The following is a 53216-nucleotide window of genomic DNA, read 5'->3' as shown; positions in this document are numbered from 1 at the left end:
GCGGCGACGATCGTTCGGCACAGCCGGAAGCTCATCCTGAAACTGGCTCACGACTTTCCATACCGCCATGCGTGGAAGCGAATCGAAGCGCGGCTGGCGACCATGTCAGGTTAGAGATTCCCACAATTTTACATGGAAAACCAAAAGCCCCTTGCGGTGGGGGAGGGGGGAGGAATACCTTTCAACGCTGACGGGGAGTTGTCTGGCTGGGAACTTCCCTGTTATTTACAGGGTGTTATGCGCTAACATCTCGTGATTTTACCGAAACAATGGGCTTTCGAAATTTAGGATAAAAAAATATGCTCAAGAAGGCAGCCATAGACGCAAAAGTTCAGGGAGCCGAGCGGAAAAAGTCCGCTTGACTCCCTGTTCATTTAAAATCCTGACTGGAAAACCGCCTGTATTGAGGCAGTTGCTGCAGAGCCGGTTGTCCCGTCGGGATTTGCTGAGAGAGATCGGTTCCGTCGCCCGGTTGACGAAGGAACACTTCGCGCGGGAGTCTGAGATTGAGGAAAAATACGCGCGCGATTACGAACGCAATGGGTTGAAAAATCTGGTGTTGAGGAACAAGCCGCCGAAAAAAGTGAGGCCGGGTCGGCCGATCTGTCTGCCGTGGTGCGGGCCGGTTTTGCCCGTACGGGCGATTAACAGTCTGCGGGACCGTTAACGGTCGCTCGAACGGGGTGAAGAGGCAAGTTAACGGTCCACGGAACCGTAAAGTGCGCGTTCGGCGGGGCTTGCCCCGCCCGATTGGGGTGGATAACGGTTCGCGGGACCGTTAACGGTCGCTCGAACGGGGTGAAGAGGCAAGTTAACGGTCCGCGGGACCGTTAAGTGCGTGTCCGGCGGTACTATACGCGGGTTCGGGCCCCGCCCGACCGGGTCGGATCAAGGTCCGCGGTTGTCCATGGACCGGATCAGTCCGGATGCCGGATGAAGCCGGACGCTTTCAGGGCGGCGGCGACGTTCGCCACCCGCCGGCCCAGCCGCCTGGCCATCAGCAGTTCTCGCGGATCGGGGGTGAGCGAGCTGTCCGGCCCCGCCAGGGTGGACGCCCCGTACGGCGAACAGCCGATGGCCTCGCCCGTGAGATATTCGGGATTTTCCGTGTAGGGCAGGCCGACCATGATCATGCCGAAATGAAAGAGGGGCACCATCGACGTGAGCAGCGTCGCCTCGTGGCCCGTATGGATGGAGCCGGCGCTCGTGAAGAATCCGGCCGGCTTCCCTTCCAGCGCTCCCTGCGAGCACAATTCGCCGGCGAACTCGAGAAACAGCTTCACCTGGGACGGCATCATGCCGTAATACGTGGGGAACCCCCAGAGGATCCCGTCCGCCCGGCGCAGGTCGTCGTTGGTGGCAATGGGAATGTCCTTCTGCCATTCGAGCGCGGTTTCATACATTTTGAAGCGCGCTTCCGGCTTGAACCGCTCATCGAGCCCCGAAGGAAAGGGGCCGGACCGGCCCCGTTTGTCCAGATACACCCTGCGGTTCTTCTCGGATTCCATCTCCGGAATGCGCACGACGCGCACCCGGCATCCCGCTTCCGACGCCCCTTCCGCCGCGGCCTGCGCCATCCGGAAGACGTGGCCGTACGCGCTGTAGTAGATGACCAGGATATGGGCGGGCGTCATCCGGCCTTCTCCTCCCGGTTGATCCAGACCGGCAGGGAGGCGGCCTCGTCCCAGTATCGCTGCAGCGCGGCCTCGCTCCAGCCGGCGGGGGGCGCGGCGATTCGCAGCCACCGGTCTCCGCGGTACACCCAGCGGCGCTCCGGCAGCAGGGTCAGGAGCATCTCCGGCGAGTCGGCGTCGAAGATGACGAAATCCGCCCGGCATCCCGCCCGCACGCCGTAATCGGCCAGCCCGAGAATGCCGGCCGGGACGACCGTGATCATGCGAAGCAGCTTCCGCATGTCGGACGGGCTGCCCAGGTGTGCCGCATAGGCGGCAATCAGCGCGATCAGGAGCAGATCCCCCCGCCCGAAGGGATGGAACGGGTCGTGGATGTTGTCGGACGCGACGGCGATGGGGACGCTCGCCGCGGCGATGTCCCGGATGCGCGTCACGCCGCGCCGGACCGGATAGCGGTCATGCCTTCCCTGCAGATACAGGTTGGCGCCGGGCAGCGATACCGCCTTCAGGCCGGCCTCCGCCATGAGCCGGATGATCGGTTCCGCTTCCTCGTCGCTCATGGCGGCGAGCGAGCACAGGTGGCCGACCGTCACCCGGCCGGAGAAGCCCAGCTCCATTGTCCGCCGGGCGATGTGCACGACCGTGCGGACGGCGGGATCGTCGCTTTCGTCCGTATGGAAATCGACCGGGCAGCCCGTGCGCTCGGCCAGCCGGAAGATCCGGTCGATTCCCGTGTTCGGATCGTCCGACAGGTGGGGCGCCGCGCCGATGCCGTCGACGCCCATCCGGATCGTTTCTTCCGCCAGTTCCATCGTGCCGGGGGTGATGTGGTTCTGGGGAATCAGCGGGAACAGCTGGATCGTCACGTAGGGTTTCAGGGCTTCCTTCACTTCCAGCGCCGCCTCCACCGTGCGCATGGCGACGTCCCGGCCCTTCTCCACATGGAAGTCCAGGTGCGTGCGAATCGCCGACGTGCCGTAGGACACGGCGAGGAGCGCCGCCCGCAGCATCCGCTGTCGGATCGTGTCCTTCGAAAAGGACGGGCAGGCTTCCGCATAGTTGTGGACGGCCTCCTCCAGGGTGCCGGATGCGTTGCCGACGTAGGGAAGGGAGAACGATTTGTCCAAATGCATGTGGGCGTCGACGAGCCCGGGCAACAGGATTTTCCCGCCCGCATCGAACCGGACGGGCGGTTCCGGCATCCGCCCGTCCCAGGCATCCAGCGGAACCGCACCGGGGGGATGGACAAACCCGCTTTGCGGGATGACGGCCGACCATTTCCCGTTTTCCGCCTCGAGGGTGTACAGCCCTCCGCCGCCGTCCCCGTCCAGCAGCGGAACGCGGACATTGTACAGCACCATCTTGCTCACCGGGATCCCTTCCTTCCTTAGAAAATATAAATCCCTGCAACGGGTGGACCGAATCCGGATGGCGACCGGCTGATGCCGCTTCATCGGGCCGGGAGGAATTCGTTGGTGAACGCCTTGGTCACATCCGGGTCCTCTTTCAGCATGCCGATCTCCAGCATCTGGTCCGCCAGCGTCCGCCAGCGTTCTTCCGTCATGATGCCGACGCCGCCTTCCGCCGCGTCTCCGCCGTAGACGAGGTCCATCTGGGCTTTCGCCCCGTATTCCATCGCTTCCAGCGTCAGATCCGGATTGTATTCCCGGAGGAACGGATGGATCTCTTCGTAATGATCCTTGTAGTAATCCCAGCCTTTGACGGACGCCTCGATGAACGCCCGGACCAGGTCCGGCCGCTCCCGGATCATCCTTTCCGTGGTGAACAGGACGTTGGCGTACGGGTCGTATCCGGCGTCGGCGTGCAGCAGCATGCCCGTCTCGATGCCCTGCTGTTTCAGCGAGAAAGGTTCCGACGTAATGTACCCCTGCGTGACCGACGCCGGATCGCTGATGAAGCCGGCCAGCGACCCGGTATAGCTTCGTTCCTCGACCTTGAGGTCGTATTTCTTTTTCAGATATTCCCAATAGGCCGCGCCCGGCGCCACGAATACGGTCCGGCCGTTCAGGTCGGGGAAGTCCCGGATGTCCTGGTCGGCGTGGTAGATCAACCCTTGCGGATTTTTCTGGAAGGTGGCGGCGATCGCGACGATCGGAATGCCCTGCTCGCGGGCGAGCAGGAGGCTGTCGGCCTGGGTCATGCCGAATTCGGCGTTGCCGGAGCCGACGATCTGCGTTGCGGATACCTGCGGACCGCCGGGCAGGATCGTCATGTCGAGACCGGCTTCCTCGTAAAATCCTTTCATCAGCGCGGCATACTGGCCTCCGTGTTCGGGTTCGGCAAACCAGTTCGTCACCTGGGTGACCTTGACCAGCTCCCGCTGCCCGGCGGATTCGCCTTCCGTATCGGCCGCCTCCGTCTCTTTCTTCTCTCCGCCGGACGCCGTCCCGGTATCGGCCGGCGCCGGCGTCGGCGTCGGCCGCCCGCCGTTGCCGCCGCAGGCGGATGCCAGGGCGACGATCCCGATCAGGCAGAGGAAGGCCGCCGTCTGCCGGATGAACGCCGATCCGATTCGCTCCCCTCGTGCGCCCCGCTCCTTCGCTCTCTCCATACTCCCACCTCCGTCATGGTTGCGCCTGCCCATGGATGCATGGACGTTTTCTTTGTTTGCACCCATTTTAAGAGAGTGCCATGATGGTGTTAAGATTGATTACACAAACCTATAAGCAAAAACAAACGCAGGCGGGAATTTTGTGCCGATCCACAAAAGGCGGGGAGGATGCGTCAGGTTTTGTTTTTCATTTTTGAGGAAGCTTTTGGGGAAGCCTTCGGGGACGGACGGATGGCATAACCGGGAGGGGGTCATCGGGAATGGCGCTGCGGCCGGGCCGCGGTGACGAGGCGGACGCCGGTTGGATTGCCGGGGCGGCCCGGGCCGAAGGATGGCTCATTGGGAGGACGCATTTGCAGGCGCCAGGGTGCGGAAACCGGAACGGGGTTTCCGGTTGTCAGCCGGCCCGGCGGGACTCGGCCGCCAGTCCGGCGGCGGCGGCCAGGTAGATGACCGCCATCGCGAAGGGCAGCGCCGAGAACGCGAGCCGGTCGAAGACGTAGCCGAGGAAAAACGACGCGGCCGCCATCGCGAACGGGAGGAACAGGTACGTTCTGCTCCGGTAGATCCATGTATAGGGAAGAAAATGCGATCCCGCCAGCAGCCCGATCGCGAACGGAACCAGTTCGGGCCGCTCCAGGTAGATGACGATCCACAGGGGCAGGAAGAACGCCTGGATGCCGCCGACGATGCCGCCCAGCGCGCCGAGCGGATTTTTCGACGTAAGGTCGGCCTTGAGCAGCCTGCCGAGCAGAAGCCCGAGCGGAAAAATGCCGCCGACCCCGAGCAGATAGCAAAGCGCGAGCGTCTGGCCTTCGAGGAAGAAACCGAGCGTCCCCATCGCCAGCCAGTACAGGGCGCCCGCGATGAAGACGGGGTAGCCTTTCCGGGCGCTTCGGATCAGATCGTCCTTCAGTTCGTCCAGCGTCATGTTCCGATAATGCATAGAATGTCTCCTTCTCGGGAAAGTCGCTTGTCGGTTCTCGGTCGGCCGGAATCGGCGTTTCCGCGGCGGCGCCATCCGAGGCGCACGCAGTCGATCGTAGCACAACCGGAACGGGTTTGCCAGCGGAAATCGCGCGGGACGGAACGACGGGAGGATGGCCGGGAGAAAGCGGTGCGGCCGGACGGCTTTATTCGGCTTACGGTGGGGAATGTGCAGTTATTTGACATCCGGTGGCAGTTGTCCGGCGGGTCGGACGAGCAAAAAATACGAACGTTCGTGATTTGACGACATAAAATGTTCGTCTTTTCGGTTGACATTCGCCCCCCGCCGCTGGTACACTGATGGTGGCTGAATATTTTGTCAACCATAAGATTCGACGCTCGTATAAGTCCGGGAATATGGCCCGGACGTCTCTACCCGGGAACCGTAAATTTCCGGACTACGAGCCAGCGGCGACAGGACGCGGGTTGCCCCGGACGGGGCAGCCTTGTGCTGTCTTGTCCGGATTCCTTCCCGTGCGGCCTCCGCGGGGGAACGTTCCGGCGGCGCGCGGGGAATCCGGCCCGCCGTCCGGCATCCGCAGGCTCGAAGTCCGTCGGCGTGACAGCTCCCGCAAGGGAGGCGCGGCGGATTTTTTTCATGCCGCCGGCCCGGGCGGGGGAAGATGAGAACAAGGATCCGATGCCCTGCCGGCCGCGTGACGGTTCGGCGGATGCATCGACGAATACACAGGCGGAAAGAAGGTTTCTCATGACAGCACTCGTAGGCGTCATCATGGGCAGCAGGTCGGACTGGGAGACGATGAAGCATGCCTGCGACATCCTCGAAGAGCTGGGCGTTCCGTACGAGAAGCGGGTCGTCTCGGCGCACCGCACGCCGGATCTGATGTTCGAATACGCCGAGACGGCGGCGGCGCGCGGACTGAAAGTCATCATCGCCGGCGCGGGCGGCGCCGCGCATCTGCCCGGCATGGTTGCCGCGAAGACGACGCTGCCGGTCATCGGCGTGCCCGTCAAGTCCTCGAACTTGAACGGGCTCGATTCGCTTCTGTCGATCGTGCAGATGCCGGCCGGCGTGCCGGTCGCGACGGTCGCGATCGGCAACGCGGGAGCGGCGAACGCCGGCCTGCTCGCGGCGCAGATCCTCGCCGCGTTCGATCCGGAGCTCGCGCAGCGCATCGAGGCGCGGCGGAAGCGGATCGCGCAAGAAGTGATCGAAAGCAGTGAGACGCTGTGAGCGCGGGCGCGAATCTGCGGACAACGGCTGCCGCGCTGCCCGGCGGTTTCCGCGCGGAGCCGCGGACGATCCTGCCCGGCGCGACGATCGGCGTGCTCGGCGGCGGCCAGCTCGGCCGCATGATGGCGCTTGCGGGCAGCGCGATGGGCTACCGGTTCGTCGCGCTCGATCCGACGCCGGACGCCCCCTGCGGCCAGGTCGCGGACCAGATCGTCGCGGCCTACGACGATGTCGAAGCCGCCCGCGAGCTTGCGCGGCGCGCCGACGTCATCACCTATGAATTCGAGAACGTCGACGCGGACGTCGCCGCCCTGCTGGAGGCGGAAGCGTACGTGCCGCAGGGAAGCGCACTTCTGCGCACGACGCAGCACCGGCTGCGCGAGAAGCGGGCCGTGGAAGCGGCGGGCGCGCGCGTCGCGCCGTACGCCGAAATCCGCAGCCTCGGGGACCTGCGGGAGGCGGCCGGACGGTTCGGCTTCCCCTGCGTGCTGAAGACGGCGACCGGCGGCTACGACGGCAAGGGCCAATGGGTCATCCGCAGCGAAGCGGAGATCGAGCCGGCTTACGACGCGCTGAGCAGGGCGAAGACCGAACTGGTCCTCGAACAGTTCATCCGCTTCGACAAGGAGCTGTCCGTCATCGCGGCGCGCAGCCCGCGCGGCGAGATCCGGACGTTCCCGGCCGCCGAGAACGTCCACGTCGAGAACATCCTGCACCTGTCGATCGTGCCCGCCCGCGTGCCGGAGGCCGTGCGGCGGGAGGCGGAGGAGCTCGCGGTGCGGATCGCGGAGGGCCTGAACGTCGTCGGCCTGATCGCCGTCGAGATGTTCTGGTCGGCGGAGCAGGGGCTGTTCGTGAACGAGCTGGCGCCGAGGCCGCACAACAGCGGCCACTACACGATGGACGCCTGCCGCACGTCGCAGTTCGAGCAGCACGTCCGGGCGATCTGCAACCTGCCGCTCGGCGACCCGGCGCTCCTGACGCCGGTCGTCATGGTGAACGTGCTCGGCCGGCATCTGGAGCCGGTCATCGCGCGATTCGCGCAACCCGACGAGGCGGCGGCAAGGCTCCGGGTGAAGCCGTCGCTCCATCTGTACGGCAAGCGCGATGCCGCGCCGAAGCGCAAAATGGGCCACGTGAACGTCCTCGCCTCTTCGGTCGAAGACGCGCTCGCGTGGATGGACGAGACGAAGATCTGGAAGGTGTGAAAGCGAACATGCTGGACCGATACAGCAGACCGGAGATGCGGGCCATCTGGACCGAGGAGAACAAGTTCCGCGCCTGGCTCGAGGTGGAGCTGCTCGCCTGCGAGGCGTGGTCCGAGCTCGGCGTCATCCCGAAGGAGGATGTCGAGGCGCTGCGCCGCAACGCGCGCTTCGATATCAACCGGATCTACGAGATCGAGGAGGAGACGCGCCACGACGTCATCGCGTTCACGCGCGCGGTGTCCGAATCGCTCGGCCCCGAGCGCAAATGGGTGCACTACGGCCTGACGTCCACCGACGTCGTCGACACGGCGCTCGGCTACCTGCTGAAGCAGGCGAACGCGATCATCCGGCGCGACCTCGAGAACTTCATCGAAATCCTGCGCGAGCAGGCGATCCGCCACAAGTACACGGTCATGATGGGCCGCACCCACGGCGTGCACGCGGAACCGACGACCTTCGGCCTCAAAATGGCGCTCTGGCACGAGGAGATGAAGCGCAACCTCGAGCGGTTCAACCGGGCGGCCGAAGGTGTCGAGTACGGCAAAATTTCCGGCGCGGTCGGCACCTACGCCAACATCGATCCGTTCGTCGAGCAATACGTCTGCGCGAAGCTCGGCATCCAGCCGGCGCCGATCTCGACCCAGACGCTGCAGCGCGACCGGCACGCGCATTACATGGCGGCGCTGGCGCTCATCGCGACGTCGCTGGACAAATTCGCGACCGAGATCCGCGCGCTGCAGAAGAGCGAGTTCCGCGAGGTCGAGGAGCCGTTCGCGAAGGGGCAGAAGGGCTCGTCCGCGATGCCGCACAAGCGCAATCCGATCGGCTGCGAGAACATTTCGGGACTGGCGCGCGTCGTGCGCGGCTACATGCTCTCGGCCTACGAGAACGTCCCGCTCTGGCACGAGCGCGACATCAGCCATTCCTCGGTGGAGCGCGTCATCCTGCCGGACGCGACGATGCTGATCAACTATATGTTGAACCGGCTCGGGAACATTATCCGGAATCTGACGGTCTTCCCCGGGAACATGAAGCGCAACATGGAGCGGACCTTCGGCGTGCCGTTCTCCGGCCGCGTCATGACGAAGCTGATCGACAAGGGCTGGAGCCGCGAGCAGGCGTACGACACGGTGCAGCCGCTGGCGATGCGGGCCTGGGAGACGCAGCGCCATTTCCGCGACATCCTCCTCGAATCGCCCGAGATCACGGGCATGCTGTCGCGGGAGGAGATCGACGACTGCTTCGACCCGTCGTGGCACCTGAAGCACGTGGACACCATTTTCGACAGGCTCGGCCTGAGCGAACGGGAGGCGTGAAGCGATGACGCGGCAGACCCTCGCCACCGCCGTCGATCTCGTCGACGCCCCGCTCGTCCACAAGGGCAAGGTGCGCGAGCTGTACGATCTCGGCGAGCATTACCTGATCGTCGTCACCGACCGGATCTCCGCGTTCGACTGGGTGCTCGAGCCGCCCGTGCCGTACAAGGGGATCGTCCTGAACAAGCTCAGCGCCTTCTGGTTCGGGCAGACGTCCGCGATCCAGCCCAACCATCTCATCCACACGGACGTATCCCGGCTCGGCGGCGTCGCGAAGGATCCCGAACGGCTGAAGGACCGCATCATGGTGGTGCGGAAAGCCCGCCGGATCGACATCGAGTGCGTCGTGCGGGGCCATATCACCGGCGGCGGCTGGCGGCAGTACGAGAAGACGCAGGCGGTGAACGGCATCCCGCTTCCTCCCGGCCTGCGCAAGAACGCGAAGCTGCCGGAGCCGATCTTTACACCGGCGGCGAAGAACGATACCGGCCACGACGAGGACATTCCGTTCGACGAGATGGCGAGGCGCATCGGAGCGGAGCTCGCGGAGGAGCTCAGGGAACGGAGCCTGCGGCTGTTCGATTGGGCGGCCCGCTACTGCGAGGAGCGCGGCCTCATCCTGGCGGACAGCAAGTTCGAATTCGGGCTCGCGGACGGAGCGATCGTGCTGATCGACGAGATTTTCACGCCGGATTCGTCGCGCTTCTGGGCGAAGGACAAATGGGCGCCCGACATCGAGATCGACAGCATGGACAAGGAGCCGGTGCGGACGTACCTTGCGGGCAGCGGCTGGGACAAGAACAGCAAGCCCGACCCGCTGCCGGTGCATGTGGTGGAAGAGACGACGCGGCGATATCTGGACCTTTACGAGCGGCTGACCGGCGGGAAGCTTGCATGAACCGGCGGGCATCCGGACCAGAATGACAGGAGGCGGACCTGACGATGAAAGCCACGGTATACGTGACGATCAAGCAGAACGTGCTGGACCCGCAGGGGGCGGCCGTCCAGGGCGCGCTGCACTCCCTCGGATTCACGGAAGTCGGGAAGGTGCGGATCGGCAAATACATGGAGCTCGAGCTCGACGCGAAGGACCGGGCCGAGGCGGCGGCGCGCGTGAAGGCGATGTGCGAGAAGCTCCTGGCGAACCCGGTCGTCGAGGACTACCGGTTCGAACTGGAGGGCTGAGCGGATGCGGTTCGCGGTCATCGTTTTTCCGGGCTCCAACTGCGACATCGACTGCTACAAGGCGGTGCGGGAGACGATCGGCCAGCCGGTCGACTACGTCTGGCACACGGCGACGGACCTTTCCGCCTACGACGCGATCATCCTGCCCGGCGGCTTCTCCTACGGCGACTATCTGCGCTGCGGCGCGATCGCCCGCTTCGCGCCGGTCATGGACGAGGTGCGCCGGGCGGCGGAGGAAGGGCGGTACGTGCTGGGCATCTGCAACGGGTTCCAGATTCTGACCGAGGCGGGCCTGCTGCCGGGCGCGCTGCTCCGGAACCGGGACCTGAAGTTCCATTGCCATTCGACGCTGCTGGAAGTGGTCAACAACGAGACGCCGTTCACGCGGGAGTACGCGAAGGGCGAGATCATCGACATCCCGATCGCCCACGGCGAGGGCAACTACTACTGCGACGAGGAGACGCTGGCGAGGCTCGAGGCGAACGGCCAGGTCGTGTTCCGATACAAGAAGGGCGAAAACCCCAACGGTTCGGTGAACGACATCGCCGGCGTCTGCAACGAACGCCGCAACGTCGTCGGCATGATGCCGCATCCGGAGCGGGCGGTGAGCGAGCTGCTCGGCTCCGTGGACGGCAGGCGGATGTTCACGTCAGTCCTGAGCGCATGGAGGGAACGGCATGGCGCAGCAGTTAACGGCTAAGGAGCCGACGGCGGAGCAGATTGCGGAGCTGAAGATTTACCGGGAGTTCGGCGTCAGCGATTCCGAATACGAGCTCATTTGCAAGTACCTCGGCCGCAAGCCGAACTACACCGAGATCGGCGTGTTCAGCGTCATGTGGTCCGAGCACTGCGCGTACAAGAATTCGAAGCCGTTGCTGAAGAAGTTCCCGGTTTCGGGGCCGCGCGTGCTGATGGGGCCGGGCGAAGGCGCGGGGATCGTCGACATCGGCGACAACCAGGCGGTCGTGTTCAAAATCGAATCCCACAACCACCCGTCCGCGGTCGAGCCGTACCAGGGGGCGGCGACGGGCGTCGGCGGGATCATCCGGGACATCTTCTCGATGGGAGCGCGGCCGATCGCGCTGCTCAATTCGCTGCGCTTCGGGCGGCTCGAAGGGAATCCGCGGGTGAAGTATCTGTTCGAGAACGTCGTCGCGGGCATTGCGGGATACGGCAACTGCGTCGGCATCCCGACGGTCGGCGGCGAGGTGATGTTCGACGAGAGCTACGAGGGCAACCCGCTCGTCAACGCGATGTGCGTCGGGCTGATCGACCATGACAAGATCCAGCGCGGCGTCGCGAAGGGGGTCGGCAACCCGGTGTTCTACGTCGGCCCGGCCACGGGGCGCGACGGCATCCACGGCGCGACGTTCGCGTCCGTCGAGCTGACCGGGGAGTCGGAGGAGAAGCGCTCGGCGGTCCAGGTCGGCGACCCGTTCATGGAGAAGCTCGTCATGGAGGCGTGCCTCGAGGCGATCAACGCCGGCCTCATCCTCGGCATCCAGGACATGGGCGCGGCGGGGCTCACCTGCTCGAGCTCGGAGATGGCGGCGAAGGCGGGCAACGGCCTCGAGCTGTACCTCGACGAGGTGCCGCAGCGCGAGGAAGGCATGACGCCGTACGAGATGATGCTCTCGGAGTCGCAGGAGCGGATGCTGTTCGTCATCGATCCGGCGAACGAGGAGAAGGTGCGGGACATTTTCGCCCGGTGGGGCGTTCCCTGCGCGAAGGTCGGCAGGGTGACGGACGACGGCCGGCTCAAGCTGTACCACCGGGGCGAGGTCGTCGCGGACATGCCGGTGAAGGCGCTGGTGGACGACTGCCCGGTGTACCGGCAGCGGTCCGAGGAGCCGGCATATTACCGCGCGTTCGCTTCGGTCGACACGACGGCGTTCGAGGAGATCAAGGATCTGACGGGCGCACTGAAGAAGGTGCTCGCGTCGCCGAACGTGGCGAGCAAGGAATGGGTCTACAGCCAGTACGACTACATGGTGCGGACGAACACGGTCGTGCGGCCGGGGTCCGACGCGGCGGTCGTCCAGGTGCCGGGCACGCGCAAGGCGCTCGCGATGACGACGGACGGCAACGGCCGGTACTGCTGGCTCGATCCGGAGATCGGCGGCAAGATCGCGGTCGCGGAGGCGGCGCGGAACATCGTCTGCTCGGGCGCGGAGCCGCTCGCGATCACGGACAACCTGAACTTCGGCAGCCCCGAGAAACCGGAGGTGTACTGGCAGCTCGAGAAGGCGACGGACGGCATGGCGGAGGCGTGCCGCGTGCTCGGCACGCCGGTCATCGGCGGCAACGTGTCGCTGTACAACGAGAGCGAGAAGGGAGCGATCCATCCGACGCCGGTCATCGGCATGGTCGGACTGGTCACGGATCTGGATCACATCACGACGCAGGAGTTCAAGGCCGAGGGCGACGTGATCGTGCTCGTCGGCGAGACGTACGGCGAGCTCGGCGGTTCCGAGCTGCAGTACGCGGTGCTCGGCAAGACGGAAGGGCGTCCGCCGAAGATTGATCTGGCGCTGGAGAAGCGCGTGCAGGATGCCGTGCTGGAGGCGATCCGGCGGGGGCTCGTCGCGTCGGCCCACGACCTGTCCGAGGGCGGGCTGGCCGTGGCCCTGGCCGAATCGTGCTTCGGCCGCGGCCTCGGCGCCGCGGTGAATGTCGAGACTTCGCTCCGCCCGGACGTCGCGCTGTTCAGCGAGTCGCAGTCGCGGATCCTGCTCAGCGCGCGGCCGGAGAAGGCGGATGCGCTCGTCGTGCTGCTTCGGGAGCGGGGCGTGGTCTGCTCGGTGCTCGGCAGGGTCGGCGGCACCGATCTGGTCGTGAAGGTGAACGGGCGGGAAGGCATTGCCGCGCCGGTCGAGGAACTGCGGAAGGTCTGGAAGGAAGCGATCCCATGTCTGCTGAAGAACTGAGCGAACTGGTGCGATCCTGGACCGAAGACGGCTATTACAACGAAGGCGCCGGACGGGAGGATCTGTTCGACAAGGTCCGCGAGGAATGCGGCGTGTTCGGGGTGTTCGGCATTCCGGACGCCGCCGCGCTGACCTATTACGGGCTGCACGCGCTGCAGCACCGCGGCGAGGAGAGCTGCGGCATCTGCACCGTCGACTCGGCGCGCCCGTATGAATCGTTCGCCGCGCACCGCGGCATGGGCCTCGTGAAGGAAGTGTTCACGAAGGAGGCGCTCGACGGGCTGCGCGGCGACCGGGCGATCGGCCACGTCCGCTACTCGACGTCGGGCGCCAGCTCGCCGGAGAACGCGCAGCCGCTCGTGTTCAAGTACCGGGACGGGGATCTTGCGGTCGCGACGAACGGCAACCTCGTGAACGCGCCGGAGATCCGGGCGGAGCTCGAGGCGGCCGGGTCGATCTTCCAGACGACGAGCGACACGGAAGTGATCGCGCATCTGATCGCGCGCTCGCCGCTCGATTTCGTCGGCGCGGTGAAGGCGGCGCTGCAGCGGGTCGTCGGCGGGTTCGCGTTTCTGATCATGACGAACACGCGGCTGATCGCCGCCTCCGACCCGAACGGGCTGCGGCCGCTCTGCATGGGCCGGCTCTCGGGCGGCTACGTGTTCGCCTCGGAGACGTGCGCGCTCGAGGCGGTCGGCGCCGAGTTCGTGCGCGACATTTTCCCGGGCGAAATGCTGATCCTCGGCGAGGGGAAGGACATCCGCGTCGAGCGGTTCGCGCCGCTCAAGCGGCGGGCGTTGTGCGCGATGGAGTACATCTATTTTGCCCGTCCGGATTCGGACGTGGCGGGGATCAACCTGCACGCGGCGCGCAAGCGGATGGGCAGCCGGCTCGCCATCGAATCGTTCGTCGACGCGGACGTCGTGACGGGCGTGCCGGACTCGAGCATCTCGGCGGCGATCGGGTACGCGGAGCAGACGGGGATCCCGTACGAGCTCGGGCTGATCAAGAACAAGTACACCGGCCGGACGTTCATCCAGCCGTCGCAGGAGCTGCGCGAGCGCGGCGTGAAGATGAAGCTGTCGGCCGTGCGGCGGGTCGTCGAGGGCAAGCGCGTCGTCATGATCGACGACTCGATCGTGCGCGGCACGACGTCGCGGCGGATCGTCAACCTGCTGCGCGAGGCGGGCGCCCGCGAGGTGCACGTGCGCATCACGTCGCCGCCGTTCGCGAACCCGTGCTTCTACGGCATCGACACGCCGGACCGGAAGGATCTGATCGCGGCGCAGATGTCCGTCGAGGAGATCCGGAAGGCGATCAACGCGGACTCGCTCGTGTTCCTCTCGAAGGAAGGGTTCATCGAGGCGGTGCTGGGCCTCCCGGCCGGCGCGTTGGGCGCCGGCGTGCCCGTGGGTGCCGGAGTCGGGGCCGGCGCGGCCGCGGGCGGTTACGCCGCATCCGGAAGCAGCGCCGGATCGGCGGCGGCCGGATCGGGCCGCTTCGCCGCAGGCGGTCCCTCCGCGGGGACCGGCGCCCGCGGTGCCGGCGTTTACGGTGCCGGAGCTTCCGGCGCGGGCTTCCGGCTGGACCCGGCGATGCTCAAGGGTTTGCGGGAAGCGGGTCTCACGCCGGAGGAGTTCGAGGCGGCGCTCGCGATCAACGGCGGCCTGTGCATGGCGTGCTTCGACAACGACTATCCGACGCGGATCGATTTCGCGAAGCCGTCGCGCACGTGCAGTTGCTGAAGCGCTTGCCCGGGGACGGCAGTCCGGCCGTCGGATTGCCGTCCGATTTCCGATGATGGATGCAAAAGGCGCGAAATGTTCCGTTTCGGGCGAATGCCGAACATTCGGCAACACAAGCGCAGCTTCTTCGCTTATGTCTGCCAAATCTGCCATATCTGCCATTTCAGCCGGAATGGTCCGGCCATCGTGAAGGAGTGACCCTGGTGTCGGAAGCGTACAAACAAGCCGGCGTCGACATCGCGGCGGGCAACGAAGCGGTCGAGCGGATGAAGAAACATGTGGCGCGGACGTTCCGCCCCGAAGTGCTGACCGGGCTCGGCGGGTTCGGCGCGCTTTTCGGCCCCGATCTCGGGAAATACGAGGAGCCGGTGCTCGTCTCCGGCACGGACGGCGTCGGCACGAAGCTGATGCTCGCGTTTGCGCTGGACCGGCACGATACGGTCGGCATCGACGCGGTGGCGATGTGCGTGAACGACATCGTGGTGCAGGGTGCGGAACCGCTTTTCTTCCTCGACTATCTCGCCTGCGGCAAGGTCGTGCCCGAGCGGATCGAGGCGATCGTGAAGGGGATCGCGGACGGCTGCGAGCAGGCCGGCTGCGCCCTGATCGGCGGCGAGACGGCCGAAATGCCGGGCATGTACGGAGAGGACGAGTACGACATCGCCGGATTCGCCGTCGGCATCGTCGACCGGAAGCGCCTGATCGACGGCTCGGGCATCCGGCCGGGCGACGCGGTCATCGGCCTCGCCTCGAGCGGCGTGCACAGCAACGGTTACTCGCTCGTGCGCAAGGTGCTGCTCGGGGACTGCGGCTATTCGCTGGATGACACGCTGCCGGAACTCGGCGGCGCCCGGCTCGGCGACGTGCTGCTCGAACCGACGCGCATTTACGTGAAACCGGTGCTCAGATTGATCGGACGCGTGGAAGTGAAGGGGCTCGCGCACATCACGGGCGGCGGGTTCATCGAGAACCTTCCGCGCGTGCTGCCGGAGGGCGTGAACGTCGAGATCGCGTACGGCTCGTGGCCGGTGCAGCCGATATTCAGGCTGCTGCAGGAGCGGGGGCGCATTTCGAACCGCGACATGTTCACGACGTTCAACATGGGCATCGGCATGGTCGCCGTCGTGCCGGCGGATCAGGCCGACGAGGCGGTCCGGACGCTCGCCGCGGAAGGCGTCGAGGCCTACCGGATCGGCACGGTGACGCCGGGCAGCCGGATCGTGACGTTCACGGGAGTTGACGTGTGATGGCGAAGCTCAAGGTGGCCGTATTCGCCTCCGGCAACGGCACGAACTTCCAGGCGCTCGCCGACGGCGCGCGGGACGGCCGGATCGACGCGGAGATCCGGCTGCTCATCTGCGACAAGCCGGGCGCGCCCGTCATCGGGCGGGCGGAGGCGGCCGGCATCGAGACGTACGTGTTCCGGCCGCGCGATTATCCGTCGCGCGAAGCGTACGAGCGCGAGATTCTGGCCGAGCTGGAGCGCCGCGGCGTCGAGCTGGTCGTGCTGGCCGGCTACATGCGGATCGTGACGCCGGTGCTCGTGGACGCCTATTACGGACGGATGATCAACGTGCACCCGTCGCTGCTGCCGGCGTTTCCCGGATTGAACGCCATCGGCCAGGCGCTCGACTACGGCGTGAAGGTGACCGGCGTCACCGTGCATTTCGTCGACGGCGGGCTCGACAGCGGGCCGGTCATCGCGCAGGAAGCGCTGGCGGTGGAGCCGGACGACACCTGGGAGACGCTGGCGGCGCGCATCCATCCGATCGAGCACCGGCTGCTGCTTCAGGTGGTGCAGCAGTTCGCGGAGGGGCGCATCCGGCTGGACGGCCGACGCGTGACGATCGGGAAGCAGTGAGCGAGATGCGCGCGAACCGCCTGTACGTGTCCGTCAGCCACCAATACCGACGATAAGGATGGGGACGATGAGCGAAATCACCGAACTCAATCTCAGGTACGGGATGAACCCGCACCAGAAGCAGGCGAAGCTGACCTACGGCGGCAAGCCGCTGCCGATCCGGGTGCTCAACGGCGAACCCGGTTTCATCAATCTGCTCGACGCGCTGAACGCGTTCCAGCTCGTGCGCGAGCTGCGCCGGGCGACGGGCCTGCCGGCCGCCGCGTCGTTCAAGCACGTGAGCCCGGCCGGCGCCGCCGTCTACCAGCCGCTCACGCCGGAGCTCCGCAAGGCGTACTTCGTCGAAGACATGGAGCTGTCGGAGCTCGCGACCGCCTACGCGCGGGCGCGCGGCGCGGACCGGATGTCGTCCTTCGGCGACGCGGCCGCGCTGAGCGACGTCGTCGACGTATCGACGGCGAAGCTCTTGAAGCGCGAGGTGTCCGACCTCGTCGTGGCGCCGGGATACACCGAGGAAGCGCTGGCCATCCTGAAGGAGAAAAAGGGCGGCAAATACCTCATCCTCGAGATCGATCCCGACTACGTGCCCGATCCGATCGAGACGCGGACCGTGTTCGGCCTCACGCTCCAGCAGGAGCGCAACAACGCGGTGATCGACGAGTCCGTGTTCGAGCATGTCGTGACCGAGAACAAGGAGCTGCCGGACAGCGCGAAGCGCGACCTGATCGTCGCCCTCCTGACGCTGAAATACACGCAGTCGAACTCGGTCTGCTACGCGCTTGACGGCCAGACGATCGGCATCGGCGCCGGCCAGCAGTCGCGCATCCATTGCACGCGCCTCGCCGGCGACAAGGCGGACCGCTGGTTCCTGCGCCAGCATCCGATCGCGCTGAACATGAAGTTCCGTCCCGGGCTCACCCGCGCGGAGCAGAACAACGCGATCGACCTTTGGCTCGAGGATGTGCTGACGCCGGTCGAGCGGAAGAGCTGGGAGCAATGCTTCGAGGAAGTGCCGCCGCGCCTCACGCCGGAGGAAAAGCGCGAATGGCTGAAGGGACTCCGGAACGTCGCCTATGCTTCCGACGCGTTTCTGCCGTTCCGCGACAACCTCGACCGGGCGAGCCGCAGCGGCGTGAAATACGTGATCCAGGCCGGCAGCTCGGTGCGCGACGAGGAAGTCGTGAAGGCCGCGAACGAGTACGGCATGGTCATGATCTATTCCGGCGTCCGGCTGTTCCATCACTGATTCCGCCGCGACAAGCGAAAGGAGCATGATGCACGTATGACCGCCACCGCAAATCTCGACCTGCTGAAGGCGGAAGCGGAAGCGAACGCCGCGGCGCTCCGGGCCAACCGCTATCCGGGCCGCGGCATCATCATCGGCATGACGCCGGACGGCACCCGCTACGTGCAGGTGTACTGGATCATGGGCCGGAGCGAGAACAGCCGCAACCGGATCTTCGTCCTCGAAGACGACGGGAGCGTCCGCACCGAGGCGCGCGATCCGGCGAAGCTGACCGACCCGTCGCTCATCATCTACCATCCGGTGCGGGTGTCCGCGGGCGCCCACATCGTGACGAACGGCGACCAGACCGACACGATCGCGGACTTCCTCGCGAAGGGCGGCACGTTCGAGGACGCCCTGAAGACGCGCACGTTCGAGCCGGACGCGCCGAACTTCACGCCGCGCATCTCCGGCATCGTCCAGCCGGGCGACCCGACCGCGGCCTACAAGCTGGCGATCCTGAAGGCGAACCGCGGCATCGAGTCGCTCCCGCAGCGGCATTTCTTCACCTACGAGCGGCCGCTGCCGGGCTTCGGCCATCTCATCCACACCTACATGGGCGACGGCGATCCGCTGCCGTCCTTCGAGGGCGAACCGAAGCTCGTCCCGCTGTTCGACGATGCGGGGGAAACGCTCGACTACTACTGGAACCGGCTGGACGGGGAAAACCGCATCTCGCTGCTCGTGAAGACGATTCCGGTGCGGGGCGGCGAAGCGGCGATCACGATCCGGAACAAGGATTAAGGGGGACCTGAAGCGGTGAACATTCTGGTCATCGGAGGCGGCGGGCGCGAGCACGCGATCGTCTGGTCGCTCGCGAAGAGCAGCCGGGTCAAGAAGCTCTATTGCGTGCCGGGCAACGCGGGCATCGCGAAGCTCGCGGAATGCGTGCCGATCGGCGTCATGGAATTCGACAAGCTCGTCCGGTTCGCGAAGGAGCAGGCGATCGACCTCGTCGTCGTCGGTCCGGACGATCCGCTTGCCGCGGGCATCGTCGACGCCTTCGGGGCGGCGGGCATTCCGGCGTTCGGACCGAACAAGGCGGCGGCGGAGATCGAGGGCAGCAAGATTTTCATGAAACATCTGCTGCGGAAGTACGGCATTCCGACCGCGCGGTACGAGACGTTCGACGATTACGAGACGGCGCTCGCCCATCTGCGCAGGCAGCAACCGCCGATCGTCGTGAAGGCGGACGGCCTCGCGGCCGGCAAGGGCGTCACCGTCGCGCGCACGATCGAGGAAGCGGAACAGGCCCTGCGCGGCATGATGATCGACCGGGTGTTCGGCGCATCCGGCGCGCGCGTCGTCATCGAGGATTACCTCGAGGGGCAGGAAATGTCGATCCTCTCGTTCGTCGACGGCGAGATCGTCCGGCCGATGGTGCCGGCGCAGGACCACAAGCCGGTGTTCGACGGCGACCGGGGACCGAACACGGGCGGCATGGGCACCTACTCGCCGCTGCCGCACATCGATCCGGCGGTCGTCGAGGAAGCGGTGGAGCGCATCATCAAGCCGACGGCGGCCGCGATGGTGAAGGAAGGACGGCCGTTCCGCGGGGTGCTGTTCGCCGGATTGATGGTGACGAAGGACGGGCCGAAGGTGGTCGAGTTCAACGCCCGGATGGGCGATCCCGAGGCGCAGGTCGTGCTGCCGCGGCTGAAGACCGACCTGCTCGAGATCATCCTTGCGGCGATGGACGGCCGGCTGGATCGGATCGATATCGAATGGAGCGACGAGGCGGCCGTCTGCGTCATCCTGGCGTCGGAAGGGTATCCCGGCTCCTATCCGAAGGGCCGGCCGATCGAAGGCATCGACAAGGCGGAGGAAGCCGGCGCGCTCGTCTTCCACGCGGGCACGGCGCTGAAGGACGGCGGCTACGTCACGAACGGCGGCCGGGTGCTCGGCGTCGTCGGCCGCGGCCGGGACATCGGAGAGGCGCGGAACCGGGCGTACGAGGCGTGCGGGCTGATCCGGTTCGAGGGCATGCATTATCGGAAGGACATCGCGGCGAAGGCGCTGGCCGCACGGCGGAACTGACGGCGAAGATCGGCCCGCAAAGCGGGGCGGGCTCCGGAAGGCCGTCCGGCGGAATCGGCGGCAGGACCGCCTGCCGCGAAGCGGGTCCGGGCCCGGCGGGTGGATCGCTGCCGGCCGCACGGCAGAGAGCCGCGCCCGGGGACGGCAGCCGGCGAATCGGCGTGAGGTTGACGGTGAAGGACGGTTATGCGACGGCGGGAAGCGGGACGGAGGCTTCCCGCTTTTTGCGTAATGGCGGGATGGCGTCGGTTTCCTGCGACTGGTGATTCCTGCGACTGGTGATCAAAGGCATGCGTTCGGCGGACGGACGCGTTCGTTTCCTGACTGCCGCGGGACGAAGGCTTCCCCGTTCCCCGTTACGTCTTGCGCCCGGTTCCCGAGTCGGACTTCGTCGGCGCGGGGATCGAGGCGAGATGCCGGTGCAGCGTGTCCACCATGCGCTGCCGGCCTTCGGGCGGCGTGTCCTGCCAGATCAGCTCGAACAGCACGCCGAGCCCGGGCAGCGTCCGTTCATCCGCGCCGACCGAGCTGTCGATGATGTCGAACAGATCCTCGTTCGATTTGTCGTGCACCCGCCGGATGATCGCCTGGCGCAGATCGAGCGTGTTCACGCGGTATCCCCCCGAGAGCGGAAAGTCCCCCCTTACTATGCCCGGCAGGCGGCATGTTCATCCCCGCGCTGTGCTATAATGGGACATATCGTTTTGGAAGGAAGGGACAAGCGGTCATGCCCAGGTCTCCGAAGCAGCAGTTTGCGGTCATCGGCATGGGCCGTTTCGGTTCGAGCGTCGCGCTGACGCTCTCGAAGCTCGGCTACGAAGTGCTCGCGATCGACGCGGACGGCGCGCGCGTGCAGGCGGTGGCCAACCGGGTCACGCACGCGGTGGCGGCCGACACGACCGACGAGGAGGCGCTGCGCGCGCTCGGCATCCGGAATTTCGACGTCGTCGTCGTCGCGATCGGACAGGACATCCAGGCGAGCATTCTCACCACGCTGATCCTGAAGGAACTCGGCGTCCCGCGCATCATCGCGAAGGCGCAGAACGAGCTGCACGGCAAGGTACTGAGCAAAATCGGCGCGGACAAGGTCATCTTCCCCGAGCGGGACATGGGGCAGCGCGTCGCCCACAGCCTGATCTCGCCGAACCTGGTCGATTTCATCGAGCTGACGGACGACTACAGCATCGCGGAGCTCGAGGCGACGCCGGCCATGATCGGCCGGAACCTCAAGCAGCTCGACATCCGCGCCCGGTTCCGCTGCAGCGTCATGGCGATCAAGACCGGGGACCGGATGAACATCGCGCCGAACGCGGAAGATGCGATCCGCGAGGGCGACGTGCTCGTCATCGTCGGCCGGAACGGCGATCTCGGGAAGCTCGAGCGGCATTTTGCGGCAGGCGGGAAGTGAGGGCGCATGAAGGACAGGCCCGTCAACCCGATTCCGATCACGTCCCCGCAGAACCCGAAGGTGAAAGCCTGGGCTTCCCTCCTCGAGAAAAAACACCGCGACCGCACCGGCTTTTTTCTCATCGAAGGCGTCCATTTGCTGCAGGAGGCGCTGAAGGCGGACGGGCTCGCCGCGATCGGGGCGATCGCCGTCGACGCCGAACGCGGCTGGCCGGAGGAGCTCAGGGACACGCGCCTGCCGGAGCGGACGCCGGTCTACGCGCTGCCGGCGTCCGTCATGGCGAAGTGCACGGGCACGGACACGCCGCCGCCGGTGTTCGCGGTCGTCGCGAAGCCGCGGCATGACGGAAGCGCGCTGCACCGCGAAGGCGGCTTCGTCGTCGCCCTCGACGGCGTGCGTGATCCCGGCAACGCGGGCACGCTGATCCGCGCGGCCGACGCGGTCGGCGCCGACGCCGTCGTGTTCGGCCGGGGCTGCGTCGACCCGTACAATCCGAAGACGGTCCGTTCGACGATGGGATCGCTTTTTCATCTGCCGGTGATCGAAGGCGATCTCGCCGAGCTCCTGCCGGAGGCGAAGCGGCGCGGCGCCCGCATCGTCGGCGCCAGCCTGGACGCGCGCGTCACCTGCTACGAGTACGACTGGCGTTCCGCCTGCTGGCTCGTGCTCGGCAACGAGTCCGAAGGCCTCTCCCCGGCCGTCTCCGCCCTGGTGGACGAGCACGTGCTCATCCCGATGCGCGGACAGGCGGAGTCGCTCAATGTCGCAATGGCGGGCGCGGTGCTGATGTACGAGGCGATGCGGCAGCGGTATTTTTCCTGGTGAAGGCCGGACCAAGGGACGCCCCGTTGACGCGTCCCTCCGCGCTTGACATGCAACCGACCATGTAATCCGGATATGACACACGGGGAAAGAGACGACAAGCAGGATATCATCTTCAAGGCGCTGGGCGATCCGACACGGCGGATCATCCTCGACGAGCTGGCCGAGCGGGACGGAATGACGTTGTTCGAGCTGACGGCGCGGCTCGTCATGAAGCACAACCTGTCCATCACGCGGCAGGACCGGATGTGGTGAGATTCTTCGGTTAGCCGCCGCACGGGACCACGGTCGAGTGGGGAACGGGCGTGCGGACGGCGGCGGAGCGGTTTGTCTACGCAAACGGGGATGGAGCGCGGTGCTGATCCGCGCGCCATCCCCGCCGTCGTTTTCACGCCATGGCCCGCTTATTTCGCTTCGCCGTTCAGATACGGTAGAACGCGGCGTTCGCCCAGAACGTGTAGCTCGCGTACGTGATGCCCGGCTCGTCGGTGCGATAGGCCGCGGCGATGTCATCGGTCTGCCCGATCAGCGAGAACGACTCCAGGTAGTAGCGGCCGTCGGACAGCCTGTTGTTGGCGATCAGCCTGTAGTCTCCCGCGGGCCGGACGTTGGCATAGTAGAGCGGCTGCCACCAGGAGCCGTAGATCAGCCCGGGCTGGTCGGCTTCATTCATCTTCGCGTATTGCCGGATGATGCCGTCGAACCGGTCGCGGTCCGCCGTGCTGCGGAATTCGAAGACGAGCTCGTATTCCTTCGCGTATTCGATCCAGTTGCCGTTTGCGATCTGCCGGACTTCATGATATTCGGATTCGCCGGGATCGCCCCATTCCTTCAGATAGACGAAGGCGGAGGTGCGCGGTTCGTACTGCACCCGGGCGTCGATGCCCTCGCTGCGCAGCAGGGCGACGAGCTGCAGCGCGTGGCGGATGTCGGCGTGGGCGTACGTGATCGTCAATTCGTCGACAAAGTTGCTTTCGTACCTCGAGTCGCGGATCGTGTAGCCGGTAACGAGTTGTTCTTCAAGCGCCCGGTCGCCGATCGCCTGGAGCGCCGGGGCCTTGACGATGCCGCTTGCCCGATACGCGTTCAGCAGTTCGTTCAGGATATGGTCGTCGCTCACCCAGCCGATATACCGTTTGTACTCGCCGCGGGTTTCGAGCGTCTTGCCGAGGAGGACGGCGGCGTATTTGGCGGTCGCCGCACTCCGCTCCCGGATCAGATGATAATGGTCGGCCGGCACGAGGCCGGCATCGATGGCGGCGGCGAGCTCCTGCGCCCCCCGCAGCCCGAGCAGCGCGGTGCTCAGGCGGAACGGTTCGAGCGTCCGGTTCGCCTTGTCCGCGGGATAGGTGTAGGCGAGCTCCTTCAGCCCGGACGCCTTGACCGCGATCTGCGCGGCGTTGATCGCCGTCAGCGGCGCCCCGGGGTTCAGCGCGCCGGAGGAAATGACGCCTTCCCGGTAGAGCGCGATGGCCGCTTCATAATAGGAGCTCGACGCCTTCACATCGGTGAAGATCGAGTCGCCGTCAGCCACCGAGGCCTCCGCGTCTTCGCGGACCAGCCGGAACGCGGCGGCCGTTGCGGCGAGAAACTCGCCCTTCGTGGGCGCACCGGAGAATGCGATGCCGAACTTGTCCTTCAGGAACCGCGCATAGTCCGCGACGGTTTCCCGCGAAGCGCCCTGAACGGCCGCGGAGACGGCGTTTTCCGGACCGGAGACGCCGGCGGAGGCGGCGCCCGACACGGCCGGAATGGAAAGCAGGAGGGCGGCGGCCAACGGAATCGGGAGCAGCCTGCCGAGCAGCCGGTGAAGCGGAATGGACATGCGATGACCTCCCCATTAAAACTAAGTAAAATAGTATGAATAATTGGATTAATCCTAGCAAAGCAATCGTTCCCCTGTCAAGCGGAATTCCGGCATGCGGCGTGGCGGGATGGGGGGTTCCAGGCTGATGCGGAACATCCGGATGTCGGGGAATGGAAGAAGGATTTGCGGCCATTCGCGTTGAAAGGTGTGTTTCGGGAAAAAACGGTATTCATCTTCCGCGGGAATGCGGACATGACGATATTTATGACGATATTCTTGTCTTTCTCATAACGAAACCATTGACAAATACAAAGTAAATAGATAGGATTAAACCGAAAAAAACGATTTGGACGGGAATGGAGAGAAATCATGCCATGAAACGAACATCCATGCTTGTGCTGATGGCCGTGCTGATCGTCTCGCTGCTGGCGGCCTGCGGCGGGGGAAACAACGGGAAGGGCGGCGCGGCCGGCACGTCCGGGAGCGAGGGAACGAATGCGGGCGCGGACGCGGACGCGGGTGGCGGAGCGGAAGGCCCGAAGAAGCGGATTGCGCTCGTGCTTCCGGAGAAGATCGGCGTCAACGCGTTCTTCACGCAGATGGTGGACGGGCTGAACCAGGCGGCCGAAGATTTCGGCGTCGAAGTGAAGACGATCGAGTCGACGGATCCGGCCGCATTGGAGCAAAATTTGCGCGCCGCCGTCGCCGACGGCTACGATCTGATCATCACGAGCAGCTTCACCGCGGTCGACGCGCTGACGAAGGTCGCCGCCGAAAATCCGGACCGGCCGTTCGCGATCATCGATCAGGCGTTTGACGCGCCGAATGTCCGGAGCATCGAATTCCGCGAACACGAAGCCGCGTTCCTGCTCGGCGCGGCCGCCGGCCTCGTCACGAAGACGAACACGGTCGGCGCGGTCGTCGCGATGGACATTCCGCTGCTCGGCAAGTACACGAGCGGTTTCGAGCAGGGGCTCCGATACACGAATCCGGACGCGAACTTCCTGGTCAGCTACGTCGGCAGCTTCACCGACCCGGCGAAGGCGAAGGAGCTGGCGCTGGTGCAATACGAGCAGGGCGCCGACTTCATCGCGGGCATGTCGGCCGTCAGCGACAACGGCATCTTCGAAGCGGCGAAGGAGAAGGGCTTCCTGACCTCCGGCCAGGACGTCGACCGCACGGTCGAGGATCCGGAACACATCATCCTGTCGCAGCTGAAGGAGACCGACACGGTTGTCTACGAGACGGTGAAGGACTTCGCGCAGGGCCGTTTCACCTTCGGCACGGTCCACTACGGCCTGGCCGAGAACGGCGTCGGCCTGACGTTCGTCACGGCGGAATCGCCGTCGCCGGTGCCCGGGGTGCTCGGACAGGAGAAGATCGAGCAGCTGAAGAAGATCCGCGACGACATCGTGTCCGGAGTGATCACGGTCGTCAATCCGCTCGAACAGCAGTAAAGCTTCACTCGATCCGTCGGTTCAGATCTGGGGCAGCCGGCTGCCGGGACGCGGCCGGCTGCTGTACATGTTGCCGGGCATGAAACGCGGGGCGGAAGGGGAACCAGCATGCTGCTCCAGATGGAGAAGATCACCAAACTCTATGGCGATGTCGCCGCGAACGCGGGCGTCGACTTCACGCTCGAAGAGGGAGAGGTGCACGCGCTGGTCGGGGAAAACGGCGCGGGCAAAACGACGCTGATGCGCATCCTGTACGGCGAGGAGACCCCGACGTCCGGGACGATCCGGCTCCGCGGGAAAGAGCTGGTGCTGCGCTCGCCGGAGGATGCGATCCGCGCGGGGATCGGCATGGTGCACCAGCATTTCATGCTGTTCCCCTCGTTCACCGTGGCGGAAAACATCGTGATCGGCCGCGAGCCCCGCTCCGGCATCCTGTTCGACCGGAAGAAGGCGGCCGAGGAAGCGGCCAGGCTGTCCGCCGAATACGGGATGCCCGTCGATCCGCACCGGCGGATCGCCGACTGCCCGGTCGGGATCCAGCAGCGCGTCGAGATTCTGAAGGTGCTGTACCAGGGCGCGGACATCATCATCCTGGACGAGCCGTCGGCCGTGCTGACGCCGCCGGAAGTGAAGGAGCTGCTCGCCGCGATCCGCGGGCTGGCGCGCCGGGGCAAGAGCTTCATCCTGATCACGCACAAGTTGCAGGAAGTGATGGACGTATCCGACCGGATCACGGTGCTGCGGGACGGCCGCGTCGTGGCGACGGTGCGCGCCGCCGATACGAACGTGGACGAGCTCTCCCGCCTCATGGTCGGGCGCGAGCTCGTCCCGCTGGAGAAACGGCCGGCCAGGCCGGGCGATCCGGTGCTCGAGGTGGAGGGGCTCACGGTCCGCGGCGGCCGGGGCAAGGCGAAGCCGCTGCTGGACGGCGTGACGTTTACCGTGCGGGCGGGTGAGATCGTCGGCGTCGCGGGCGTGTCCGGCAACGGCCAGACCGAGCTGGTCGAGGCGATCGCGGGCCTCCGGCGCATCGACGCGGGCAGGATCCGGCTCTGCGGGCGCGACGTCACCGGCGCGGACGCGCGGGACCTCCGCCGGCACGGGCTCGCCCACATTCCGGAGGACCGCTACCGCTGGGGTTCGGCGAAGGAGGAATCCGTCGCCGACAACGCGGCGATGGGCCATACGGACAGCGCGAAGCGTTCCGGCTTTCTGCTGCGCGGGCGACTCCGCCGGATGGCGGAGGCGTGGATCGCCGGGTTCAAGATCAAGGCGGAATCGCCCGCCGTCAAGGCGGGCTCGCTGTCCGGCGGCAATCTGCAGAAGCTGATCGCGGCGCGCGAGCTCGCGCACGGTTCGCCGCTCGTCATCGCCGCCGAGCCGACGCGCGGCGTTGACATCGGCGCGATGGAGATCATCCACGCCGGGCTGCTGAAGCGACGCGACGAGGGCGGCGCGATTCTGCTCGTCTCCTCGGAGCTGACGGAGATTCTGAAGCTGTCCGACCGGATTCTCGTCCTGTACGAAGGGCGGATCGCCGGGGAGTTCCGGGCGGATGAGGCGACGGAGGAAGCGATCGGCAGGCTGATGGCGGGGGTGACGGACCATGCGGAACACGCGGTTTCCGCCGGCCGCGCAGGCCGATCGGACGGTGCGGATCTTGCGGCGTCTCGCGGATAGCCTGCGCGGCCTCGTCCACCCGCTCGCGGCGCTCGCCGCCGGCCTCGCCGCCGGCGCCGTCGCGGTCATTGTCGTCGGCGGCTCGGTCGGCGAGACGTACGCGGAGATGTGGAAGGGAGCCTTCGGCAGCTTCTATTACCTGACGAACACGCTGGCGCGTTCGACGCCGATCATGCTGATCGGCCTCGGCGTGGCGCTCGCGTTCCGCGCCGGCTTCTTCAATCTCGGCGCGGAGGGGCAGCTGCTCTTCGGCGCGCTGGCGGCCGCGGTGGCCGCGCTGTACCTGCCGGCGCCGCCGGCGCTTGCCATGATCGCGGCGCTCGTCGCCGGCATCATCGCGGGCGGCGCCTGGTCGCTGCTCGCGGGGTGGCTCGATGTCCGGTTCCGGCTGAACCTGCTCGTCTCGACGCTGCTCCTGAATTACATCGCGATTTACGTGTGCAGCTACTTCGTCAGCTTCCCGCTGAAGGACACGTCGGGCAGCGCGGCGATCAACCAGACGAACATGATCGACCGGGCGGTCTGGCTGCCGAAACTGTTCAAGGGAATGAGCGTGCACGCGGGCTTCGTCCTCGCGGCCGCGGCCGCGGTGCTGCTGTTTCTCGTCCTGCGCCATACGGTCGCCGGCTATCACCTGCGCATGCACGGCAGCAATCCGTTGTTCGCATTGTACGGCGGCGTGCGCCGCGGCCGGCTGATGGCCTGGACGATGCTCGCGAGCGGCGGCTTCGCGGGCCTGGCCGGCGCCGTCGAAGTGCTCGGCACGCAGTACCGTTACATCGACAACGCGCTGACCGCGCCCGGTTATGCCTGGTCGGGCATCATGGCGGCGCTGCTCGCGAATTCGCATCCGCTCGGCACGGCGGCCGCGGCGCTCCTGCTCGCGGCGCTGCAGACGGGCGGCATGGGCGTCGAGCGGAACACCGAGGTGCCGCTCGAGATCGCGAGCGTCATCCAGGCGGCGATCATCCTGTTCATCTCCGCCCGGTTCACGCGCGCGCTGCTCAAGCGCAGGAAAGCGAGGGCTGCCGATGGAACTGCTGCTTGACGTCTCGCTGTACGGCTCCACGCTGCGGATGATCGCCCCGATCCTGCTCGCCGCGCTCGGCGGTGTGATCTGCGCCCGCGTGGGCATCTTCAACGTCGGCCTCGAAGGGCTCATGCTGACGGGGGCGTTCGCGGCGATCACGGGCAATCATCTGTTCGGCGACGTCTGGCTCGCCGTCCTGTTCGCGGTCATCTGCTCCGGGCTCATGTCGCTCATCCTCGCCTGGCTGACGATCGGCCTGAACGCGAACATGATCGTCGTCGGCGTGGCGCTCAACTTCCTCGCGTCGGGGCTCACGACGTATTGCCTGTCCGCGATTTTCCACGTGAAAGGCTCCTACTACGATCCGGGCATGGCCGGCCTGCCGAAATGGGACATCCCGCTCGTCGGTGATATTCCGGGCGTCGGCGGCATCCTGTCCGGCCATTCGCCGCTCGTGTATGTCGCGTTTGTGCTCGCCTTCGTGCTGCAGTTTTTCCTGTTCAAGACGGTGAAGGGCTTCCGGCTGCTGGCCGCGGGCGAGCATCCGGAGGGGGCGCGGAGCCTCGGAATCCGGATCGACCGCATCCGGTATTGGGCGGTGCTTGCGAGCGGTGTGCTCTGCGGCCTCGCGGGCGCGCAATTGTCGCTCGGCCAGGTGACGCAGTTCACGGAGGGGATGACGGCCGGCCGCGGCTTCATCGCGCTCGTCGCGGTCATGCTCGGCCAGAACCATCCGCTGGGCGTCATGCTGGCGAGCCTGCTGTTCGGATTCATGGACGCCCTCAGCATCCGGTTGCAGGGCTACGCGCTGCCGACGCAGTTCACGATGGCGCTGCCCTACGTGATGACGCTCGCCGCGATGTTCTTGTTCAAGGATCGCGCATACTTGAGGCAGACCGGCCGTATCGATTGACGGCGGAGACCAACTCGGGAGGAGGCCCATCGGATGGACAAAATGGACAAGGCGGAACGCATCAGACGTGCACGGATCCCGGCGCCCGGCGTCAGCCCGGAACAGGCGCACCGTCTGCCTCCGGGCCAGACGCTGACGGAACGGTTCCCGATCCTGCACATGGGAGAGGTTCCGGACTACGGTGACGGTTCGGCGTGGTCGCTTCGCGTGTTCGGCCTTGTGGACGAAGAGAAGACCTTGTCCTTGGGCGACGTGATGAAGATGCCGTGGACGACCGTCGTCTGCGACATCCATTGCGTCACGCGCTGGTCGAAGTTCGACACCGAGTGGGAGGGCGTGCGGTTCCGGGACTTCATCGCGGCGGCGGGCATCCGCGTCCGACCGGAGGCGCGTTACGTGATGATCCACGCCGATCCGAACTATGAGACGAACGTGCCGCTGGAAGACCTGATGCGGGACGACGTGCTGCTCGCCTGGGGATACGGCGGCAAGCCCCTTACGCCGAAGCACGGCTGGCCGCTCCGGCTCGTCGTGCCGCACCTGTACTTCTGGAAGAGCGCGAAATGGGTGCGCGGCATCGAGTTCATGAAGGAGGACCGGCCCGGTTACTGGGAGCGGCTGGGCTACCACCACTACGGCGACCCGTTCCGGGAGCAGCGGTTCTCGGACGATTCGTACGAAATGCCGGAAGACGAATGGATGCAGTGCGATTACGACTGAAGGAGGACCCTGCCCATGAAACTGCCGGTTCTGCGCGTCGATCCGGACGACATTCCGGCGTATGCGATCGTCTGCGGCGACCCGTTCCGCGCGGAGAACATCGCGGGCAGGCTGGAGGACGCGCGGGAGCTCGCCTTCGCCCGCGAATACCGGACGTTCGTCGGACGGTATGACGGCGTCGAACTCGCCGTCGCGAGCCACGGCGTCGGCTCGCCCGGCGCCGCCGTCTGCTTCGAGGAGCTGGCGCGGGCCGGCGTGCGGACGATCATCCGCGTCGGCACGGCCGGATCACTCTCGCCGGCGTATCCGGCGGGCAGCCTGATCGTGAGCACCGCGGCGGTGCGCGAGGACGGGCTGACGAAGCAGCTCGTGCCGCCCGGCTTTCCGGCCGTCGCCGACAGCGCCGTGACGGAGGCGCTGTACCGCGAAGCCGCGGCGCTCGGCGGCCGCGTCGGCAAAGGGATCACGGCGACGTTCGATGCGTTCTATACCGGCGTCGTCGAGCTGCCGCACGCGGTGTACGCGAAGGCGGGCGTGCTCGCCGTGGAGATGGAGATCGCCGCGCTCTACGTGATTGCCGCGCTGCGCGGGATGCGCGCGGGAGCGATCGTCGCGCTGGACGGCGATGCCGATACCGTGGACGAGGCGTACAACCCGCACCGCGACATCGTCGCCGAGGCGGTCGAACGCGGGATCGGGGCCGCGCTGCGGGCGGTCGCGTCGCTGGCCCGGGCGGACGCTTCGGGCGCGGGATAACGCATGGACGGAACGATGCCTGTCCCGTACGGGGCGGGCGTTTTTGTCGAAACTCGTGGTAATATAAAAGGAGTGAGAAAAAGCGCCCGCCATCGGAGGAGAGGAGAACCGTTGAGACGTTTGCTGCATCCGCTGACCCTCGTGAGGACGGCCGGCCTTGTGGACGGCACGTCGTTGCTCGTGCTGCTCGGCATCGCGATGCCGCTGAAATATTTCGCCGACATGCCGATGGCCGTCACGATCGTCGGCACGATCCACGGCTACATCGTCATCGCCTATCTGCTCGCGATCCTGTACGCGCAGCTTCGCCTGCAGTGGCATTTCGGATGGTCGCTGCTGTGCCTCGCCGCCGCGTTCGTGCCGTTCCTCTGGTTCGCGGCGGACCGCGCGATCAGCCGGCGCAGGGACCGGTTCGAGGTGAAACCGGTTCCGCTCAAATGGCTCGTCTATGCGATCGTGTTCTTCGCGTTCATCGACCTGTTCACCCAATTGCCGGTCATGAGCACCTACGCGCAAGCGCTCGGCGCCAGCGCGGCCGTCGCGGGCTTCGTCGTCGGCATGTACTCGCTCACGAACCTGTTCGGGAACATCGCCTCGGGCATCTGGACGGACCGGAGCGGCGCGTATCCGGTGCTGACCGCCGGGCTCGCGCTGACCGCCGGCGCGCTGCTTTCCTACAGCCTCGCGGACACGCCGGGCGCGCTCGTCGCCGTGCGGTTCCTGCACGGCTTCGTGAGCGGGCTGATCGTGCCCGCCGCCTTCACGTTCCTCGCGAACGCGACCGAACGCGGACGGCAGGGCAGCCAGAGCGCGGTGTCGGGCACGTTCGTCGGGATCGCGGCGATCACCGGGCCCGCGTACAGCGGCATCATGGCGAGCCGGACGAGCGTGCCGTTCGTGTTCGCGACGGTCGCCGTGCTCGGGATCGGGCTGCTCCTGCTGACGGTGATCTTCCTTCGGAAACGGAACGCGCGAAGCGCGGAGAAGCGGCAAGAAACGGGCAGGCTGGTCTGGAAGCGGGAGCTCGTGCAGTCGTACGCGGGGGCCTTTTTCCTCATGTTCTCGCAGGGGGCGCTGGCCTATCTGCTGCCGCGGCACGTGGAGGATCTCGGTTACGATTCGCGGATGAGCGGCATGCTGCTCAGCCTGTTCGGCCTGATCGCCGTCGCGGTGTTCGTCGTTCAGGCGCGCGCGGGTTTCAGGCGGCTTGTGCCGGTCATGCGGTTTGCGGCAGGCCTTGCGATGATGGCGATCAGCCAGATCCTGCTCGGGCAGAGCGGGAACACGATCGCGCTGGGCGCCGTGATGGCGCTGTACGGCCTCGGGTTCGCGCTGCTGTTCCCGGCGATCAACACGCTGCTGATCCACGGCACGACGGAATCGAACCGCGGGCGGGCCTACGGTCTGTTCTACGCGCTGTTCTCGCTGGGCACGGTGGCCGGCTCGTCCGGCCTCGGGCTCCTGCCGCTGCCGGTTACGGGGCTGTTCGCCGTGACGGGCTGCGCCATGCTCGTCTGCGTCACGGCCGTGCTGGCGACCGTGCCGCGGGGGAAGATGTTGGCTGCGGAATCCGGACCGGATCGGGGCGAATGAGGGAATACTAACGGCAATGACCCTGGCGGGGAATGCGGGGGGATTGCCGTGAAAGATTATGTGCACATCACCCTGGATCTGCTGTTCGGTTTCGTGGGACTGTTCGTGTTCAACCAGGCGCTCGGCAAGGCGCATTTCTCCCAACTGACGCCCTTCGAATTCGTCGCGATCCTGGTGCTCGGGGATCTCGTCGGCAATGCGGTCTACCATCCGGACGTGACGGCGCTGCAAATCCTGTACGGACTCTTCGTGTGGGGGATCATCATTTACGCGATCGGGCGCCTGACGCTGAAATCGCGGAAAATGCGCACGCTGTTCGAAGGCGAGCCTTCCATCGTCATCCGGCGCGGCGAATTGCAGTACGACGTGATGCGGCGCAACATGCTCGACCTCAACCAGCTGCTCAGCCTGCTGCGGCAGCAGGGGTACTTCTCGTTGCGCGAGATCGACTATGCCGTGCTCGAGACGAACGGCATGATCAGCGTGCTGCCGAAACAGCCGTACGGCAAGCCGACGCGAAGGGATTTCGGTCTGAACGGCACGGGCGGGGGCCTGCCGATCACGCTCATCCTCGACGGAGAGCTTCAGGCGGACAATCTCGGGAAGGCTTCGCTGTCCGAGCCGTGGCTGAGACAGCAGCTTGCGGAGCAGGGCATCGAGTCGTACGAGAGCGTCCTGTACGCGGACTGGGATCCCGAAGAGGGGCTGTTCGTGATTCCGTTCCGGTGAAAAAGGCAGCCTGGCCCCGGCGCCGCTTCGCGGCGCTCCGGGCCGGGCTGCCTTTTCGCGGTTTCGGCGGGACGGCGGCCTGTCGGGCAGGAAGGCGGACCGTTGCGGGCGGACCGCTGTCCGGCACCGCCGTTGCCGTCGGACGGGTCCAGGGAACCGCGTGCCGCGGCGCGCGGACGCCATCCGCCGGAAGAGAACGCCGCTTGCCGGTTCGGGTCGCGACCCGCGGACCCAAGCCGCGACACGACGATTCGCGCCGCACCCGACGAATCGGGCTCCGACACGCCGATTCGCGCCGCCATCCGCAGGAACAGACCGTGGCGCGCCGATTCGCGCCGCAAATCCGCCGGAACAGACCGTGGCGCGCCGATTCGTGCCGTAACCCGCCGGATCAGGCCGCGACACGCCGATTCGTGCCGCAATTCCGCCGGACCGGGCCGTGACTCGGTGATTCGGGCCACATCCGCCGGATCGGGCCGTGTGACTCGCTGATTCGGGCCGCAACCCGCGGATCAGGACTTCAGCACGTCGTGGTCGACGTACCGCTCGCCGTTCAGCTTGCTGATGACGTTGATCGCGACCTTCGCGCCGTCGCCGGCCGTGATGATCGTGTGGACGCTGACGCCCGCGACCGTGCCGGCCGCCCAGATGCCGTCGATGTTCGTCCGGCCGTCCGCGTCGACGTCGATGACCGTCTTGATGCGCGGCTCGGTGCCGTCCTTCAGCTTCAGACCGATCTTCTCGGCAAGGTCCGTCGCAAGGCCGGTCGCGATGATGACCTGCGACGCCTCGAACGTCTCGCCGGCTTCGGTCTCGATCCGGAACTTGTCGCCGTCCTTCACGACGTTCGTGACGGTGGCCTGCTTCAGCTCGGCGCCGAACTTCGCCGCCTGCTTCTTGCCGGTCTCGACGAGGTCCGGCCCCGTGATCTCCGGAACGCCGTAGTGGTTCTCGATCCAGGCGCGCTTCGTGATGCTCTTGTCGTTGTCGAGGAGCAGCGTCTTCTTGCCGGCCTTCGCGGTGAACAGCGCGGCGCTTGCGCCCGCGGGGCCGGCGCCGATGATGGCGATGTCGTACACGGGGATCACTCCTTGCATACGGAATGTGCGGGCACAGCATGATGCCTGAGGAACATTTTATACAAATATGTTGAGAAAATCAAAAAGCGGCCTGCGGGAAAAGCGGCCCGAGGGTTGGAGAATCGGCCCGTGACCCGCGTTTTGCGGCTCCGCGGAGCGGATCCGGACGCATGCAAGGTTCGGGACCGCATCGTGCGGCAAACGGCGGGCGCATTTCTGACCGGACGGTCATTCGCGATGGCGGTTTGAAATCCGATCCTCCCTTGAGCTAGAATAAAACCGTTCTGAACCATCGGTCAGTACAAGTCGGCGCCAAGACAACAGACAAAAGGGAGTGGAAACGGTTGAACGGCATCATCCGGTTTTCGTTGAACAACAAGTTCGCGCTGTGGATCATGACCTTCATCGTCGTTGCGGCCGGCCTCTACGCCGGGCTCACGATGAAACAGGAGACGATCCCGGACATCAACGTTCCGGTCATCGCGGTGACGACCGTGTATCCGGGCGCGGCGCCCGACGAGGTGGCGGAGCGGGTGACGCGGCCGATCGAGCAGCGGCTGAAAAATCTGAACGGCGTCGATGCGATCATGTCGACGTCCGCCGAGAACTACTCGCTCGTGGTCATCCAATACGAGTACGAGAAGAACATGAAGGAGGCGCTCGAAGAGGCGCGGGAGGCGGTGGATGGCGTCTCGCTGCCGGAAGGCGCGCAGGAGCCGGCGCTGAGCCGCATAACGATCAACGCCATGCCGGTGCTCGTCGTCAGCGTCAGCAGCGACGCGATGCCGCTCGAGCAGCTTACCGCGCTCGTCGAGGAAGAGCTGCGGCCGTCCATCGAAGGACTTGACGGCGTGCAGGAAGTGCACATCTCGGGGCATTACGTCAGGGAAGCCGTCCTGACCTGGAAAGAGGACAAGCTGACGGAGCTCGGACTTTCGAAAGAGACGGTGCAGGGCATCATCCGGGGTTCGGTGCTGAAGGCGCCGCTCGGCCTGTTCGAGATGGAAGGCACGCAGAAAAATATCGTCGTGGACGGCGGCGTCCGCACGCTTGAGGAACTGCGCAATCTCGCGATTCCGGTCATCCCGTCCGGCGGAGGAGCCGGCGCCGGCATGGGCGGTCCCGGGATGGGCGGAGCCGCCGGCATGGGGAACGGCATGGACGGCGCGTTCGGCATGGGAGGCGGAGCGGGCGATGCGGCCGGCATGGGCGGCGCGTTCGGCCCGGGCGCATCCGCCGGTCCGGACGCCGTGGACCTGGACGGCGCCGCATTCGGCATGGACCCGGCGGCCGGTCCGGACGCCGCCGCGGACGCGGCGGGAGCAGGCGCCGGAATCCCGGACGCCGCAGGCGGGGACGGCTTGCTCGCCGCGCTGATGAACGGCGGTTTGCCGACGGTTCCGCTTTCGGAGATCGCGGACATCGAGCTTGTCGGCCGGGCGGAGTCCATTTCGCGCACGAACGGCAAAGAAGCCATCGCCGTGCAGATCGTCAAGGCGCCCGATGCGAACACCGTCGAAGTCGTGAATCAGGTCAAGGCAGAACTGAGCGCCTTCAAGGAGCGGCATGAAGGACTTGACTTCATCACGATGCTGGACATGGGCGAGCCGGTCGAGCAATCGGTCGCGACGATGCTCGACAAGGCGCTGTTCGGCGCGATCTTCGCGGTCATCATCATCCTGATGTTCCTGCGCAACGTCCGCTCGACGCTGATCGCGGTCATCTCGATCCCGATGTCGCTCCTGATCGGCATCCTGCTGCTCAAGCTGAACGACATCACGCTCAACATGATGACGCTGGGCGCGATGACGGTCGCGATCGGGCGGGTCGTGGACGACTCGATCGTCGTCATCGAGAACATTTACCGGCGCATGTCGCTGAAGGGCGAGCAGCTCAAGGGCAAGGCGCTCATCCTTGCGGCGACGAAGGAAATGTTCATTCCGATCATGTCGTCGACGATCGTGACGATCGCGGTCTTCCTGCCGCTCGGGCTCGTCAGCGGCTTCGTGGGCGAACTGTTCCTGCCGTTCGCGCTGACGATGGTGTACTCGCTTCTCGCGTCGCTGCTCGTCGCGATCACGATCGTGCCGATGCTGGCGCACACGATGTTCCGGAAAGGTCTGCCCGAGAGCAGGCAAACCGAAGGCCCCGGCGCGCTGGCGAAGGCCTATCAGCGCGGCCTGCGCTGGGCGCTCAGCCGCAAGGCCGTGACGTTCTCGGTTGCGGTGCTGCTGCTCATCGCCAGCGCCTGGCTCTTCCGGTTCGTCGGCACGAGCTTCCTGCCGGAGGAAGACCAGAAGTACGCGATCCTCTCCTATTCGGCGGCGCCGGGCGAGCTGCAGGAAGAAGTGTACGATCTCGCGCTGAAGGCCGAAAGCTACCTGATGAATCGCGCGGATGTGACGGATGTCTCGTTCGGGATCGGCAGCCGGGCGGGGGTCGGCGGCATGGCGGGCTTCGGCTCGGACCGCGACGCGCTCTTCTACGTCATGTTTGACGATGAGACCGAGAATTTCGCGGAAGTCAAGGAGCAGGTGCTCGCCGACATCCAGGCGGCGGCCCCGGGCGAAGGCGAATGGGGACTGTTCGACATGTCCGCCATGTTCGGCGCGGGCGGCTTCAGCATGTACGTGTTCGCCGACAGCTATGAAGAAATCAGGGAAGCGGCCGAAAAAATCAAGGCGGTCATGGAAGAGGATCCGAATTTCAAGGACATCGAGACGGGGCTCGAAGAGACCTACGACCAGTACACGCTGCGGGCGGACCAGGCGAAGCTCGGCCGGTACGGGTTGACGACCGCCAACATCATGCTCGCGCTCGCGCCCGCGCGGGAGCGGACCGTCCTGACGACGATCGAGGCAGACGGCGAGGTGTACAGCGTCTACGAGCAGTCGGAGACGGCAAGCTACGGCACGATTGACGACATGACCGGCGTGACGCTCGCGTCGCCGCTCGGCTTCGAAGTGCCGATCCGGGATGTCGTGACGGTCGAAAGCGGCGAATCGCCGAACACGATCCGACTGCTGGACGGCCGGATCTATACGGAGATCACGGCCGAAGTGACGGTGAAGGACGTCGGCAGGGCGACTGCCGATCTCAAGAAGAAAATGGACGAACTCGAACTGCCGCGTTCGGTCGACGTCGAGTTCGGCGGCGTCGTCGAACAGATGAACGAGACGTTCTATCAGCTCGGCCTGGCGATGGCCGCCGCGATCGCGATCGTCTACCTCGTGCTCGTCATCACGTTCGGAGGCGGTCTCGCTCCGTTCGCGATCCTGTTCTCGCTGCCGTTCACGGCGATCGGCGCGTTCCTCGCGCTGTGGCTCACGGGCGAGACGCTGAACGTCTCGGCGATGATGGGGCTGCTCATGCTGATCGGCATCGTCGTCACGAACGCGATCGTGCTGATCGACCGCGTCATCCACAAGGAGCGGGACGGTCTCCCGACCCGGGAGGCGCTGATCGAGGCGGCCGGCACCCGGCTGCGCCCGATCCTGATGACCGCCTTCGCGACGGTCGGCGCCCTCCTGCCGATGCTGTTCAGCATCAAAGGCGCGGGCATCATTTCGCGGGGGATGGCGGTGACGGTCATCGGCGGCCTGACCAGCTCGACGCTGCTTACGCTGTTCATCGTGCCCGCGGTCTACGAAGTGCTGATGCGCCTGCGCCGCAGAAGCAGCGAGGAGCGGATCTGATTGCCGGACCGCAAACGGCTGATCGTGGCCGCCGCCCAGCGCGTGTTCGCGCGCAAGGGCTACCGTTCGGCGTCGATGCGGGAGATCGCCGAGGAGGCCGGCGTCGCCAAGGGGTCCATATACCTCCACTTCAAATCGAAGGACGAGCTTGCGCTGGCCGCCGTCGCCGACGTCTACGACCGGATCCGGCGGCGGATGGCCGAGCTCGAGGCGGATGAGGATCTCACGCCGCGCGAGCGGTTCATCCGCCAGCTCGAGGAGCAGCTTGCCACGGGTTCGGACAACGCCGAGTGGATCCGGCGGCTCTGGCGCGAGCATGCGGACGGCATCCACGAGGCGCTGCCCGGGTTCGTCCTGCGGATCCGGGCGGAGACGACGGAATGGCTGCTGCGGTCGATCCGGGACATGTACGGCGAGCCCTGCGCGCCTTACGCCGGCGACATCGCGCTGATGATGCAGGGCGCGCTCGGGGAAGTCGTCGGCTGCCATCTGCTCGGCGGCAAGCCGATCGAACCGCAGCGTCTGGCCCGTTACCTCGTCCGGCGGATGGACGACATCGCCGCCGGGCTCATCGGGAGCGGCGAGCGGCCGCTGGTGGAAGGCGAAGAGCTCGACGCGCTGATGCGGCGCCTTGCCGGCGGCGGCTGCGGACCGGCGGCTTGGCAGGCGTCCATCCGGGAGCTGCGCGGCAGGCTGGGGGTCGTGCGGGCCGGCGCGGATGCCGGCGAGCTGGAGGAAGCGCTCGACCTGCTGGCGGCCGAGGCGACGAAGCTGCTGCCGAACCGCGTCGCGCTGCGCGCCCTGCTGGGCCACGTGCGCGCCCTCGCGCCCGAGCCGCTTCGGCCGGACGTTGACCGGCTGGAGCGGGACATGTTCGACGGTTGAAATCATGCGCCGCCGCGGCGTTATCCTCGCCGACGGCGGCTTTCGCATTTTCCGGAGCGGCGGGCCACTGCGGCCGTGCGGACATATTTCGCCGCCGCCGGCTTTATACTACGCATGGAATCTGTGCCGGAACGGCGGGGAAGTGAACGCATGGCCTTTGTCGTACTCGTCGTGTTGATTTTGGTGAACGCATTTTTCGCCGCATCGGAGATCGCGCTCATCTCGCTGAACGACAACCGGATCCGCGCGATGGCGGAGGACGGCCACAGGAAGGCGAAGCTTCTCGCCGGACTCCTGCGCGAGCCGAGCCGGTTCCTCGCGACGATCCAGATCGGGATCACGCTGGCCGGTTTTCTCGCGAGCGCGTTTGCGGCCGAGAGCTTCGCAGGCGATCTGGCGGCGTTCGCCGCGGACCGGGGAGTGCCGTTGCCGCTTGAAGTGCTGCACACGATCGCGCTGGTCGCCATTACGCTCGTGCTGTCCTATTTCACGCTCGTGTTCGGGGAGCTGGTGCCGAAGCGGCTGGCGATGAAGAAGGCGGAGCCGATCGCGATGCTCGCCGTCCGGCCGCTCGTCGTCCTCTCGGCGATCACCCTTCCGGTCGTGCGGCTGCTCACGTGGTCGACGAATCTGGTCGTGCGTCTGTTCGGCGTCGATCCGAACGCGGACGACGAGGAGGTGACGGAGGAAGAGATCCGGATGATGGTCGATGTCGGCGAGGAGCGGGGGGCGATCGACGAGACGGAGAAAATGATGATCAACAATATTTTCGACTTCGACAACAAGACCGTCTCGGAGATCATGACCCACCGCATCGACGTCGTCGGCATTCCGCTCGGCGCGACGCTGAAGGAGATCGTCGAGACGATCGACAGCGAGAAATATACGCGTTACCCCGTCTACCGCGAGCACATGGACGACATCGTCGGCATCCTGCACGTGAAGGACCTGACGATGTACCTGACGGAATGCGACGAAGAGGCGTTCGATCTGAAGAAGCTGCTGCGCAAGCCATTCCATGTGCCGATGCATCGGCCGATCGACAAGGTGTTCCGCGACTTCCAGAAAAACAAGGTCCACATGGCGATCGTCATCGACGAATACGGCGGCACCGCGGGCATCGTCACGATCGAGGACCTGCTGGAGGAGATCGTGGGCAACATTTTTGACGAATATGACGAGGATGTCCGCGATATTGTGAGAATGGACGATCAGTCGCTGCTCGTGAGCGGCACTGTCGACCTCGACGAGATCGAGCGGATGCTCGATATCGGGCTGCCGACGGACCGGTACGATACGGTGAGCGGCTTCGTGATCGGCGAGCTCGGCCGGTTCCCCGAGGCGGAGGACGAGGCGGAGATCGTCTGGGAGGGATATCTGTTCCGCGCGGAAGGCCCGGTCGACAAGCGCATCGCGAAGGTGCGGATCCTGCCGCCGGGATGCCGCCAGGCGGAGGCGGACCTTGCGGTGCCGCGTGAAGAGGGGGGTGATCATCCCGGTTGAAGTGAACAACGGTCCGCGGGCCGTTCATGACCGTTGGGGCGACGTGCCGTTAACGGTCCGTGGGACCGCTAATGGCCGTTCGCGCGGGGCGCGGAGTCGCGTTAACGGTCTGCGGGACCGTTATTGCCGCGCAAAGGGTTGGTCGCCCCGGCCGGTGCGGGTGAATAACGGTCCGTGGGACCGCTAATGGCCGTTCGCGCGGGGGGCGGAGCCGCGTTAACGGTCTGCGGGACCGTTATTACCGCGTGAAGGGGTAGTGCTTCAGGCCGGACAGGCGCTTGCCCGATCAGGCGCTCGTGATATACTCGGAATTGGCGCACACGATGGCGGGAGGTGCTGACGGTCTTGCATGATGCTCTGCTCGGCAGCTTCGTATCGGCCATGGCGACGCTTCTGGGCGGCCTCCCGGTGCTCCTGATCCGGGAAATGTCCGAGCGATGGAAAGACATCCTCGTTGCGTTCACCGCGGGGGTTATGGTGTCCGCGTCGACGTTCGGCCTGCTGCCGCAGGCGATCGCCGAAGCCGGCTTCTGGACCATGACCGTCGGACTTGTGCTCGGCGTGGCGGTGCTGGATGCGATCGAACGCAACATCCCCCACATCGACGTCGAGAACAAGAACGGCCTCCGCTCGCTCGACAACAAGGCGCTGCTCGTCATGATCGCACTCTTCATCCACAATATTCCCGAAGGCCTCAGCACGGGGTTCAGCTACGCGAGCGGGAACGCCGGACTCGGCCCGATGGTCGCGTTCGCGATCGGGGCGCAGAACATGCCGGAAGGGCTGATTCTGGCCGTTTTCCTCCTGAACGCGAGGACGCCGAGGCTCCAATCGTTGCTCATCGTGACGGCGACCGGCCTCACGGAAATGTTGTCGGCGGTGATCGGCTACGCGGCGGCCAGCACGATCGACGGGCTGATCGGTCCGGGACTGGCGTTTGCGGCCGGAGCCATGCTGTTCATCTCGTACAAGGAGCTTATCCCGGAGAGCCACGGGCACGGGTTCGAACGTCCCTCGACGTTCAGCTTCATCGCCGGCCTGATCGTGATGATCTATATCGCGGAACTGTTCGGATGACAACTTCGCGTTCGGATGACAACCTTGCATGCGGGGTGGGCACATGGACGTTCTGGAAGCGATCCGCACGCGGCGGTCGATCGGAAGGGTGAGCCGGGAGCCGGTGCCGCGCGAGACGATCGAGGCGATCCTCGAGGCGGCCAACTGGGCGCCGAGCCACTACGGCACGGAGCCGTGGCGGTTCCGCGTCATGACCGGGGACGGACGCGGCGTACTCGCGAAGGCCTACGGCGACATCGCGGCGCTTGAAGCGCCGGAGGAGAAGCGTGAAGAGGCGCGCGCGAAGGCGGAGGCGAAGGCGTACCGCGCGCCGGTCGTCATCGCCGTGTCGGCGCTGCCGTCCGACGCGCCGAAGGTCGTGCGCGCCGAGGAGCTCGCGGCGACCCACGCGGCCGTGCAGAATCTGCTGCTCGCGGCGCACGCGCTCGGGCTGGCCGCGATCTGGCGGACCGGCGGGCCGATGTACCATCCGCTCATGAAGCAGGCGCTGGGCCTTGCGGAGAACGAGGAGCTCGTCGCCCTCGTCTATCTGGGCAAGCCGGAAGGACCTCCGCCCGAAGGCAGGCGCAGGCCGGTGTCCGGGAAGACGATCTGGATGACGTGATCCGTCGGATCGCGGCGAACCGTGGGAAGCGGAGGGCGATGCGGGATCGGTCCGAAGCCGCATTGACTTCCCGCCGCTTTTCGTGCGAAAATGTACACGCGTACATTCAGGCTGTTCAACCGTCATTCGCCGTTGGCGGCCGGAAGGAGGAACGATGTGGCGTCCCGCAAGGATGTGGCGAAGCTGGCCGGCGTCTCGGAAGCGACGGTCTCGCGCGTGCTGAACGGCGTCGGTCCGGTGCGGGAGGAGACGCGGCGGCGGGTGCTGGAGGCGGCGCGGAAGCTCCATTACGAGATCCACGCCCTGGCGGCCAGCTTCGCGCGGGGGCGGAGCGGCAACCTCGGCGTCGTGCTGCCGCATGTGCCGAAGGTGCGCCTGTTCTCGACGTACTATTTTTCCGAGATGCTGGGCGGCATCGGGGAAGTCGCGCGCGAGCGCGGCATGGGGCTGCTCCTTCTGTACCGCACGCCGGGGGAGGCGTACGATTACGTGCCGCTGTTCCGCTCGGTGCGGATCGACGCCTGCATCGTGCTCGGCGCGAGCAGCCTGCCGGAGGAGGAAGCGGGCATCCGGGCGATGGCAGACGAGGGGCTGCCGTTCTGCCTGATCGACCATGTGAGCGGGGACGGCCGGGCGAGCGCCGTCTGCGCGGCGCACGAGGAAGGCAGCGTGCGCGCGGTCAGGCATTTGATTGAGAACGGTTACCGGAAGATCGGTTTTCTCAACGGTTCCCCCTGGTATTCGCCCAGCCGCGAGCGGGAAGCCGGCTATCTGCGCGCGCTGCGGGAGGCGGGCCTTGCGCCGGACCCGAAGCGGATGTTCGCCGGCAATTACAGCCGCACGAGCGGCCGCCGCGCGGCGGAGGAGGTGTACGCCCGGCTGCGCGATCTCGACGCGGTGTTCGTCGCGAACGACCGGATGGCGATCGGGCTCATGCAGGCGCTGCGCGAGCGCGGCGTCCGCGTGCCGGACGACCTTGCGATCGTCGGCTGCGACGATTCGGACCTGGCCGCGATGGTGGACCCGCCGCTCACCTCCGTCCGCGTGCCGTTCGTCGAGATGGGCAGGACCGCCGCGGAGCGGCTGCTGGACCGGCTGCCCGCATGGCGGGGAGCGGAATCCGTGTTCCACGAGACGCTGCCGACGGAGCTCGTCGTGCGCGAGTCGTCCGCGCCGCGTCCGTGAAAGGGCCGGTTCCGGCCCCATTTCACAATCCCGTACGGGGAGGAGTGATCCGCATGAAGCGGTACAACATCGGCATGGTCGGGTACAAGTTCATGGGCAAGGCGCACAGCCACGCCTACAAGGAAGCGCCGATGGCGTTTCCCGGCACGCCGGTGCCGGTCATGAAGGTGATTTGCGGCCGGGACAAGGCCGGCGTCGAGCGGGCGGCCGCCCAGTTCGGCTGGGAAGAAGCGGTCACCGACTGGCGCGAGCTGGTGGGGCGCGATGACATCGACATCGTCGACATCAACGCGCCGTCGGACGTGCACAAGGACATCGCGATCGCGGCCGCGAAGGCGGGCAAGCACGTGTTCTGCGAGAAGCCGCTGGCGCTGAATCTCGCCGACGCGCGCGAGATGCTGAAGGCCGCCGAGGAAGCCGGCGTCCGGCACATGATCTGCTTCAACTACCGGTTCGCTCCCGCGGTGCAGCTCGCGAAGAAGCTCGTGGAGGAGGGGCGGCTCGGCCGGATCTACCACTTCCGCGCCGTCTTCCTGCAGGACTGGATCGTCGATCCGGATTTCCCGCTCGTCTGGCGGCTGGACAAACGGGTCGCGGGATCCGGGGCGCACGGCGATCTGGGCGCGCATCTGATCGATCTTGCGCATTTCCTCGTCGGCGACATCGAGGAGGTCGTCGGCGTGAGCGAGACGTTCATCCGGGAGCGGCCGCTGCCGTCCTCGATGACCGGCCTCAGCGCGAAGGGCGATGCGTCCGCGCCGAAGGGCCAGGTGACGGTCGATGACGCGACGCTGTTCCTTGCGCGCTTTGCCAATGGCGCGCTCGGCAGCTTCGAGGCGACGCGCCTCGCGCCGGGCCACCGGTGCACGAACGCCTTCGAGATCAACGGCTCGAAGGGCAGCGTGAAGTTCGATTTCGAGCGGATGAACGAACTGCAGGTGTACTTTACGGACGACGCGGAGGACGTGCAGGGCTTCCGCCGCGTCATGGCGACCGACCCGGCGCACGCCTATATGGAGGGCTGGTGGCCGGCCGGACACTCGATCGGCTACGGCCAGACGTTCACGCACGTCATCGTCGAGCTGCTGAATGCGATCGCGGAGAACCGGCAGCCGGTGCCGAACTTCCATGACGGCGTGAAATGCCAGGCGGTGCTCGAGGCGGTCGAGAAATCGATCGAAGAGCGGCGCTGGGTGCGCATCAGCGAAATGTGACACGGGTCCGGCGGAGCGGACGCGGCGGATCGTCCCATGTCCGCGTCCGCTCCCCGGCCGGAAGGAACGGAAAGGAGACCCCCATGAAGAAGAAGGCGCTGATCGTATGGGGCGGCTGGGACGGCCACGAGCCCGACCAGGCCGCGGAGCATTTCCGGGGAATTCTGGAGAAGGAAGGCTTCGAGGTCGAGGTGTCGGATACGCTGGAGTCTTTTGCCGACCCCGAGAAACTCAAATCGCTCGACCTCATCATCCCGATCTGGACGATGGGCAAGATCAAAAAGCGCTACGTGCGCAACGTGTCGGAGGCGGTGCAGGCCGGCGTCGGCCTCGCGGGCTGCCACGGCGGCATGTGCGACGCGTTCCGCGAGAACGTGGACTGGCAGTTCATGACCGGGGGCAACTGGGTCGCACACCCGGGCAACGACGGCGTCGAATACCTCGTCCACATCAAGCAGTCTTCGAGCCCGCTGACGGAGGGGATCGGGGATTTCACGGTGCGAAGCGAGCAGTACTACCTGCACGTCGACCCCGCGGTCGAGGTGCTGGCCGTGACCCGGTTCCCGACCGTGCCCGGTCCGCACATGCTGAACGGGCCGGTGGAGATGCCGGTCATCTGGACGAAGCGCTGGGGTGTCGGACGCGTCTACTACTGCTCGCTCGGCCACAAGGCGGAGATTCTCCGCATGCCGGTCGTGACGGAGCTGATGCGGCGCGGCTTCCTGTGGGCCGCGGAAGGCAAGGCGCTGTACGGCGGAACGAACCCGGTCATCTACACGGACTACACGGGCATGGGCGACAGCCCGGACTGAGCCGTCTTCCGGCGGTTGCCGGCGGACACGGGCGGACATGAACGGACAACAGGAATCGAATCACATTCCGATGCGGAAAGAAGGAACATGCGGCCATGGACAAGGTGAAAGCCGGCATCATTGGAACCGGCAACATCAGCGGCGTGTATTTCCGGAACGGCGGACGGTTTGAGTCGCTCGAGATCGTCGCCTGCGCGGATATCGACGTCGGGCGCGCGATCGCGAAGGGAGCCGAGCACGGCGTGCGCGGCTGCACCGTCGAGGAGCTGCTCGCCAATCCGGAGATCGAAATGGTCATCAACCTGACGGTTCCGAAGGCGCACGCTCCCGTGAACCTGCAGGCGCTCGAGGCCGGCAAACACGTCTACGTGGAGAAACCGCTGGCGGTGACGCTCGAGGAAGCCCGCGAGGTGATGGAGCTGGCCGCGCGCAAGGGGCTTTTCGTCGGCTGCGCGCCCGACACGTTCCTGGGCGGCGGCATCCAGACCTGCATCAAGCTGATCGAGGAGGGCGCGATCGGCACGCCGGTCGGCGCGACGGCGTTCATGATGAGCGGCGGCCACGAATCGTGGCACCCCTCGCCGGAGTTCTACTACCAGCCCGGCGGCGGGCCGATGTTCGACATGGGGCCGTATTATCTGACGGCGCTTGTCGCGATGCTCGGCCCGATCCGGCGCGTCACCGGCTCGGCGCGGATTTCGTTCCCCGAGCGGACGATCACGAGCCAGCCGAAGGCCGGGACGGTCATCCCGGTCGAGGTGCCGACGCACGTCGCCGGCGTCATCGACTTCGAGGCGGGACCGGTCGCGACGATCATCACGAGCTTCGACGTGCCGGGCGGTTCGACGGTGCCGCGCATCGAGGTGTACGGCAGCGAGGGGACGCTTGTCGTGCCGGACCCGAACACGTTCGGCGGTCCGGTGAGGCTGCGCCGGGCCGGATCGGGCGAATGGGTCGAGGTGCCGCTCACCCACGGCCACACCGACAACGCGCGCGGCATCGGCGCCGCCGACATGGCGAAGGCGATCCGCACGGGCCGGCCATATCGCGCAAGCGGCGAGCTCGCCTACCACGTGCTCGAGGCGATGCACGGATTCCACATCGCGTCGGAGGAAGACCGGCATTACCGGCTGTCGAGCACGTGCGCGAAGCCGCGGCCGCTTCCGGCCGGGCTGCCGGAGTACACGCTGGATTGAGGAAAGGAAAAAGCCGATCGGGAAGGCGTTTCGAACCGCACCCAGTCAGGCGCAGGTGACGGGTGCCGTTCATGTCCGCGTTCCCGGTCGGCTTTCGTCATGTTCCGTTCCGGCGGCTTAATCGGATCCGGCGGCGGGCGGCGTGCTTGGGCGGTGTGCAGCGCGATGCGCCCGGGCGCATGCTTTGGCGGTGTGCAACGCGAAGCGCCCGGGCGGTATGCGGCGAAGGTGTGCAGGCCGCCTTATGCCCGGCGCGCGCGGAGCGCCCGCCACTTCTTGTACTGGTAATAAATCGTGCAGCCGATGCAGTAGCCCGCCACGGCAGCCAGCGCGGCCAGGCCGACCATGCCGGCGGCGATGTGCCCCGGCAGGTGCCAGCCGGCCAGGTGGAAGACGGACGACAGACCGAGCAGCGAGACGGCGATCGTCTGGTTGAACCGGGCGAGCTCCGCGGCCTGCGTTTCGGACCGGTTCAGCCGTTCCCCGGTCAGGGCGAGGCGTCCCAGTTGCATGAACAGATTGGCGCGCGGGCCGAAGGCGAGGCCGGCAAGCTGGATCAGGAAGAGGGCATAGATCCACCAGGGTTGCTGCGCGGCCAGCGACAGGACGACGAACAGGACGATGCCGGACTGGTTCGTTTTGACCAGGAGAAGTGGGATTTCCTTCATGCGCGGAACCTCCTTGCAGCCGTGCGGATGCCATTAAAACCGACCAATCATATCCATCTGCTTACCATTAAAGCGCGGCAGCGTGCGGATGTCAATGGCGGCGGACGGGAAGCGGCAAGGTGGACGGGCGGTAGGAAGCAAGGTGGATATGTTTCCGCAGGCAGGCGCATATGCTGGGATGAGGGTGCCGCCGGACGGGCGGCGCCGACGCGCGGCTGCGGAGGTGAATCGGATGGCGAGACGGGGAGGGCGCGGGATCGCGCGGCTGCTGGGAGCGCTGCTGGCGGCCGGGCGCCCGGGGATGCGTTTTCGCGCACGCAGGCGGCCGGGCGCGCGGTTTGTGCCCGGAGGCAACCGTTCCGCATTCGGCGCGCGGTTCGTGCCCGGAGGAAGCCTTTCCGCATCCGGCGATCGCTTCGTTCCCGCAAGACGGCCCGTGTCCGGCGGCGGAATCATCTCCGGCGGCCGGCCCGCAGCCGCGGCCCGTCCATCCGCCGGCGGCAGATTCGTCGCGCGCCGGCGCCGCACCCTGTCGCTTCCCAGCTTCCTGCGCCAGCGAGACGGCCGGCGCCAGAGCAGTGGAAGCGCCCGCTCCGGCCCGGACCGGCCGGGCGGGAAGGGGCGTCGGATCGGCGGGAAACGGCTGGTCCTGATCGTCTTCCTGTCGTTCCTCGCGTTCACGGTGTTCGCGTTTGTCTACGTGGAGCGCCATCTGCGTCCACCGCTCATGCACGTCGCCACGATGCGCGTGAAGCAGATCGTGACGCAGGCGATCAACGAGGCGATCATGACCCAGGTGGCGAGCCGGACGGACGCGGAGCGGCTCGTGGAGTGGCAGAAGAGCGAGGACGGCCGGGTGACCGGCTTCATGCTCAATTACGCCGAGCACATGCGCATCACGTCGGAGACGGTTGAGACGGTGCAGCGGACGCTGTACGAGATCAAACACGTGCCCGAATATATCCCGATCGGCCAGGCGTTCGGCAGCGCGGTGATCGCGTCGTTCGGCCCGCGCATGCCCGTCCGCTTCGAGCCCGTGGGTGCGGCGAAGGTCGAGCTCGGCACGCGCCAGCGGGATGCGGGCATCAACATGATCCTCGTCGAGGTGTTCGTCCGGATTACGGCCGAGATGGCGATTATCATCCCGTTCGACACGAAACCGGAGACGGTCGTGACGGAAATTCCGATCTCGTATCTGCTCGTCGTGGGCGACGTGCCGATGTATTACTTCGACAACAAGGGGAATCCGGGCGGCTCGTCGGCCGATCACGCGCCGAACATTGCGCTGACGTTGCCGCCGTCGGGGGACAGCGCGACGTCCGCCGATCCCGCCGGAGACGAGAGCGGCGAAGCGGCGCCGGAGCAGCCGGGGGAGATGTGACCGCGGGGCGGCCGGAACGGATCCGCCATGCGGGGAACCGGAACGAATCCGCCCGGTTCCGGCGGCCCGCAACCGCCAGCCGGCCGGCCGGCGCCGAACGCCGGCAGGTTCTCCTTCGGCCCGCCCGGTTCACCGGTAGGTGCCGTTCCGGATCCGCTGCCAGTCCTCGCGTTCCCATTTTTTCAACAGCGGATAGGGGTCGAACGCCCACTCGACGAGGCCGCGGTCGCGATACAGGCCGAAATGGAGGTGGGGAGGGAACTTGCCCGACGTGCCCGGCTTGCCGTAGCCGGAGCTGCCGACCCAGCCGATCACCTGGCCCGGCTTGACGATGTCGCCGGGCTTCAGGTTTTTGTCGTAGCCGGACAGATGGGCGAAGTAATGGTAGACGTTGTCGATGTCCCGGATGCCGATTCGCCATCCGCCGAACCGGTTCCATCCCTTCGTCTCGACGACGCCGTAGCAGGTGCTGCGGACGGGCACGCCGTAATCGGCGAAGATGTCCGTCCCCTCGTGGATCCGGTAGCCGCCCCAGCCCCGCGCCGCGCCCCACGTGTCCCGGTACGAGTAGTCGGCGCGCACGGGCAGCGGGAACGCGTGCTCGTCGAGATCGAGGCGGTCGAAATGCGCATACAGCTTGGAAAATTGCAGCACGCGCTGGACGGCCCGCGAGTTGTGGTAATACTCCCACAGCCCGATCGCGAGATCGTCCTCCGACGTGCCGGATTTCAGCAGCTGCTGCGCGACCGTCCAGAGGATGTCCTCATCGTCCGTACGGTCGGCGCGCCCGTCGCCGTTGCCGTCGAGACCGATGCCGCCGAAATGGCGGATGACCGCCGGATCGGTCTCCTCTTCGTCCGGGTTCAGCTCGCCCGCCCACCGCGCGGGCGGGATGTAGATCGCGATCAGTCCTTTCGGCTGCGGCCTCGATTTCGGACGCGCCTTCGTCAGCGTCCGCTCGTACTGGTCGATCGCGGCCAGCACGTGCCAGGGAATGCCGGTCAGCATGCTGACGCGCTCGAACATCGCGCGGCGTTCGGCATAAATGTCGAGGGAAGGCGCCTCCCCGCCCGCGGACGGCGCCGCCCGGACGATGCCGGCGGACGCGCCCGCGAGCATCGCCAGGGTGCAGCAGACGGCAGTGAAGCGCCGAACGGCCCGCATCGCCTCGCCGGCTCGCCGAACGGTCCGCAATGCCGCGCCGGCCTGCCGGATGGTCCGCTCCGCTCCGCCGGACCGTCCGTCGGACCCCGCCGCCGCGCCGGATCCTCTCCGCTTGAGCCGAAGCATAGCGTTCCATCGCCTCCTTGTCCTCCGTTATTCTCTGCAGATCATTGGTTTTTATCCGAAACGTGTTATAATAAGAAAGATTATGGTTCCACCACAACAAGGGCACGGGACCTCCGGTCCCGCCCGTAAAGGAAAGCGGGTTATCCCCATGAGCGCACGCGAGAGGCAGAAGACGCCGAAGCCGGATTGGCTCCGCATCCGCCTGGCGACGGACGGCGGCTACGCTGAGCTGAAGTCGATGATGCGCGCGAAGGCGCTGCACACCGTATGCGAGGAAGCGCGCTGTCCGAATATCTACGAATGCTGGGCGAACCGGACGGCGACGTTCATGATTCTCGGCGACATCTGCACCCGCGCCTGCCGGTTCTGCGCCGTGAAGACCGGCATGCCGACGGAGCTGGATTTGGCCGAGCCGGAGCGGGTCGCGGAGGCGGCCGAGCAGATGGGGCTCAGGCACTGCGTCGTGACGAGCGTCGCGCGCGACGACCTCGCCGACGGCGGCGCCTCGATCTTCGCGATGACGATCCGCGCGATCCGCAAACGGCTGCCGCTGTGCAGCGTGGAAGTGCTGATCCCGGACTTCCAGGGGAACTGGGACGCGCTGCGCGTCGTGATGGACGCGAAGCCGGACATCCTGAACCACAACATCGAGACGGTCCGCCGCCTGTCCGACAAGGTGCGGGCGAAGGCGAAATACGACCGCTCGCTGGAGCTGCTCCGTCGGGCGAAGGAGATGCGGCCGGAGATCCCGACGAAGTCGGGCCTGATGCTCGGCGTCGGGGAGGAATGGCACGAAATTCTCGAGGCGATGGACGACCTGCGCGCCGCGGGCTGCGACATTCTGACGATCGGGCAGTATCTGCAGCCGACGCCGAACCACCTGCCCGTCGAGCGATACGTACATCCGGACGAGTTCAAGGCGCTGAAGGAAGAAGGCTTGAAAAGGGGTTTCCGCCACGTCGAATCGGGACCGCTCGTGCGCAGCTCCTATCACGCCCATGAGCAGGTGCTGTCGGCGATGGCGGTGACAACCGGCCGCACCGGCGAATGAGGCCGATACAAGTCGAGGCGGAACCGTTGCGGGAAATGGGGGTTCATCTTGATCAACATCGGCGGCAGAATCTTCGAACTGGTGCTCGACCACAAGGGCGGCTGGAATCCCGAGGCGTTCCGGGAACGGTACAGCGAAGTGCTGGACCGCTATGACTACGTGTTCGGCGACTGGGGTTACAACCAGCTCAGGCTGAAGGGATTTTTCCGCGACGATCATCCGAAGGCGACGAAGGACACGGCGATTCGCTACCTCGTCGACTATCTCTACGAATACTGCAATTTCGGCTGTGCGTATTTCATCCTGCGGCGGGTAAACGTGAACGAGCGCTTCGGCTCGGCGGAGGGCGATGCGCCGTCCGTGTTCACGAGCGGGCTGCCGGCGGGCGGCGAGGCCGCCGCCGGACTGGCCGGCAAGGCGCAGGAGGGCGGCGAAGTGCTGATGCGCTGGCGGGCCGACCAGTCGACCGGACGCGAAGGCCGGGCGCTCCGCATCGCGGCCGAGCGGGCGGAGCTGGAGCAGCTTATCCTGCAGCGCGAGCTCAGGGAAGCGAAGGAGCGCGAGAAGCGCGAGAAACGGCAGAAGCTCAAGGCGCAGCAGAAGGGCTCGGGACAGGCAAGGCCGCATGGTCCGGGCGGCCAGCACGCACAGCAGGACCGTCAGGGATCGAAGCGGGGAGGCTCGTCCGGCGGGCGGCACGGGCATCAGGCCCAGGCGCCGGGCAAGGGAGACCGGCATCCGCAGCCGGGCGGCCGCAAGCAGGAAGCGGCCCGCGGCGACTCGAACCGCGCCCGCCAGCCGCATCGCCAGGGCGATGCGCAGCGCGGACAGCGCCGTTCGAAGGGCGACCGGTCCGGCGGACACCGCAAGCCGAATGCCGCGCAGGCCGCGCCTGCCGGATCCGGCGAGTCTTAAACAACGGAGAAAGGGGTTTTCCCGCTTGCGGGAAAACCCCTTTTCGCATGCCGCGATCTTCATTTCTTCACGGCCGCTTCGTAGCGCTTGCCGACTTCTTCCCAGTTCACAATGTTCCAGAATGCCGCGATGTAATCCGGACGCCGGTTCTGATACTTCAGGTAGTAGGCATGCTCCCACACGTCCAGGCCGAGGATCGGCGTGTCGCCTTCCATGAGCGGGCTGTCCTGGTTCGGCAGGCTGTACACCTTCAGCTTGCCTTCCGGCGAAACGGCCAGCCATGCCCAGCCGGAACCGAAGCGGGTAGCCGCCGCGTTCGAGAACGTTTCCTTGAACTTCTCGAACCCGCCGAGCTCGCGGTCGATCGCCGCCGCGAGCGCGCCCGTCGGAGCGCCGCCGCCGTTCGGGCTGAGGATTTGCCAGAACAGCGTGTGGTTCGCGTGCCCGCCGCCGTTGTTGCGGACGGCCGTGCGGATCGCTTCCGGCACGGCGTTCAGGTCGGAGATCAGCTCTTCGACCGTCTTGCTTTGCAGTTCCGGATAGTTGGCGAGCGCGTTGTTCAGATTCGTGACGTACGTGTTATGGTGACGGCCGTGGTGAATTTCCATCGTCGTCGCGTCGATGTAAGGTTCGAGCGCATTCGTCGGATACGGAAGCGGTGGCAGTTCATGAGCCATGGTCGCGTTACCTCCTGCGTTCAAATTTTACCCAGCCCTATTATCCATGATTCACCGGAATAAATCAACACGGATGTTGCGAAAGTCGCGGCAGACCGGCATCCGCATTTTTCGCGGCGGCCCGGGTAAATGGTGACAGCCTTCATGTCACCATCGGAATGCTAAGATCGTGGCGGGAAGCGGGGGATGCGAACTTGAGACGGATGGACAGGCTGGTGGCGATTCTGCTTGCGCTGCAGCAGCGGCCCGAGACGGCGCAGAGCCTGGCGGACAAATTCGAGGTGTCGAAGCGGACGATTCTGCGCGACATGCAGGCGCTGGCCGAGATGGGCGTGCCGATCTACGCCGAGCCCGGAGCCTCCGGCGGCTATCGGTTGATGGAAGGGTACAGGCTGCCACCCCTGTCGCTCGACTCGCGGGAGGCGCTCACCGTGCTGTTCGCGCTCCGCGCGCTGGAGCGGCTCGCCGACACGCCGTTCCGGGAAGCGCGCTGGACGGCGATCGACAAGATCCGGGCCGTCCTGCCGAAGCCGATGCTGGAATCGATCGAGCCGCTGCTGGACCGGGTCGGGATGGAGGTGCCGAAGCGCAAGGTGAGAACGCCGCATCTGCCGGAGCTCATGGAGCATGCCGCCGCTTCCCGCTGGATCCGCGTCGACTATCGGTCCGCCAGCCGCCGTCGCCGGCTGGAACTGCTTCCCCGTCGCATCTACGCGGCGCACGGATTCTGGTATTGCGAAGCGTACTCGCCGTTCCACGGCGAGACGCGCACGTTCCGCGTGGACCGGATGGAGGGCATCGAACCGTTGGATGGGCGGGCGCCGGAAGAGCCGCCGGGCGGACGCGCCGCACCGGAACCGCTTCCGCCCGTGCGGATCGTCGCCCGGCTCACCTACCGCGGCGCGCTTCTTGCCGAGCAGGACGAGCACATCGGCGGGGAGGTCATCCAGATCGCGGACGATGAATGGGAAGTCGCCTTCGACTGTCCGGCGGAGGAATGGAACTGGGCGGTGCGCTTCTTCTACGCGCTGGGACCGGACGCCGAGGTGAGGGAGCCGGAGCGGCTCCGGCGCGAAATCGCGGAAATGGCGAGGCGGGTATGCGAACGGTACGGACC

General features: G+C 66.2%; 47 protein-coding genes and 1 riboswitch. Of the genes, 37 read left to right on the top strand and 10 right to left on the bottom strand.

The genetic code is table 11. From position 1 onward, the window contains the following. Positions 1-917: 917 nt before the first annotated feature. The 4 genes from A9Z00_RS13235 to A9Z00_RS13220 form a co-directional block, all read right to left on the bottom strand. Positions 918-1634: an NAD(P)H-dependent oxidoreductase gene (locus A9Z00_RS13235; RefSeq protein ID WP_296978329.1), complete on the bottom strand. Its 717-nt coding sequence runs from the start codon at positions 1632-1634 to the stop codon at positions 918-920. Next, positions 1631-2995: an amidohydrolase family protein gene (locus A9Z00_RS13230; RefSeq protein ID WP_296978338.1), complete on the bottom strand. Its 1365-nt coding sequence runs from the start codon at positions 2993-2995 to the stop codon at positions 1631-1633. The genes A9Z00_RS13235 and A9Z00_RS13230 overlap by 4 nt, the downstream gene beginning before the upstream one ends. Before the next feature lie 89 nt (positions 2996-3084). Next, positions 3085-4206 (bottom strand): ABC transporter substrate-binding protein, encoded by a 1122-nt coding sequence (locus A9Z00_RS13225; protein WP_296978326.1) that lies wholly within the window; start codon positions 4204-4206, stop codon positions 3085-3087. Between the two features lie 397 nt (positions 4207-4603). Beyond that, positions 4604-5152, bottom strand: a complete 549-nt coding sequence (locus tag A9Z00_RS13220; RefSeq protein ID WP_296978323.1) for a DUF7010 family protein — start codon at positions 5150-5152, stop codon at positions 4604-4606. Between the two features lie 360 nt (positions 5153-5512). Next, a riboswitch (purine riboswitch) is annotated at positions 5513-5614 on the top strand. A 288-nt stretch (positions 5615-5902) separates the two neighbouring features. Between A9Z00_RS13220 and purE the strand changes: the two genes are divergently transcribed. The 13 genes from purE to purD all read left to right on the top strand — a co-directional run bounded on the left by purE (position 5903) and on the right by purD (position 19952). After that, complete coding sequence (gene purE, locus A9Z00_RS13215; RefSeq protein WP_296978321.1) at positions 5903-6388, top strand: 5-(carboxyamino)imidazole ribonucleotide mutase; 486 nt, start codon at positions 5903-5905, stop codon at positions 6386-6388. A gap of 35 nt (positions 6389-6423) precedes the next feature. Then, on the top strand, positions 6424-7596 hold the full coding sequence (gene purK, locus A9Z00_RS13210; RefSeq protein ID WP_296978335.1) for a 5-(carboxyamino)imidazole ribonucleotide synthase: 1173 nt from the start codon (positions 6424-6426) through the stop codon (positions 7594-7596). 8 nt (positions 7597-7604) lie between these two features. Continuing rightward, the gene (gene purB / locus A9Z00_RS13205) at positions 7605-8912 is read left to right on the top strand and encodes an adenylosuccinate lyase (RefSeq protein WP_296978332.1); all 1308 of its coding nucleotides are present in this window, start codon (positions 7605-7607) and stop codon (positions 8910-8912) included. Positions 8913-8916: 4 nt separating this feature from the next. Beyond that, on the top strand, positions 8917-9810 hold the full coding sequence (locus tag A9Z00_RS13200) for a phosphoribosylaminoimidazolesuccinocarboxamide synthase (protein WP_296978318.1): 894 nt from the start codon (positions 8917-8919) through the stop codon (positions 9808-9810). A 44-nt stretch (positions 9811-9854) separates the two neighbouring features. Continuing rightward, on the top strand, positions 9855-10097 hold the full coding sequence (gene purS, locus A9Z00_RS13195) for a phosphoribosylformylglycinamidine synthase subunit PurS (protein WP_296978315.1): 243 nt from the start codon (positions 9855-9857) through the stop codon (positions 10095-10097). A 4-nt stretch (positions 10098-10101) separates the two neighbouring features. Then, entirely contained in the window at positions 10102-10797 is a 696-nt protein-coding gene (purQ, locus tag A9Z00_RS13190; RefSeq protein WP_296978312.1) for a phosphoribosylformylglycinamidine synthase subunit PurQ, read from the top strand. Next, the gene (gene purL / locus A9Z00_RS13185; RefSeq protein ID WP_296978310.1) at positions 10775-13024 is read left to right on the top strand and encodes a phosphoribosylformylglycinamidine synthase subunit PurL; all 2250 of its coding nucleotides are present in this window, start codon (positions 10775-10777) and stop codon (positions 13022-13024) included. The genes purQ and purL overlap by 23 nt, the downstream gene beginning before the upstream one ends. Continuing rightward, positions 13006-14769, top strand: a complete 1764-nt coding sequence (purF, locus tag A9Z00_RS13180; protein WP_296978308.1) for an amidophosphoribosyltransferase — start codon at positions 13006-13008, stop codon at positions 14767-14769. The genes purL and purF overlap by 19 nt, the downstream gene beginning before the upstream one ends. Before the next feature lie 203 nt (positions 14770-14972). Further along, on the top strand, positions 14973-16016 hold the full coding sequence (purM, locus tag A9Z00_RS13175; RefSeq protein WP_296978305.1) for a phosphoribosylformylglycinamidine cyclo-ligase: 1044 nt from the start codon (positions 14973-14975) through the stop codon (positions 16014-16016). Further along, positions 16016-16630 carry a phosphoribosylglycinamide formyltransferase gene (gene purN / locus A9Z00_RS13170; RefSeq protein WP_296978302.1) on the top strand — a complete coding sequence of 205 codons (615 nt, stop codon included), beginning with the start codon at positions 16016-16018 and terminating at the stop codon, positions 16628-16630. Before purM ends, purN begins: the two co-directional genes overlap by 1 nt. Positions 16631-16688: 58 nt before the next feature. Continuing rightward, positions 16689-17876 (top strand): phosphoribosylaminoimidazolecarboxamide formyltransferase, encoded by a 1188-nt coding sequence (locus A9Z00_RS13165; RefSeq protein WP_483316311.1) that lies wholly within the window; start codon positions 16689-16691, stop codon positions 17874-17876. 36 nt (positions 17877-17912) lie between these two features. Beyond that, positions 17913-18659: an IMP cyclohydrolase gene (locus A9Z00_RS13160; RefSeq protein ID WP_296978296.1), complete on the top strand. Its 747-nt coding sequence runs from the start codon at positions 17913-17915 to the stop codon at positions 18657-18659. Between the two features lie 15 nt (positions 18660-18674). Then, on the top strand, positions 18675-19952 hold the full coding sequence (gene purD / locus A9Z00_RS13155) for a phosphoribosylamine--glycine ligase (RefSeq protein ID WP_296978293.1): 1278 nt from the start codon (positions 18675-18677) through the stop codon (positions 19950-19952). 356 nt (positions 19953-20308) lie between these two features. Here the strand turns inward: purD and A9Z00_RS13150 are convergent, their stop codons facing one another. Continuing rightward, positions 20309-20563: a small acid-soluble spore protein SspI gene (locus A9Z00_RS13150; RefSeq protein ID WP_296978292.1), complete on the bottom strand. Its 255-nt coding sequence runs from the start codon at positions 20561-20563 to the stop codon at positions 20309-20311. A 116-nt stretch (positions 20564-20679) separates the two neighbouring features. Between A9Z00_RS13150 and A9Z00_RS13145 the strand changes: the two genes are divergently transcribed. From A9Z00_RS13145 to A9Z00_RS13135, 3 genes are all read left to right on the top strand, one after another. Next, the gene (locus A9Z00_RS13145) at positions 20680-21360 is read left to right on the top strand and encodes a potassium channel family protein (RefSeq protein ID WP_296978290.1); all 681 of its coding nucleotides are present in this window, start codon (positions 20680-20682) and stop codon (positions 21358-21360) included. 6 nt (positions 21361-21366) lie between these two features. After that, positions 21367-22185 carry a TrmH family RNA methyltransferase gene (locus A9Z00_RS13140; RefSeq protein ID WP_296978287.1) on the top strand — a complete coding sequence of 273 codons (819 nt, stop codon included), beginning with the start codon at positions 21367-21369 and terminating at the stop codon, positions 22183-22185. A 72-nt stretch (positions 22186-22257) separates the two neighbouring features. Continuing rightward, positions 22258-22437, top strand: coding sequence for a winged helix-turn-helix domain-containing protein (locus tag A9Z00_RS13135; protein WP_367189573.1), 180 nt, complete (start codon positions 22258-22260; stop codon positions 22435-22437). A 166-nt stretch (positions 22438-22603) separates the two neighbouring features. Here the strand turns inward: A9Z00_RS13135 and A9Z00_RS13130 are convergent, their stop codons facing one another. Further along, the gene (locus tag A9Z00_RS13130; protein ID WP_296978284.1) at positions 22604-24007 is read right to left on the bottom strand and encodes an S-layer homology domain-containing protein; all 1404 of its coding nucleotides are present in this window, start codon (positions 24005-24007) and stop codon (positions 22604-22606) included. 356 nt (positions 24008-24363) lie between these two features. Here A9Z00_RS13130 and A9Z00_RS13125 point away from each other — a divergent pair, with 356 nt between their 5' ends. The 8 genes from A9Z00_RS13125 to A9Z00_RS13090 all read left to right on the top strand — a co-directional run bounded on the left by A9Z00_RS13125 (position 24364) and on the right by A9Z00_RS13090 (position 32867). Continuing rightward, positions 24364-25446, top strand: a complete 1083-nt coding sequence (locus A9Z00_RS13125) for a BMP family lipoprotein (RefSeq protein WP_296978281.1) — start codon at positions 24364-24366, stop codon at positions 25444-25446. Positions 25447-25554: 108 nt separating this feature from the next. After that, entirely contained in the window at positions 25555-27126 is a 1572-nt protein-coding gene (locus A9Z00_RS13120; RefSeq protein ID WP_296978278.1) for an ABC transporter ATP-binding protein, read from the top strand. Beyond that, a complete protein-coding gene (locus A9Z00_RS13115; protein ID WP_483316310.1) occupies positions 27107-28174 on the top strand; it encodes an ABC transporter permease in 1068 nt (355 codons plus the stop codon). The genes A9Z00_RS13120 and A9Z00_RS13115 overlap by 20 nt, the downstream gene beginning before the upstream one ends. Further along, positions 28158-29069, top strand: coding sequence for an ABC transporter permease (locus A9Z00_RS13110; RefSeq protein WP_296978272.1), 912 nt, complete (start codon positions 28158-28160; stop codon positions 29067-29069). Before A9Z00_RS13115 ends, A9Z00_RS13110 begins: the two co-directional genes overlap by 17 nt. 42 nt (positions 29070-29111) lie before the next feature. Further along, the gene (locus tag A9Z00_RS13105; protein WP_483316313.1) at positions 29112-29789 is read left to right on the top strand and encodes a sulfite oxidase-like oxidoreductase; all 678 of its coding nucleotides are present in this window, start codon (positions 29112-29114) and stop codon (positions 29787-29789) included. Positions 29790-29804: 15 nt separating this feature from the next. After that, positions 29805-30545 carry a nucleoside phosphorylase gene (locus A9Z00_RS13100; RefSeq protein WP_296978267.1) on the top strand — a complete coding sequence of 247 codons (741 nt, stop codon included), beginning with the start codon at positions 29805-29807 and terminating at the stop codon, positions 30543-30545. Between the two features lie 111 nt (positions 30546-30656). Beyond that, the gene (locus tag A9Z00_RS13095) at positions 30657-32138 is read left to right on the top strand and encodes an MFS transporter (RefSeq protein WP_296978264.1); all 1482 of its coding nucleotides are present in this window, start codon (positions 30657-30659) and stop codon (positions 32136-32138) included. Between the two features lie 48 nt (positions 32139-32186). Then, the gene (locus A9Z00_RS13090; RefSeq protein ID WP_296978261.1) at positions 32187-32867 is read left to right on the top strand and encodes a DUF421 domain-containing protein; all 681 of its coding nucleotides are present in this window, start codon (positions 32187-32189) and stop codon (positions 32865-32867) included. A 512-nt stretch (positions 32868-33379) separates the two neighbouring features. Here the strand turns inward: A9Z00_RS13090 and A9Z00_RS13085 are convergent. Further along, complete coding sequence (locus A9Z00_RS13085; protein WP_296978258.1) at positions 33380-33946, bottom strand: NAD(P)/FAD-dependent oxidoreductase; 567 nt, start codon at positions 33944-33946, stop codon at positions 33380-33382. A 344-nt stretch (positions 33947-34290) separates the two neighbouring features. On the opposite strand from A9Z00_RS13085, the gene A9Z00_RS13080 reads away from it, so the two are divergent. The 9 genes from A9Z00_RS13080 (at position 34291) to A9Z00_RS13040 (ending at position 46117) form a co-directional block, all read left to right on the top strand. After that, positions 34291-37641, top strand: a complete 3351-nt coding sequence (locus tag A9Z00_RS13080) for an efflux RND transporter permease subunit (protein WP_296978255.1) — start codon at positions 34291-34293, stop codon at positions 37639-37641. Further along, positions 37642-38526: a TetR/AcrR family transcriptional regulator gene (locus A9Z00_RS13075; RefSeq protein ID WP_296978252.1), complete on the top strand. Its 885-nt coding sequence runs from the start codon at positions 37642-37644 to the stop codon at positions 38524-38526. 150 nt (positions 38527-38676) lie between these two features. Next, positions 38677-40029, top strand: coding sequence for a hemolysin family protein (locus tag A9Z00_RS13070; RefSeq protein ID WP_296978248.1), 1353 nt, complete (start codon positions 38677-38679; stop codon positions 40027-40029). A 345-nt stretch (positions 40030-40374) separates the two neighbouring features. Then, a complete protein-coding gene (locus A9Z00_RS13065) occupies positions 40375-41106 on the top strand; it encodes a ZIP family metal transporter (protein ID WP_296978244.1) in 732 nt (243 codons plus the stop codon). A gap of 43 nt (positions 41107-41149) precedes the next feature. Beyond that, entirely contained in the window at positions 41150-41710 is a 561-nt protein-coding gene (locus A9Z00_RS13060; RefSeq protein WP_296978241.1) for a nitroreductase family protein, read from the top strand. A gap of 156 nt (positions 41711-41866) precedes the next feature. Beyond that, positions 41867-42895 carry a LacI family DNA-binding transcriptional regulator gene (locus A9Z00_RS13055; RefSeq protein ID WP_296978239.1) on the top strand — a complete coding sequence of 343 codons (1029 nt, stop codon included), beginning with the start codon at positions 41867-41869 and terminating at the stop codon, positions 42893-42895. A 53-nt stretch (positions 42896-42948) separates the two neighbouring features. Beyond that, entirely contained in the window at positions 42949-44109 is a 1161-nt protein-coding gene (locus A9Z00_RS13050; protein WP_296978236.1) for a Gfo/Idh/MocA family protein, read from the top strand. Between the two features lie 83 nt (positions 44110-44192). Then, the gene (locus A9Z00_RS13045) at positions 44193-44921 is read left to right on the top strand and encodes a ThuA domain-containing protein (protein WP_296978234.1); all 729 of its coding nucleotides are present in this window, start codon (positions 44193-44195) and stop codon (positions 44919-44921) included. A 95-nt stretch (positions 44922-45016) separates the two neighbouring features. Next, positions 45017-46117, top strand: coding sequence for a Gfo/Idh/MocA family protein (locus A9Z00_RS13040; RefSeq protein ID WP_296978232.1), 1101 nt, complete (start codon positions 45017-45019; stop codon positions 46115-46117). Between the two features lie 242 nt (positions 46118-46359). Here A9Z00_RS13040 and A9Z00_RS13035 read toward each other — a convergent pair whose 3' ends face one another. After that, on the bottom strand, positions 46360-46785 hold the full coding sequence (locus tag A9Z00_RS13035; protein WP_296978229.1) for a DUF4395 domain-containing protein: 426 nt from the start codon (positions 46783-46785) through the stop codon (positions 46360-46362). Positions 46786-47017: 232 nt separating this feature from the next. Between A9Z00_RS13035 and yunB the strand changes: the two genes are divergently transcribed. Next, entirely contained in the window at positions 47018-48166 is a 1149-nt protein-coding gene (yunB, locus tag A9Z00_RS13030) for a sporulation protein YunB (protein WP_296978226.1), read from the top strand. A 129-nt stretch (positions 48167-48295) separates the two neighbouring features. Here the strand turns inward: yunB and A9Z00_RS13025 are convergent, their stop codons facing one another. Further along, complete coding sequence (locus A9Z00_RS13025) at positions 48296-49330, bottom strand: M23 family metallopeptidase (RefSeq protein WP_483316312.1); 1035 nt, start codon at positions 49328-49330, stop codon at positions 48296-48298. A gap of 274 nt (positions 49331-49604) precedes the next feature. Here A9Z00_RS13025 and lipA point away from each other — a divergent pair, with 274 nt between their 5' ends. Continuing rightward, positions 49605-50507, top strand: coding sequence for a lipoyl synthase (gene lipA / locus A9Z00_RS13020; RefSeq protein ID WP_296978220.1), 903 nt, complete (start codon positions 49605-49607; stop codon positions 50505-50507). 48 nt (positions 50508-50555) lie between these two features. Further along, a complete protein-coding gene (locus A9Z00_RS13015; protein ID WP_296978218.1) occupies positions 50556-51422 on the top strand; it encodes a YutD-like domain-containing protein in 867 nt (288 codons plus the stop codon). Between the two features lie 59 nt (positions 51423-51481). Here A9Z00_RS13015 and A9Z00_RS13010 read toward each other — a convergent pair whose 3' ends face one another. Next, entirely contained in the window at positions 51482-52099 is a 618-nt protein-coding gene (locus A9Z00_RS13010) for a superoxide dismutase (protein WP_296978215.1), read from the bottom strand. A gap of 203 nt (positions 52100-52302) precedes the next feature. Between A9Z00_RS13010 and A9Z00_RS13005 the strand changes: the two genes are divergently transcribed. Next, a partial coding sequence (locus tag A9Z00_RS13005; protein ID WP_367189569.1) for a helix-turn-helix transcriptional regulator occupies positions 52303-53216 on the top strand: 914 nt, incomplete at its 3' end.

The organism is Thermobacillus sp. ZCTH02-B1, from assembly GCF_002159085.1.
Taxonomy (GTDB): domain Bacteria; phylum Bacillota; class Bacilli; order Paenibacillales; family Paenibacillaceae; genus Thermobacillus.
This window is presented reverse-complemented; position numbering and strand designations above follow the sequence as displayed.

What these genes read in the sequence shown, in the direction of transcription:
- A9Z00_RS13045 (WP_296978234.1), top strand. Translation starts at nt 44,193, where the DNA reads ATGAAGAAGAAGGCGCTGATCGTATGGGGCGGCTGGGACGGCCACGAG.
- A9Z00_RS13235 (WP_296978329.1), bottom strand. Translation starts at nt 1,634, where the DNA reads ATGACGCCCGCCCATATCCTGGTCATCTACTACAGCGCGTACGGCCAC.
- A9Z00_RS13035 (WP_296978229.1), bottom strand. Translation starts at nt 46,785, where the DNA reads ATGAAGGAAATCCCACTTCTCCTGGTCAAAACGAACCAGTCCGGCATC.
- A9Z00_RS13140 (WP_296978287.1), top strand. Translation starts at nt 21,367, where the DNA reads ATGAAGGACAGGCCCGTCAACCCGATTCCGATCACGTCCCCGCAGAAC.
- A9Z00_RS13220 (WP_296978323.1), bottom strand. Translation starts at nt 5,152, where the DNA reads ATGCATTATCGGAACATGACGCTGGACGAACTGAAGGACGATCTGATC.
- purF (WP_296978308.1), top strand. Translation starts at nt 13,006, where the DNA reads ATGTCTGCTGAAGAACTGAGCGAACTGGTGCGATCCTGGACCGAAGAC.
- A9Z00_RS13135 (WP_367189573.1), top strand. Translation starts at nt 22,258, where the DNA reads ATGACACACGGGGAAAGAGACGACAAGCAGGATATCATCTTCAAGGCG.
- A9Z00_RS13100 (WP_296978267.1), top strand. Translation starts at nt 29,805, where the DNA reads ATGAAACTGCCGGTTCTGCGCGTCGATCCGGACGACATTCCGGCGTAT.
- A9Z00_RS13225 (WP_296978326.1), bottom strand. Translation starts at nt 4,206, where the DNA reads ATGGAGAGAGCGAAGGAGCGGGGCGCACGAGGGGAGCGAATCGGATCG.
- A9Z00_RS13050 (WP_296978236.1), top strand. Translation starts at nt 42,949, where the DNA reads ATGAAGCGGTACAACATCGGCATGGTCGGGTACAAGTTCATGGGCAAG.
- A9Z00_RS13125 (WP_296978281.1), top strand. Translation starts at nt 24,364, where the DNA reads ATGAAACGAACATCCATGCTTGTGCTGATGGCCGTGCTGATCGTCTCG.
- purQ (WP_296978312.1), top strand. Translation starts at nt 10,102, where the DNA reads ATGCGGTTCGCGGTCATCGTTTTTCCGGGCTCCAACTGCGACATCGAC.
- A9Z00_RS13010 (WP_296978215.1), bottom strand. Translation starts at nt 52,099, where the DNA reads ATGGCTCATGAACTGCCACCGCTTCCGTATCCGACGAATGCGCTCGAA.
- A9Z00_RS13025 (WP_483316312.1), bottom strand. Translation starts at nt 49,330, where the DNA reads ATGCGGGCCGTTCGGCGCTTCACTGCCGTCTGCTGCACCCTGGCGATG.
- A9Z00_RS13200 (WP_296978318.1), top strand. Translation starts at nt 8,917, where the DNA reads ATGACGCGGCAGACCCTCGCCACCGCCGTCGATCTCGTCGACGCCCCG.
- A9Z00_RS13040 (WP_296978232.1), top strand. Translation starts at nt 45,017, where the DNA reads ATGGACAAGGTGAAAGCCGGCATCATTGGAACCGGCAACATCAGCGGC.
- purB (WP_296978332.1), top strand. Translation starts at nt 7,605, where the DNA reads ATGCTGGACCGATACAGCAGACCGGAGATGCGGGCCATCTGGACCGAG.
- purN (WP_296978302.1), top strand. Translation starts at nt 16,016, where the DNA reads ATGGCGAAGCTCAAGGTGGCCGTATTCGCCTCCGGCAACGGCACGAAC.
- A9Z00_RS13110 (WP_296978272.1), top strand. Translation starts at nt 28,158, where the DNA reads ATGGAACTGCTGCTTGACGTCTCGCTGTACGGCTCCACGCTGCGGATG.
- A9Z00_RS13145 (WP_296978290.1), top strand. Translation starts at nt 20,680, where the DNA reads ATGCCCAGGTCTCCGAAGCAGCAGTTTGCGGTCATCGGCATGGGCCGT.
- A9Z00_RS13130 (WP_296978284.1), bottom strand. Translation starts at nt 24,007, where the DNA reads ATGTCCATTCCGCTTCACCGGCTGCTCGGCAGGCTGCTCCCGATTCCG.
- A9Z00_RS13105 (WP_483316313.1), top strand. Translation starts at nt 29,112, where the DNA reads ATGGACAAGGCGGAACGCATCAGACGTGCACGGATCCCGGCGCCCGGC.
- purS (WP_296978315.1), top strand. Translation starts at nt 9,855, where the DNA reads ATGAAAGCCACGGTATACGTGACGATCAAGCAGAACGTGCTGGACCCG.
- A9Z00_RS13230 (WP_296978338.1), bottom strand. Translation starts at nt 2,995, where the DNA reads ATGGTGCTGTACAATGTCCGCGTTCCGCTGCTGGACGGGGACGGCGGC.
- A9Z00_RS13070 (WP_296978248.1), top strand. Translation starts at nt 38,677, where the DNA reads ATGGCCTTTGTCGTACTCGTCGTGTTGATTTTGGTGAACGCATTTTTC.
- A9Z00_RS13160 (WP_296978296.1), top strand. Translation starts at nt 17,913, where the DNA reads ATGACCGCCACCGCAAATCTCGACCTGCTGAAGGCGGAAGCGGAAGCG.
- purE (WP_296978321.1), top strand. Translation starts at nt 5,903, where the DNA reads ATGACAGCACTCGTAGGCGTCATCATGGGCAGCAGGTCGGACTGGGAG.
- A9Z00_RS13165 (WP_483316311.1), top strand. Translation starts at nt 16,689, where the DNA reads ATGGGGACGATGAGCGAAATCACCGAACTCAATCTCAGGTACGGGATG.
- lipA (WP_296978220.1), top strand. Translation starts at nt 49,605, where the DNA reads ATGAGCGCACGCGAGAGGCAGAAGACGCCGAAGCCGGATTGGCTCCGC.
- yunB (WP_296978226.1), top strand. Translation starts at nt 47,018, where the DNA reads ATGGCGAGACGGGGAGGGCGCGGGATCGCGCGGCTGCTGGGAGCGCTG.
- A9Z00_RS13060 (WP_296978241.1), top strand. Translation starts at nt 41,150, where the DNA reads ATGGACGTTCTGGAAGCGATCCGCACGCGGCGGTCGATCGGAAGGGTG.
- A9Z00_RS13120 (WP_296978278.1), top strand. Translation starts at nt 25,555, where the DNA reads ATGCTGCTCCAGATGGAGAAGATCACCAAACTCTATGGCGATGTCGCC.
- purL (WP_296978310.1), top strand. Translation starts at nt 10,775, where the DNA reads ATGGCGCAGCAGTTAACGGCTAAGGAGCCGACGGCGGAGCAGATTGCG.